We start from the raw sequence: 54,834 nt of genomic DNA, 5'->3' as shown, positions 1-54,834 counted from the left end.
CGAATTCGGCATCACGCCCAAGCAGCAGCTCGCCGGCCTGCTGATGTTCATTTCCGACGTGCATTCCCTGGGCCTGAAGAACGCGCAGAGCATGTACCTGACCACCGGTTTCTATTGGGATCTCAATGACGAGACCCGCGCCTGGTCCAAGCGCTTCTTCGACAAGCAGAAGCGCATGCCCACCATGGTGCAGGCCGGCCAGTATTCCTCGGTGCTGCACTACCTGAAGGCGGTGAAGGCGGCCGGCACGGATGAGGCGCAAAAGGTGATGGCGCAGATGAAGAAGACGCCGGTGAACGACTTCTTCGCCAAGAACGGCCAGATCCGCGACGACGGCCGCATGGTCCACGACATGTACCTGGTGCAGGTGAAGAAGCCGGAAGAGTCCAAGTACCCGTGGGATTACTACCACGTGCGCCAGACCATTCCGGCGGCGGAGGCTTTCCAGCCGCTGTCCGAATCGCGTTGCCCGCTGGTCAAGAAGTGAGCTGAACCCCCATCGCGCCGCGCGTCCGCCGCTGGTGGCGGCGCCGGTGCGGGAGCCATCCCATGGAAATATTCGGAGTGCCGAGCGCGCTGTTCGGTAGCCAGTTGCTGATCGGGCTGATCAACGGCTCCTTCTACGCCATCCTCAGCCTGGGGCTGGCGATCATCTTCGGCCTGCTCAACATCATCAATTTCGCCCACGGCGCGCAGTACATGATGGGCGCTTTCGTCGCCTGGATCGCGCTGACCAAGTTCGGCGTGAATTACTGGGTGGCACTGCTGCTGTCGCCGCTGCTGGTGGGCGCGCTGGGCGTGCTGCTGGAGCGCACCATGCTGCGCAAGCTGTACAAGCTGGACCACCTCTACGGCCTGCTGCTCACCTTCGGCCTGGCGCTGATCTTCGAAGGCATCTTCCGCGACCAGTACGGCATCTCCGGCCAGAGCTACGAGGTGCCGGAGCTGCTGCAGGGCGGGGTGAACCTCGGCTTCATGTTCATGCCCATCTACCGCGGCTGGGTGGTGGTGGCGGCGCTGGCGGTGTGCTTCGGCACCTGGTTCATGATCGAGAAGACCAAGCTGGGCGCCTACCTGCGCGCCGGCACCGAGAACCCGCAGATCGTGCAGGCGCTGGGCATCAACGTGCCTCTGCTGATCACCTTCACCTACGGCTACGGCGTGGCCCTGGCCGCCTTCGCCGGCGTGCTGGCGGCGCCGGTATACCAGGTGAATCCGCAGATGGGCTCCAACCTCATCATCGTCGTGTTCGCGGTGGTCGTCATCGGCGGCATGGGCTCCATCATGGGCTCCATCCTCACCGGCCTCGGCCTCGGCCTGATCGAGGGGCTGACGCGGGTGTTCTATCCACCCGCCTCGGCGGTGGTCGTCTTCTTCATCATGGTCATCGTGCTGCTGGTCCGGCCCGCCGGGCTGTTCGGCAAGGCGGCCTGACACGCACTCCCGGAACCCGCCCATGACCATCAACAACAACGGCATGTTCGCCCGCGCCACTCCGCTGCTGTTCGGCGCGCTCTTCATCATCGGCCTGGTGGCGCCCTTCGCGGTCTATCCCACCTTCCTGATGAAGATCCTGTGCTTCGGCCTGTTCGCCTGCGCCTTCAACCTGCTGCTGGGCTTCGCCGGCCTGCTCTCCTTCGGCCACGCCGCCTTCCTCGGCACCGCCGGCTACGCCTGCGGCATGCTGGTGCGCGACCTTGGCGTGACGCCTGAGGTGGGCATACTCGGCGGCACACTGGCGGCGGCCATCCTGGGCTGGGTGTTCGGCGTGCTCGCCATCCGCCGCAGCGGCATTTACTTCGCCATGATCACGCTGGCGCTGGCGCAGATGGTGTTCTTCTTCGCCCTGCAGTGGAAAGCCACCGGCGGCGAGGATGGCCTGCAAGGCGTGCCGCGCGGCCACCTGTTCGGCCTCATCGACCTCAGCAACAACATCGCCATGTACTACCTGGTGTTCGCGGTGTTCTGCGCCGGCTTCTTCATCATCCACCGCACCATTCATTCCCCCTTCGGCCAGATCCTGAAGGCCATCCGGGAGAACGAGCCGCGCGCCGTCTCGCTCGGCTACGACGTCGCCAAGTACAAGCTGCTGGCCTTCGTGCTGTCCGCCGCGCTCGCCGGGATGGCCGGCGCCACCAAGACGCTGGTGTTCCAGCTCGCCTCCCTCACCGACGTGCATTGGCACATGTCCGGCGAAGTGGTGCTGATGACCCTGCTCGGTGGCCTGGGCACCATCCTCGGCCCGCTGGTGGGCGCCGGCGTGATCGTGAGCCTGCAGAGCGAGCTGGCGGACAAGGTGGGCTCCTGGGTCACGGTGATCATGGGCGTGATCTTCGTGCTCTGCGTGCTGCTCTTCCGCCGCGGCATCGTCGGCGAGCTGCAGGCGCTGATCAAGCGGGCGGGGATCAACTGAGGGCGGTGGACCTCGCTGCCGTCCAGCGCAATAATGACCATATTGATCATTATGGTTGGGGCGACAGATGATTACCGAAGTCAGCGCAGTGAATTTCCGCCAGAACCTGGGTGAGATGCTGAACCAGGTGCAGTACCGCAATGACAGCATCGTCATCAGCAAGGACGGCAAGGCGGTGGCGGCGCTGGTCGATGCGGAACTCTTCGCCCGCATCCGCCGCATGCGTGAGCGCTTCGACGCCCTGAGCGAGCGGATTGCCGACGGTTATGCCGGTGTGCCGGCTGACGAAGGTTTGGCGGAAATAGACGCGCTGGTTGCCGACGTACGCCAGGGCCGCTGATGGCAGGCCTGCGCGTGGTGCTCGACACCAACGTGCTGGTGTCGGGCCTGGCTTATCCGGCCAGCGTGCCGGGCCGCATCCTCACGGCCTGGCGGCAGGGCGGGATCGATCTGGTGTTGTCGCGCTACATCCTCGATGAAATGGTGCGCGTCCTGCCCCGGCTTCCCAGGATCAGCTTGAGCGAGGCCGAGATCCGCGATCTGGCCGACAGCTTCGTGTTCCTTGCCGATATCGTCGAGCCGGCCGAGGTCCGTGACGAGGCGCTGCGCGACCCGGCCGACCAGCCTGTGCTGGCAACCCTGCTGGCGGCCCAGGCCCGTTACCTGATTACCGGGGACAAGGATTTGCTGGCCTTGGCCGAGCGTTACCCCATCGTCACGCCGTCGGAGTTCTGGGCGCGCCACGGCGCCTAACTGCGCTGCGTCCGGCGGGATGGCGCCAAGGTCTACTGGAACGCCACTTCCGCGAAACTCCGCAGCTTGCGGCTGTGCAGGCGGTCCACGCCCTGGTCGCGCAGCATCTCCATGGCGCGGATGCCGATGCGCAGGTGCTGGTCCACCCGCTCGCGGTAGAAGTGGTTGGCCATGCCGGGGAGCTTGATCTCGCCGTGCAACGGTTTGTCGCTGACGCACAGCAGCGTGCCGTAGGGTACGCGGAAGCGGAAACCGTTGGCGGCGATGGTGGCGGATTCCATGTCCAGCGCGATGGCGCGGCTCTGGCTGAAGCGGCGCTCCGGCGAAGTGGCCATGCCGTGGGAGGGCAGCAGCTCCCAGTTGCGGTTGTCGGTGGTGGCGACGGTGCCGGTGCGCATCAGCCGCTTCAGCTCGTAGCCTTCCATGCGGGTGACTTCGGCCACCGCGCCTTCCAGCGCCAGCTGCACTTCCGCCAGCGGCGGAATCGGCACCCACAGCGGCAGTTCCTCGTCGAGCACGTGGTCTTCGCGCACATAGCCGTGGGCGAGCACGTAGTCGCCCAGCTGCTGGGTATTACGCAGGCCGGCGCAGTGGCCGAGCATGATCCAGGCGTGTGGGCGCAGCACCGCGATGTGGTCGGTGATGGTCTTGGCGTTGGCCGGGCCGACGCCGATGTTCACCATGGTGATGCCGGCGCGGTCGCCGCGCATCAGGTGGTAGGCGGGCATCTGCGGCAGCCGCGGCGGGGCGGCGCCGAGTTCGTCGCCCGGCTGCGGCGGCAGGTCGCTGCGGCGGGTGACGACGTTGCCCGGCTCGACGAAGGCGGTGTAGTCGTGGCCGTTCGGATCGGCCATGTACTGGCGGCCGAGCTTGATGAATTCGTCGATGTAGAACTGGTAGTTGGTGAATAGCACGAAGTTCTGGAAGTGCTCCGGCACGGTGCCGGTGTAGTGGCGCAGGCGGTGCAGGGAGTAATCCACCCGCGGCGCGGTGAACAGCGCCAGCGGGTGGGCTTCGCCGGGGCGCGGGTCCAGCGTGCCGTTGGCGATGCCGTCGTCCATGGCGTTGAGGTCGGGGAGGTCGAAGCGGTCGCGCAGCAGCTGGCGGCGGACGAGGTCCAGGCTGCCCTCGATGTGGTCGTGCTCGGTGACGGAGAAGTGCACCGGGATGGGCTGGGTGCTGGTGCCGACTTCGAGATCCACCTGGTGGTTCTGCAGCAGCAGCTCGAACTGCTCGCGGTAGTAGTCCTGGTAGAGGTCGGGCCGGGTCAGCGTGGTTTCATATACGCCGGGGCCGGCGACGAAGCCGTAGGAGAGGCGGGAGTCGGCGCGGGCCACGGTGTTGGTGCGCACCCGCACGAAGGGGTAGCAGGCGCGCACGTGGCGGCCGACGTCTTCGCCGGCGACGAAGCGCTGCAGCGAGTCGCGCAGGTGATGCACGCTGGCGCCGTAGATTTCCTGCACGCGGGCGAGGGCGGCGGCGGGGTCGTTGAAGTGTTGCGGGGCGTAGAAGGGGCTGTCGGCGGGCATGGCGGCGTCCTGCATGGATTGCCGCCATTGTCGCCGAGGGCGGGGCTTTCGGCGATGGGCCGGTGCCTGCCGCTGCAGCCCCGGGGGCCGCAGCGGCAGGCCAGGTCAGAAGGAGGAGCCCGGCTGTTCCAGGAAGGCCAGCTCTTCCGCGGTGGAAGTGCGGCCGAGGATGGCGTTGCGGTGGGGGAAGCGGCCGAAGCGCTTGATGACCGCGTGGTGGCGGATGGCGTAGTCGAGGAAGCCGTCGAAGGCCGGGCGCAGTGGCACGTCCACGCTGTCGGCGAGGTCGCGGAACAGGCGCACCGCTTCCACCTGGTCGGCGAGCTCTTCGGAGTGTTCCAGCGGCAGGTAGAAGAAGACGCGCTCCACCGGCCGGCTGGAGAGATCGGCGCCGCGCTCTATGGCCTCGCGGCACCAGGCGCGGGCGAGGGGGTCGCAGTCGAAGGCGCGCGGGCTGCCGCGGTGGATGTTGCGCGGGAACTGGTCGGTGATCAGGGTGAGGGCGAGCAGGCCGCGCGGGGTGGCACGCCAGTGGTCCAGCTCGCCGGCGGCGGCGCGGTTCAGCAGCGGGCCGAAGCGTTCGCGGATGGTGTCATCGGCTTCCGCCCGCTTGCCAAACCAGAGTGAGGACTGACGGGCGATGGCGGTGGCTTCGTCCGGATCGGAACCGAACCAGAAGGTGTGCAGGGTGTCGGGAGTTTCCATGCGTGCTCCGGTGCTGGGTTGGAAAAGGAATACTGCAGCGGGTACAGGCTGGGGGGCGCGGCCGCGCCCGGTGTCGTGTTGGTAGCCGCAGCCTGTAGCTGAAGTTATAGCCGCTGGGGGCGACGCCGGTCGGACCGCGCTTGCGCGCCCGGGTTCGCCGGGCGGGCTTGCGAGGCCGCCAGCTGCCGCCTAACCTGCGGCCAGCCCTTCAGGAGATGGTATGCCGATGGACGAGATGCAGGCCGCTGCCCACGCCATGGTGGACCAGGTGTTCCGCGCCGAGGCCCGGCGGGTTAAGGCGACGCTGATCCGCCTGCTGGGCGACTTCGACCTGGCGGAGGAGGCGCTGCAGGATGCCTTCGTCGCCGCCCTGCACGACTGGCCGCGCCAGGGCGTGCCGGACCATCCCCGTCCCTGGCTGGTGTCCGCCGGCCGCTTCAAGGCCATCGACAAGCTGCGCCGGCGTGCCCGCTTCGACGCCTCGCTGGAGGAGCTCGCCTGGCGCATAGAACAGGATGTGGAGGCGCCGGAGGCGGCTGCGCCCGAACTGGAGGATGACCGCCTGCGCCTGGTCTTCACCTGCTGCCATCCGCTGCTGCCGGCGGACGCGCAGGTGGCGCTCACGCTGCGCGAGGTCTGCGGCCTCACTACCGAGGCCATCGCCAGCGCCTATCTCACCGCGGTGCCGACGCTGGCGCAGCGCATCGTGCGCGCCAAGAACCGTATCCGCGAAGCCCGCATCCCCTACGCGGTGCCGCAGCGCCATGAGTTGCCGGCGCGGCTGGAGAGCGTGCTGCGGGTGGTCTACCTGGTGTTCAACGAGGGCTATTTCGCCTCTTCGGGCGATAGCCTGTTGCGCGCCGACCTCTCCGCCGAGGCCATCCGCCTGGGGCGGCTGATTGCCGAACTGCTGCCGGAGGCGGAGGTACTCGGCCTGCTGGCGCTGATGCTGCTGGGGGAGTCGCGGCGGCCGGCGCGCACCGGCGCGGACGGCCAGCCCGTCCTGCTGGAGGAGCAGGACCGCCGCCTGTGGGATGCGGGCCTGATCGCCGAAGGCCTGCCGCTGGTCGAGGCCGCGTTGCGTGCCGGGCCGGCCGGCCCCTATGCGCTGCAGGCGGCCATCGCCGCGGTGCATGCGGAAGCGGCCGACGCGGCGGCGACCGACTGGGCGCAGATCGTCGGCCTCTACGATGTGCTGCTGCAGACGACGCCATCGCCGGTGGTGGCGCTCAACCGCGCGGTGGCGGTGGCCATGCGCGATGGCCCGGCCGCCGGCCTGGCACTGGTGGATCGCCTGCTGACGGCCGGCAAACTGGCGAACTACGGCCTTGCCCATTCCGCCCGTGCTGAGCTCTGCCGCCGCCTGGGCCGCGCCGACGAGGCGCGGGCCGCCTACGCTCGCGCGCTGGCGCTCAGCCGCCAGGCGCCGGAACGGCGCTTCCTCGCGGCGCGGCTGGCAGCGCTGGACGCGGGTTGAGGGCGCGGCCGCCAGGCCGGCGCCATCCGCCGGCTGCGATCCGGCCCAGCTCCCACCGCATGGCCGTGGCCTGAAGCCGGCGGCAAGCATCCCGCCCATCCCTTCCCGCCTCGGCGGCGCCAGCCGGCATGGGCTACACCGGGAAGGCGTCGCAGAAGAAACGCAGCGCCGACGAACGGTTGTCGAAATCCGCCTTGCCCGCACGACTAAGGTTATCCAGCGACCCCAAGGAGGAAAACCATGAAGTACCTCTGCCTCGTCTATAGCGACGAAAAACTGATCCACAGCCTGCCCGACAGCCCGGAAGACGTGGAATGCCAGGCCTATGCCGACAGCGTGGCCGAGAGCGGCCGCATGCTGGCCGCCGAGGCGCTGCAGCCGGTGGCCACCGCTGCCACGGTGCGCATGCGCGGCGGGCAGATGAGCGTGGTGGACGGTCCTTTCGCCGAGACCAAGGAGCAATTGGCCGGCTTTTACCTGATCGAGGCGCGCGACATGAACGAGGCGCTGCAGGTGGCAGGGAACATCCCCGCCGTCCGCGTCGGCTGCGTGGAAGTGCGGCCGGTTCGTACCCTGCAGGTGTGATGGGCATCCCTTGTCCCATCCCTGTTCCCCAGCGAGGAGACGCAACGTGAACGACAAGATCCATTCCGGAAATCCCGACCAAGCCGCGGTGCGCGAAGTGCTGGAGCGCTGGCTGGCCGCCGCGCGCCAGTCGGACCTCGACGGCATCTTCAGCTGCTACGCCGACGACATCGTCGCCTACGACGCCGTGCTGGCGCTGCGCTTCGTCGGCGCCGAGGCCTACCGCAAGCACTGGAAAGCCTGCATCGAGATGTGCCCCGGCCCGGTGCTGTTCCAGATGGGCGAACTGAAGGTGGAGGCCAGTGCGGATGTCGCCTTCGCCTTCTACCTGCTGCGCTGCGGCGCGGTGGATGACAAGGGCGTCGAACAGGCGTCGTGGATGCGCGTCACCGTCTGCCTGAAGAAGCGGGCGGCAGGCTGGCGGGTGGTGCATGAACACTTCTCCGCGCCCTTCGATCCACAGACCAACAAAGCCTTGTTCGACCTCGCGCCCTGAGCGGCGCGCCCCACCCGGCTACAGAAGACCGACCATGCACGTTCAGCCCTATCTCTTCTTCGACGGCCGCTGCGAAGAGGCCATGGCCTTCTACGCCAAAGCGCTGGACGCCGAGGTGGAAGCGATGATGCGCTTCAAGGACAGCCCCGACCCCGGCTCCATCCCGCCCGGCGGCGCGGACAAGGTCATGCACTGCAGCTTCCGCGTCGGCGACACCCAGCTCATGGCGTCCGACGGCATGTGCGGCAGCAGGCCGGCTTTCCAGGGCTTCTCGCTGTGCATCACCGCCGCCGACGATGCCGAAGCCGGCCGCCTGTTCCAGGCCCTGGCGGATGGTGGTCAGGTGCAGATGCCGCTGGGCAAGACCTTCTTCGCCTCCAGCTTCGGCATGGTGGCCGACCGCTATGGCGTGGGCTGGATGGTGATCTCCGGCAGCGAACCGGAATGAAGGCGGCGGCGATGGCGGCCGAACTGCAGGCGGACGATTGCAGCCTCTACACCGAACGCCTGCTGCCGGCCCCGCCGGCGGCGGTGTTCGAGGCTTTCCGCGATCCGGCCCGGCTGGCGCGCTGGTGGGGGCCGAACGGTTTCACCAACACCTTCGAGCGCTTCGAGCTGAAGCCCGGCGGCGAATGGCGCTTCACCATGCACGGCCCGGACGGCACCGATTACCCCAACCATTCGGTATTCATCGAAGTCGAGCCGGCGCGGCGGCTGGTGATGGAGCACCGCTGCCCGCCCTTCTTCCGCATGACCATGCTGTTCGAGGACAGGGCGCAGGGCACGCTGCTGCGCTGGCTGATGCGCTTCGACGACGCCAAGACCCGTGCCGACGTCCGCGGTGCCAACGAGCAGAACATGGACAGGCTGACGGCGGTGCTGCTGGAGGGCTGAATACAGGGGCTGGAAGCAGCGAGGCCGGCGCGCAGGAATCGCGGCCGGCTTTTCATCGGTTCTTGCGCTCGGGCGGTTGGGGCTGACGCCCCGTGTCCATCAAAGCCCGAAGAAGCGCGTGGCGTTGCCGGCGAGGATGGCCTCGCGCTCGGCGGTGTCGAGGAAGCCGGCTTCCTGCACCAGCGTGCCGATGCGGGTCTCGCCCAGCGGAAAGGGGTGGTCCGAGCCCAGCATGACATGCCCGGCGCCCATCACCTCCACCAGCAGGCGCAGTGCGCCGGGGTCGAACACCGCGCTGTCTACATGAAAGCGGTCCACGTATTCCGACGGCGGGCGCGGACAGTCCTGGCGCACGATGTCGCGGTTCCTCCAGGCGTTGTCCACCCGGCCGAGCAGGAAGGCGAAGGCGCCGCCGCCGTGGGCGAAGCACAGCTTGAGCGAGCGCGGAATGAGCTCGAAGGCGCCGGAGAGGATCAGTGACAGGATGCCGAGCTGGGTTTCCGCCGGCATCGCCACCAGCCAGGGCAGCATCCATTTCTTCATGCGCTCGCCGCCCATCATGTCCCAGGGATGGACCAGCACCGGGATGTCGTTGTCGGCGCAATGGACGAGGAAGCGCACCAGGCCGGCGTCGTCCAGGTCGCGGTCGCCCAGGTGGTTGCCGATCTGCACGCCGACGCAGCCGGCGGCGCGGGCGCGGCTGGCTTCGGCGCAGGCGAGGTCGATGTCCTGCAGCGGTACCTGGGCGAGGGGCTTCAGGCGCTCCGGGTGCTCGGCGCAGAAGGCGAGGGCGTAGTCGTTCATGCGTCGCGCCCAGGCGGCGGCCTTCACCGGCGGCGCGGCGTAGCTGAACATCACCGGGGTGGCGCAGACGAGCTGGATGTCCAGCCCCTGCTCGTCCAGTTCGGCCACGCGCGCATGGGCGCTCCACAGCGAGGGCACGACCGGGCGGAAGGCATGGTCGCCACGCATGATCATGCCGGCGCGGCCGTCGCCGTCCACCCTGAGCCAGGCGGTGTCGTCCGGGCTCAGGCTGGCGGCTTCTTCTCTGGTGATGGGCGGGAAGAAGTGGGCATGCATGTCCACCTTCCGCGGGATCTTCTGGGAGATCTCCGTCGTCATCGGCAGTTCTCTTCCATATCAGTTGGGGGTCTGGAGCTTCAGGCGTTCATGCCAGGTCTGGTAGGCGCGGCCCGGGTGCACCTGGCCGCATTCCCGGCAGGTGCGCTCGGCTTCGCTGGTGGCGTAGAAGCGCTCGTAGACCGGCGGCAGGTCGGCCACCAGGCTTTCCAGCTGCATCTCGTAGCGCTTGACCAGGGTGCCGCAGGCGGCGCAGCTCCACTGCAGTGCGTCATGCTCGCCCTGCGGGCGCTTGCGCTCGATGACCAGGCACAGGCTGCCGGCTTCCGGGCGCTGTGGGGAGTGGATGACATGGGGCGCCATCAGCCACATGTCGCCTTCCTTGAGTTCCACCCGCTCGTAACGGCCGCGGTCCCAGATCAGCAGGTAGGCGTTGCCCTTGAACTGGTAGAAGAACTCTTCCACCGGATCGTCGTGGAAATCGGTGCGCTGGTTGGGGCCGCCGACCACGGTGACCATGAAGTCGCCATCGGCCCAGATCTGCTGGTTGCCCACCGGCGGCTTCAGCAGATGCTGATTGTCGTTGAGCCAGCGCTGGAAATTGAGCGGATTGCCGTACTTGAACATCGCGGAACTCCTCGGGATCGACGAACGGGATGACGCCGGTTTAACGGAATCAGCGCGCAGCATCAACCCGCATCCGGGCCATCGCCTTGATTTTGGTCAGCAGCGGGCGGATGGGGAAGCGGTCGGATGGAGGAACGGCGGGCATTTCTGGGGTGAAACCGGGCGGTGTCATGCCCGCGATGGGGCGTTGTGGCGCTTAGGGCGCGACGATGGGCGGAGCCGGTACAGGGAGGCTCCATGTTCAGCTCCGCGCGCCGGCCAGGGCCTCGCCGCAGCGCAGGGCGGCCAGGCTGAGCAGATCGAGGTTGGCGGCGTAGGGCGGCATGCTGTCGCCCAGGCCTTCGATCTCCACTTCCAGGTCCACTTGCCGCGCCTGGAAGCGCGGAGCGCGGGCGAGGCGATAGCCGGGCAACTCGCGCTGCAGTCGGGAGACGACCGCCTTTACGGCGGTGAACAGCGCGGTTTCTTCCGCCAGATCTTCGGTGAGGCAGCGCAGGCTGGCGCGCAGCGGCTGCGGCTGGCCGGGGCTGAACAGCAGGATGGCCTTGCCCTGGCGGGCGCCGCCGACGCGCTCCATCGCCCGCGCGGTGTGGTGGGTCATCTCGTCCACATTGCCCAGACAGGCCGGGCCGCAGGTGGTGGCCGGGGCGGTGACGGCCACTTCGCCATAGGCCAGCGGCTGGATGTTGGTCATGGCGCGCACCAGCGGCACCACTGCCTGGGCGCCGCCGCCCACCAGGCAGATGCTGCGCGGCGCGGTGCGCAGCACCTGTTCCAGGTTGGCCGCCGGCATGCACAACGGGCCGTTGGCGGCGGGGGTGAGGTCGATGACGCGGATGCCCGCCTGCTCCAGCTGCTGGGCATGCTCCGGGTGGCGGGCGCCGCCGCTGGCGTCGAACACCAGTCGCACCCTGTCCTCGATTAGCTGCGGCAGGGCGTCGGCCAGGGTGCCGGCCACGGTGCGCAGGCCGAATTCCCGCGCCTGGGCCAGGCCGGCGGCGGTGGGGTGGATGTCTATCATCCAGCGCGCGTCGAGATGGACGGAGCGGTTCAGCTTGTACAGCAGGTCGGTGCCGGCCAGGCCGGCGCCCAATACCGCGCAGCGCAACCGGGAAATGATGGAGGACATGGGATGGAGTTTCCGCAGGGACGGCCGGCTCAGTGGCCGCCGCCAGCCACCTCGGCTTGGCTGCCGCAATTCCGGGGGTGGCCGCCCGGAAGGGGCAGGGGGCGACGGCTGGCGCGGACATATCCGGTGATCGCCCCCGGCTTGCCTTGGCACACGGGCGAGGCGCGGTCACCGCGCGGGACTGTGGCCACGGCGGGGGAAAGGCAGATCGACGCCGGCCGGGAAGGCTGGCGGTGGGGGATGGGCAAGGCTGTCTCCCGGCCGCGCGGGGGCGCGACACGTGTTCAGCCCGGACTATATGGAGCTCAATGCCTTTTGAATAATGAAAGAAGCGGGGCTATGTATAACCGAAGGGAATGGATTGATGTCTGCCGCCGCCTGGGGTTTCACCCCTCGCCGGCGGGGAAATCCTCGCTGACCTCGCGCAGCGCCATCAGCAGCCGCTCCACCGCCGGCGTGGGCGTGCGGCCCAGCGCCAGGGTGTAGCCGACGGCGCCGAAGCTGGTCTGTATGCGCAGCGGCAGTACGCTGAGGGTGCCCTGGTGGACGAATTGCTCGGCGGCGGTGAAGGGCATCAGTGCCACCATGTCGGACTCCAGCAGCAGGCCGATGTTGGTGGTGATGGATACCGACTCCACCACCCGCCGCGGCATGCCCATGCCCAGGCGCTCGAAGAACTGCTCGGCCGAGCGCATCGCCTGGGATTCCGGCGTCGGCAGTATCCAGTCCAGCTCCGCCAGCTGGCGTGGCTCCACCGTGGATTCGGTGGCCAGCGGATGGCGGCGGCCGACCACGGCGCACAACCGCTCCTGGTACAGCGGCACATGCTGGAAGGCCGGGTCGCTGCTGCTGGCGGGCAGCAGGCCGACCACCACGTCGAGCTGACCGCGCGCCAGCTCCGGGAACATCACGTCGTTGGAACCCACCCGCACGTCCACCACCACGTTGGGCGCCATCTCCCGCAGCCGCACCACCGCCTTGGGCAGCAGCCGCGCCGAGGCGGAGATCAGCGTGCCGACGATGACCTGCCCGGAAACGCCGCTGCTCCAGGCGTTGAGGTCGTCGGCCAGGTAGCGCAGATCGGTCATCAGCGCGATGCAATGGCGGCGCAGCAACTGGCCGAAGTCGGTCAGGCGCACGCCGCGCTTGCTGCGTACGAACAAGGGCTGACCGAAGTGGTTCTCCAGCTCGTGAATGGACTTGCTCACCGCCGGCTGCGTCATGAACAGCGCCTTCGACGCGGCGAGGATGGAGCCGCTTTCCACCACCTGGTCGAAGATGGCCAGTTGCTGCAGCTTCAGCCGGCGGGCGAGGGAAAGTTTGGAGTGCTCCATGGGCGGCCACGATAAACGATGCCCGGGTAAGCGCAAAGGCGGGCGGGCGGCGGCGAACTCATACCTTAGTTATAAAAATCGGGAATACATGGCCCGGCAGTCATCGGCACCTGCTTGCCGAAGGGGGGAAAAGTGCGGTTGTATGCGTACCGCAACGGAATATTCCGCTGTCCAGCGAGGCCGCTGCTTCGCATGCGGAACGGGGCCGGTGGCGGCACCCTTCCATCCCTGTCCTAAGCCCTGCCGGCCTGGCCGGCGAACGACGCGCGCGGCCTTTCGCGGGATGCGCGCCAACCACTGGGAGCTCGTCATGTTCACTCGAGGTAAGACCGTTCTCTGCGTCATCGGCGCGCTGTGCGCCATGTCGGCCGCGCAGGCCGCCGGCCCGATCAAGGTCGGCATCGCGCTCGACATCTCCGGCCCCTTCGCCGCGCTGGGCGCCGATGCCGCCAACGGCTTCGACCTCGCCATCGAGAAACTGGGCGGCAAGCTCGGCGGCCAGCCGGCCGAGTTCCTCAAGACCGATTTCGGCGGCAATCCGGAACAGGCCACCCAGTTGGTGACCCGCTACCTGCAGCGCGACAAGATCGACTTCTTCACCGGCCCTATCGCCTCCAATACCGCGCTGGCGGTGGGGCCGGCGCTGTTCGCCGCCAAGGTGCCCTTCATTTCCAGCAATCCCGGCCCCAGCCAGTTCGCCGGCAAGCAGTGCAGCCCCTACTTCTTCGGCCAGTACCAGAACGACAACCATGACGAAGCCGCCGGCGTGCTGGTGAACGAGAAGGGCTACAAGAACGTGGTGCTGATCGCGCCCAACTACCCTGCGGGCAAGGACCACCTCGGTGGTTTCAAGCGTACCTACAAGGGCGAGGTCGCCAGCGAGATCTACACCAAGGTCGGCCAGATCGACTACGCCGCCGAGATCGCCCAGATCCGCTCGACCAAGCCGGGCGCGGTGTATTTCTTCCTGCCGGGCGCGATGGGCATCAACTTCATCAAGCAATACGCCGCCGCCGGCTTGGATAGCGTGCCGCTGGTGTCCGGTGGCGCGGTGGACCAGGACATCGTGGACGCGGTGGGCGGCGTCATGGCCGGCATGAGCAGCACCACCCAGTGGGCCAACGACCTCACCGCGCCGGGCAATGTCGAGTTCGTGAAGGCTTATCGCAAGAAGTACGACGGCCGCTATCCCTCGCTCTACGCCGCCCAGGCCTACGACACCATCCTGGCGATGGACGCCGCGGTGCGCATCGCCGGTGGCGTGGCCGATCGCGACAAGCTGGTCGCCGCCCTGCGCCAGGCGGATTACGAGTCGGTGCGCGGCCGTTACAAGTTCGGGCCGAACAACTTCCCCATCCAGAACTATTACCAACGGGTGGTCTACAAGGATGCCGACGGCCGCTACACCAACAAGCTGATCGGCACCGTGCTGGAGAACCACCAGGACGCCTACGCGCCCGAGTGCAAGATGCCCTGATGCGCGGGGCTGCCGCGGCTGGAGCGCTGCCCTGGCGCGCCGGTCGCGGCTCCACCTCTGGATCGGGCGGCGCCAGTCCGCAAACGCCGCTGCCGCCCGGTCTTCCTCCCGCCTCGTCCTGAGGCCATGCTGCAAAGATAAGTTTATGTTTCAGCGTGACTATTCCGTGAAACAAATGCGTGACACGCTGGCCGGGCGCGGCGCAAGGGCGTAGAATCCCCGCCCTTCCCAACGTTTAGCAGCACGGAGCGCGTCATGCTCTATCCCACCCGTTTCGACGTCATCGTGGTCGGCGGCGGCCACGCCGGCACCGAGGCTGCCCTCGCCGCCGCGCGCATGGGCTGCCGCACCCTGCTGCTCAGCCACAACATCGAAACCCTGGGACAGATGAGCTGCAACCCCTCCATCGGCGGTATCGGCAAGGGCCACCTGGTCAAGGAAGTCGATGCGCTGGGCGGTGCGATGGCAGCGGCCACCGACGAGGGCGGCATCCAGTTCCGCATCCTCAACGCCTCCAAGGGCCCGGCGGTGCGCGCCACCCGCGCCCAGGCCGACCGCGTGCTGTACAAGGCGGCCATCCGCAAGCGCCTGGAGAACCAGGCCAACTTGTGGCTGTTCCAGCAGGCGGTGGACGACCTCATGGTGGTCGGCGACCGAGTTACCGGCGTGGTCACCCAGATCGGCCTGCGCTTCGAGGCGCCGGCGGTGGTGCTGACCGCCGGCACCTTCCTCAACGGCCTGATCCACGTCGGCCTGGAAAACTACTCCGCCGGCCGCGCCGGCGATCCGCCAGCCATCTCGCTGGGCCAGCGGCTGAAGGAACTCAAGCTGCCGCAGGGCCGGCTCAAGACCGGCACGCCGCCGCGGCTGGACGCGCGCACCATCGACTTCTCGGTGATGACGGTGCAGCCGGGCGACGACCCGGTGCCGGTGTTCAGTTTCCTCGGCCATGCCAGCCAGCACCCGGCGCAGCTGCCGTGCTGGATGACCGAAACCAATGCGCGCACCCATGACGTGATCCGCGCCAACCTCGACCGCTCGCCGATGTACTCCGGCGTGATCGAAGGCGTCGGCCCGCGCTACTGTCCGTCGATCGAGGACAAGATCCACCGCTTCGCCGACAAGGACAGTCACCACGTCTTCCTCGAGCCGGAAGGCCTGGCGACGCACGAGATCTACCCCAACGGTATCTCCACCTCGCTGCCCTTCGACGTGCAGCTGGAGATCGTGCGCTCCATCCGCGGCCTGGAGAACACCCACATCCTGCGCCCCGGCTATGCCATCGAGTACGACTTCTTCGATCCGCGCAACCTCAAGTCCTCGCTGGAAACCAAGTCCATCGCCGGGCTGTTCTTCGCCGGCCAGATCAACGGCACCACCGGCTACGAGGAAGCCGCCGCGCAGGGCCTGCTCGCCGGCGCCAACGCCGCGCTGCAGGTGCAGGGCCGCGAAGCCTGGTGTCCGCGCCGCGACGAGGCCTACCTCGGCGTGATGGTGGACGACCTCGTCACCCGCGGCGTGTCCGACCCCTACCGCATGTTCACCTCTCGCGCCGAGTACCGCCTGCAACTGCGCGAGGACAACGCCGACCTGCGTCTCACCGAGAAGGGCCGCGAGCTGGGCCTGGTGGACGATGTGCGCTGGGCCGCCTTCTGCGCCAAACGCGAAGCCATCGAGCGTGAAACTACCCGCCTGAAGGCGAGCTGGGCGCGGCCGGAGCACATTCCGGCGGAAGAGCAGGAGCGGGTGCTGGGCAAGACGCTGGAACGCGAATACCGCTACTTCGAACTGCTGCGCCGGCCGGAAACCAGCTATGCCGGCCTGATGAGCCTGCCCGGCGCGCCGGAAGGCCCGGAAACCGATCCGCAGGTGGTGGAGCAGCTGGAGATCGCCGCCAAGTACCAGGGCTACATCGACCGCCAGCAGGATGAAGTCGCCAAGCAGCTGCAGGCCGAATCCACCCGCCTGCCGGCCGATCTGGATTACGCCGAGGTGCGCGGCCTGTCCAAGGAAGTGCAGCAGAAGCTCAACCTCGCCAAGCCGGAGACCATAGGCCAGGCCGGCCGCGTGCAGGGCGTGACGCCGGCGGCCATCTCGCTGCTGCTGGTGTGGCTCAAGCGCCGCGATCTGGCGGGCGAAGCGCGGAGGTCGGCATGAGGCTGGCGCGCATTTCCGTAACACGCCGCGAGGCAGACTTCGGGAAGAAACCGGCTTGAGCGCGCTCGCCCCCTACGCCGGCCAGCTGGCCGAAGGCTTGGCCGCGCTCGGCCTGGACGTGGCCGACGCCACCCGTGCCCGCCTGCTCACCTACGGCGAACTGCTGCTGAAGTGGAACCGGGTGTACAACCTCACCGCCATCCGCAGCCCGCAGGAAGTGGTCACCCATCACCTGCTGGATTCGCTGGCGGTGGCGCCCTGGCTGGGCAAGGTGCAGCGCCTGGCCGACATCGGCTCCGGCGGCGGCCTGCCCGGCATTCCGCTCGCCATCCTGCGGCCGGAACTGGCGGTGAGCTCGGTGGAAACGGTCAACAAGAAGGCCAGCTTCCAGCAGCAGGCGAAGATTGAGCTCGGGCTGGGCAACTTCCAGCCGATCAACGTCCGGGTGGAGAACCTGCAGCCGGAGCAGCCCTTCGATGGCGTGATCTCCCGCGCCTTCTCCAGCCTGGGCGATTTCGTCCGGCTTGCCGGCCATCTGGTGGCCGACGGCGGCGCGTTGTACGCGATGAAGGGCCTGCGGCCGGACGAGGAACTGGGCGCGCTGCCCGCCGGCTGGGCGCTGCAGGCCATGCATGCGCTGGCGGTGCCCGGCCTGGATGCCGAGCGCCATCTGCTCGTCCTCGTGCGCACGTGATGCGCCGCCGATCGACTAAACTCCCGGAGTCGCGCCGCCGGCGCGATCTCCCGAAGCAAACTGCATAGCACCCGGACCATGGCCCGTATCTTCTGTGTCGCCAACCAGAAAGGCGGGGTGGGCAAGACCACCACCTGCGTCAATCTCGCCGCCGCCCTGCACCAGGCCGGCCAGCGCACCCTGCTGGTGGATCTGGACCCGCAGGGCAACGCCACCATGGGCAGCGGGGTGGACAAACGCGGCCTGCAGCAGTCGGTGTATCACCTGCTGGTCGGCCTCGCCGCGCTGGGCGAAGCCAAGGTGGTGTCGCCCACCGGCGGCTACGACGTGCTGCCCGCCAACCGCGACCTCGCCGGCGCCGAAGTGGAGCTGGTCGATCTCGACCAGCGCGAGAAGCGCCTGCGCAACGCCCTGAAGGAGCACGACGCCGATTACGACTTCGTGCTGATCGACTGCCCGCCCTCGCTCTCCATGCTGACGCTGAACGGCCTGTGCGCCGCCCACGGCGTCATCATCCCGATGCAGTGCGAGTACTTCGCGCTGGAAGGCTTGTCCGACTTGGTGAACACCATCAAGAAGGTGCACGCCAACCTCAACCGCGACCTCAAGATCATCGGCCTGCTGCGGGTGATGTTCGATCCGCGCGTCACCCTGCAGCAGCAGGTTTCCGCCCAGCTCGAGGATCATTTCGGCGACAAGGTGTTCAGCGCCATCGTGCCGCGCAACGTGCGCTTGGCCGAAGCGCCCAGCCACGGCATGCCCGGCGTGGTGTTCGACCGCGCGTCCAAGGGCGCGCAGTCCTACATGGCCTTCGCCGCCGAGATGATAGAGCGGGTCAAGACCCTCTGAGGACGCCGACCATGGGCCGCCTGCTCGACGAACTGATCGCCCGCCGCGAGGAAGTGCTCGCCTGCCTCGCCCGCCACCGCGCGGCCAATCCGCGGGTGTTCGGCTCGGTGGCGCGGGGGGAGGAGGCGGAGGGGAGCGATGTCGATCTGCTGGTGCAGATGCCGGGCGACGTGTCCTCTTTCGAAGTGGTGCGCTTGAACGAAGCGCTGGCCGACCTGCTGGCCCGGCGCATCGATCTGGTGCTCGAAGACGAGCTGCATCCGGCGCTGCGCAGCCGGGTGCTGGCGGAAGCGAGGACCTTGTGACCCAGCCGCGCGACCCGGAACCGCTGTTGATCGACATGCTGGGCGCGGTGGACGAGATCGAGCGTTTCGTCGCGGAGGGACGGGAGGTCTTTCTCGGCGATCTGCGGACCCGGCGCGCGGTGGAACGCAGTTTCGAGATCCTTGGCGAGGCCGCCGCCCAGATGCCTCAGGCGCTGCGCGACGCCAGCCCGGAAGTGCCGTGGCGCATCGTCATCGATCACCGCAACCGCCTGATCCACGGTTACGCCTCCATCCAGCCGGCGCGCCTGTGGCAAACCATCGTCAGCGACCTGCCCTCGCTCAAGGCGGGGCTGATGCGCGTCCTAACCCGTATCCGGGCCCTTCGGCCCGAAGAATGAAGCCATGACTCCACCCAAACTCAAAGGCCTGGGCCGCGGCCTGGATGCCCTGCTGGCCGCCAACCGCGACGACGAAGCCGAGAAGGGCGAGCTGCAGACGCTGCCTGCCGACGCCCTGCAGCCGGGCAAGTACCAGCCGCGTACCCGCATGGATCCCGGCTCGCTGGAAGAGCTGGCCGCCTCCATCAAGGCCCAGGGCGTGATGCAGCCCATCCTGGTGCGGCCGATCGAACCGCAGGACGGCCAGCCACGCTACGAGATCATCGCCGGCGAACGGCGCTGGCGCGCGTCGCAGATCGCCGGCCTGCTGGAAGTGCCCTGCCTGGTGCGGGAGATTCCGGACGAAGCCGCGCTGGCGATGTCGCTGATCGAGAACATCCAGCGCGAAGACCTCAATCCGCTGGAAGAGGCCGCCGGCATCCAGCGCCTGATCGACGAATTCCACATGACCCACCAGCAGGCCGCCGACGCCGTCGGCCGCTCCCGCCCGGCGGCGAGCAACCTGCTGCGCCTGCTCAACCTCGCCCAGCCGGTGCAGGAGCTGCTGATGGCAGGTGACATCGACATGGGCCACGCCCGCGCGATGCTGCCGCTGGATGGTGCCGGCCAGATCCAGCTCGCCAACCAGGTGGCGGCCAGGCAGCTGTCGGTGCGCGACACCGAGCGCCTGGTGCAGCAGACGTTGAATCCGCGCCTGAAAAAGGCCGCGGCTGCGCCGGATCGCGACCTGCTGCGCCTGCAGGAAGAACTCTCCGACACCCTGGGCGCTACCGTGCAGATCAAGGCCAACAAGAAGGGCGCCGGCGAAGTCAGCATCCGCTTCGGCAGCCTGGACCAGCTCGACGGCCTGCTCGGCCGCCTGCGCTGAGCCGCGCCGCAGCGCGCATCCACAGCTAGGCCGGCGGCGTACCGTCGGCCGCCTTGCCGCCGGCCTTCTCGCCCTCCCGCGGCGGCAGCGGCGAGAAGTAGCCCACCACCAGCAACACCACGCCGGCGCCGATGAAGGCGACGATGCGTTCCAGAGTGCCGCTGGCCGCCATGTCCACCAGGAAAAGCTTGGCCACCACCGCCGCCATCAAGCCGGCGCCGGCCAGCCAGGGCAGGCGGCTGCCGCGGCGGTTGGCCAGCAGCATCAGGCTCAGGCCGAGCAGCGCCCAGAACAGCGACAGTCCAGTCTGGCTGCGGCTGTCGGCGAGCAGCGCAAGCGGCTCCCAGGGCAGACCGCCCAGCTGATGCATGGCCCGCAGCAGTACCCCGTTGGCGACGACGAAGGCCAGCGCGGCGAGCAGCCAGCGCAGGCGATCCAGCACCGTGGCCGCCACCAAGTCCTGGCGCCGCAGCGCGCGCAGCCACAGGGAGATGGCGCCCAGTGCCGCCACCAGCACCAGCTCCAGCGGATTCAATAGCGGCAGATAGGACAGCGGTGCAGGATCGCCGGCGCTGAGCAACTGCAGCGTGAGACTCCACAGCGCCAGGCCGGTAGCCAGCGGCGCGCCGGCTGAGATCAGGTAGGCCAGCCGCCACTGCTGCATTGGCCAGCGCTGCCCGCGCGACAGGCGGACCAGCAGGCCCAGCAGCAAGGCCGCCGGCAGCGCCAGTGCGGCCAGTGCCCAGGCCTCGCCCAGCTCCGGCGTCTGCAGCCGCAGACCGATATCCCGCGCCAGCGCGACCGCGACCAGCACCACACCGGCGCCATGCAGATGGCCGAGCAGCGGCGTGGGGAGCGGGCCGCGCTCCAGGGCGCGCAAGGCGTGATAGTGGGCGGTGAGCGCCAGCGGCCAGGCCAGCCAGCCCAGGTGTTCCGAAGGCGGCACGCCGTAGCTCCAGGCCTGCAGCAGGTTCAGCACCATGCCGGCCAGCGGCAACAGGCCCGCCAGCCGCAATCCGCTCCAGTCCAGCCGGCCGGCGGCCCAGGTCGCGATGGCCGCGGTGGCGGCGAAGAACAGCAGCTGGGCGGCCGGGCGCAGGCCGGTGTAGAGATGGGCATCGATTTCCGCCCAGCCGCCCGCCAGCCACCACAGCAGCGCCCAGCCCAGCAAGCCCAGGCCAACAGCCGGCGGGCAGCGCCGGGCTTCGCGATGGGCGAACCAGGCGCTCAGCAGGCCGGCGGCGGCGATCAGGCTGCTGCCCAGCCAGGCGCTGTTGAGCAGCGGCAAAGCGCGCAGCGCGCCGTCTTGGCTCAGGGCTTCGGCGAACATCAGGCCGGCGCCCAGTTGCAGCAGCAGGCCAGCGGCGCTCGCCAGCCAGCGCCGCTGGCGCAGGCCGACCCACCACAGTGCCGCGCCTTCCAGCGCCCAGGCGGCGGCGCTCCAATGGCCGCTCACCGCCAGCGGAATGGCCAGGGTGGCGAAGGCGATGCCGAGGGCGAACAGGGCGTCCCGCAGCGGGCCGAGTTCGCTGCGGCCAAGGCGGTGCAGACTGGCGGCGAGCAGCAGGTAGAGCGCGCCGGCGGCGGCCGCGCTCCAGGCCAGGCCGTAGCGCAGGTCATGCACCAGCGCCGCCTGCAGGCCGAAGGCCACCGCCGGCACCGCGAACAGCAGCAGGGTGTCCACCCGCGGCGCATGCCGCCAGGAATAAGCCAGGGCGGCGGCGAGATACATCAGCCAGAACAGCAGCAGGAAGGGCTCGACCGAGCCGAAGTGGGCCGGCTGGTAGTAATGGAAGCCCCAGGCAAGGCCGATGCCGAAGGTGAACAGCGCACCGGTGAGGTTGAGGCCGCGCCAGGCCCGGCGCCAGGCGAGCAGCAGGATGCCGGCGTTGAGCAGGGCGTAGTAGCCGAACAGCTGCACATGGTTGCCGGCGCCGGTGGAGGTGAGGATGGGCGCGGCGAAGCCGCCGGCGCTGCCGATGATGGCGAGCACCGGCGCATCCTGCCGCAACGCCAGCCAGGCGCTGATGGCCACCAGCGCCACCATCAGCGCCAGCGCCTGCCCCGCCTCCAGCACGCCATACAGCCGCAGCGCGGCAAAGCTCACCAGGTAGAGCACGGCGATGCCGCCACCCTGCAGGCTGAGGGCGTAGCCGCGGCGGCGTTCGCGCAGGCGCCAGCCCACGGCCGCCAGCACCAGGCCGACTCCGGCGATGCCGCCCAGCCGCAGCGCCGGCGGCAGCTGAAAGTTCTCGGTGGCGTAGCGGGCGAGGAAGGCGAGGCCGAAAAACAGCACCAGCAAGCCGGCGCGCACCATCAGGTTGCCGCCGAACAGCCAGGCGCGGAAGCGCTCATGAAGGGCGTCGAGATCGAAGCTGTTGTCGGCGCCGGCTGGTGCCGGGCGAGTTGTGGCCGGCGAAACCGGTGCAGGTGCAGTGGCTTCGTTTGTGGCCGCAGGCAGATCGAGGTCGAAGTGCAGCGTTTCCTCTGCCGCTGTCGGTGCCGGTGCATTGCCCGGTTTGGATGGAAGCGGAGGCGGCACGAGGGCGGACTGCGGCTGCGCCATGTCCTGCCGCAGCTGCCGGCGCAGCGCAACGAGCTCCGTCTCCAGTGCCGACAGGCGTTTCTCCTGCTGGTCGAGGCGGTCCTGGCGCAGTTGCAGGCTGCCGACCAGTCCGCCCAGCAGCGCGCCGGCCAGCAGGCCAGGGACTTCGCCCAGCCAGCCGGCCGCGGCGCCGGCGAGTATCCACAGCAGCAGCTTCATCGCTGGCGTTCTCCCTCGATCAGGCCTGGGCGCCGCGCAGCTCGGCGACGCGCCGTTGCAGGGCATCCGGCGTGGCGTCGGCGGCGGCCAGCGCTTCGCCGCACACCAGTTCGATGCGGTTGAAGAGGCCGCGGCGCAGCGGCCGTGTCATCGCCTTGCCGCCCTTGCGCGAGAAGAAGCTGCCCCACAGCCCGCGCAGCGCCATCGGCACCACCGGCACCGGGTTGCGCTCCAGGATGCGGCGCACGCCGGGGCGGAAGGTATCGATCTCGCCGTCCTCGGTCAGGTGGCCTTCCGGGAAGATGGCGATCAGCTCGCCGGCATCCAGCGCGGCGGCGATATCGTCGAAAGCGCGGGCGGCCATCGCCGGATCGACCTTGGGCGAGGCGATGGGAATCGCCCGGCTCTCGCGGAACAGGAAGCGCAGCAGCGGCCAGCGGAAGATGTGGTGGTGCATGACGAAGCGGATGGGCCGCGGGCTGGCGGCGGTGATGACCAGCGCATCGACGAAGCTCACATGGTTGCACACCAGCACCGCCGGCCCTTTCGCCGGTACATGGTGCATGCCCTGCACTCGCAGCCGGTAGATGCTGTGCACCAGCAGCCAGACCAGGAAGCGCAGCAGGAACTCCGGCACCAGGGTGTAGATATAGACAGCCACCGCGACGTTGAGCAGGCCGGTGACGAGGAAGAGCTGCGGTACGTTCAGCCCGGCGGCGAGCAGGCCGGCGCCCATGCCGGCGGCCACCACCATGAACAGGGCGTTGAGGATGTTGTTGCCGGCGATGATGCGGGAGCGGTGCTCCGGCTCGCTGCGGCTCTGGATCAGCGCATACAGCGGCACGATGTAGAAGCCGCCGAAGATGCCGATGGCAAGCAGGTCGAACAACACCCGCCAGGTGCCGGCGCGGGCCAGCAGTTCGGCGATGGGCGCGGCGGCGGCCGTGGGGCTGATCCCTGCCGGGCTGGCCCATACCGGGCTGGCCCACCACAGGTCGAGGGCGAACAGCGACAGGCCGATGGAACCGAAAGGCACCAGGCCGATCTCCACATGGCCAGTGGACAGCCGCTCGCACAGCAGCGAGCCGATGCCGATGCCGATGGAGAACACCGCCAGCAGCGTCACCACCGCGTTCTCGTCGCCGCCCAGCACGTCCTTGGCATAGGCCGGGAACTGGGAGAGGAAGACCGCGCCGTAGAACCAGAACCAGGAGATGCCGAGGATGGCGAGGAAGACGCTGCGGTTGCCGCGGGTGAAGCGCAGGTTGCGCCAGGTTTCGGTCAGCGGGTTCCAGTTGATGCGCAGCGCCGGCGCGGCGGCGGGCGCCGCCGGGATGCCGCGGCAGGCGAGGTAGCCCAGCACCGCCAGGATCATGACGACCACCGACACCCACACCGTGCCGTGCTCCATCGCCACCAGCAGGCCGCCCGCCAGCGTGCCGATGAGGATGGCGATGAAGGTGCCGGACTCCACCAGCGCGTTGCCGCCCACCAACTCTTCCTCGTGCAGGTGCTGCGGCAGGATGGCGTATTTCACCGGCCCGAACAGCGAGGCCTGGGCGCCGGCGAGGAACAGGCAGGTGAGCATCAGCGCCAGCGATTCCACCGCGAAGGCGACGCAGGCCAGCGCCATGATGGCGATCTCCAGCAGCTTGGTGAAACGGATCAGCCGGCTCTTCTCGTACTTGTCGGCGATCTGGCCGGCGGTGGCGGAGAACAGGAAGAAGGGCAGGATGAAGAGCCCGGCGCACAGGTTCACCAGGATGCCCGGCGACAGCGTGGTGTAGCGCGCGGCCTGGAAGGTGAGCAGCACCACCAACGCATTCTTGTAGACGTTGTCGTTGAAGGCGCCGAGGAACTGGGTGAAGAAAAAGGGCAGGAAGCGGCGTTGGCGCATCAGCGCGAACTGGTGACTCATGCGGCACTCCGGTTGGAATCGGCCAGATGATCCATGAAATGGCGGCGCGTTTCGAATATCGCGGTGGCAAGGCTGCGGCCGCGCGAGCGTAACCGGCGCTTGAGGGCGAAGTCGAACAGGATGGGGTTGTGGTGGCGCAGGCGTTGCAATGCCGGTACCGCGGCGGCGTCCAGCAGCCGCTCGCTCACCAGCCGTTCCAGCGGGATCAGCGGCACGATGCCGGGCAGCGGGTAGTCGCTGCCGAACAGCAGGCGGTCGTGCCATTCCTGGCGTTCCACCAGGCTGCGGACGACTTCCGGTTCGCGGTTGGCCAGGGTGATGGCGGAGATATCGCCCAACAGCCGGCCGGCATGCTGAGGCTCGTCCATCATGCGGGCGAAGAGGTCGAAGGTGGGCAGGCGCGGGCCGGTGTCGCCGCCGTGGTCGGTATCGATGTCGCTGCCCAGGCTGCCGCAGTGGGCGACCACCACCCGCACGCCATGCTCCAGCGCGCGGCGCAGGCGCAGCGGGCTGGACCACTCCGGCCGGCCCGGGCCATGCACCGCGCGCTCCTCGCCGACGTGGGTGATCAGCGGCAGCCGCAGCCGCGCGAGTTCGGCATAGAAGGCATCGCAGCGCGGTGAGGCCGGGTCTATGCCCATCACCGGCGGCAGCCACTTCACCGCCCGGGCGCCCTGGGCCGCGGCGGTGCGCAGGGCGGCGACCGCGTCCTCGCGCCAGGGGTGGATGGAGCAGGCCCACTCGAAATGCTGCGGCAGCGCGGCGGCCACCTCGCGGGCATAGGCATCCGGCACATGCAGGCCGCTTTCCAGCGGCAGCGGCCGGCCGTCGGCATCGTGAGCGCGGTCGAAGGCGTACAGCAGCAGCTTGAAGCCCGCGGGCGCGGCCAGGCAGAGGTTGTGCAGGCGGGCGATGTAGCTGTCATCGACCCGGCCGGGCGCCTGATCCACGCAGCCGGCGTTGAGGTAGAACAGCTTCTGTGCGTACTGCTGGGGATGCAGCAGCGAATCCATCGCCGGGGAGACTTCGATGCCGCGGCCGGAATCGCCGGTGCCGGCGAGGTGCACATGCATGTCCCAGACGGCGCTGGCGTCCACGCCCTCCCAGGCGGCGGCGAGCAGCTCGTGGACTGCGGGATCGGCGGGCAGATCGGCCAGGCAACTGTTCAGCAGCCTGGTGCGGGAGGCCACGGCCGCGCCCAGGCCGGCGGTGAGGGCGAGGCCGGCGCCGGCGAGCAGCAGCCGGCGGCGCAGCGGCGAGCGGGGCGCGTCCATCAGGCCGCCTCCGCCCATTGCTTCAGGGTTACGTAATCGATCTTGCCGGTGCCCAGCAGCGGCAGCGCCGGCACGGTGACGATGCGCCGCGGCACGGCGAGCTCCGGCCAGCCGCCGGCGCGGGCGGCGCCTTGCAGTTGTTCCCGGTTCAGCGCGGCATCGGTGGAGAACAGGATGATGTTCTCGCCGCGCGCCGCATCAGCCAGCGCGGTGGCGGCGTGGCTGGCATGCGGCGCCGCCTGCACCGCCAGCTTCTCCACCACCTCCAGCGACACCATCTCGCCGGCCACCTTGGCGAAGCGCTTCACCCGGCCGACGATGCGCAGGAAGCCGTCGTCGTCGACATCCACCACGTCGCCGGTCTCGTACCAGCCGGCGCCCAGTTCCGACGTGGCCGGCTGCAGTTCGCCCGGCCGCTCGCAACGCAGGTAGCCGGACATCAGGTTGGGGCCGCGTACATGCAGCATGCCGCCGTGCTCAATGCCCGGCACCGGGATCAGCTGCGCCTCCACGCCCGGCAGCAACTGGCCGACGGTGCCGCTGCGATAGGCCATCGGCGTATTGACCGCCAGCACCGGCGCGGTCTCGGTGGCGCCGTAGCCTTCGAAAATGCGGATGCCGAACTTCTCGAACCAGGCCTCCCGCACCGACTCCGCCAGTTTTTCGGCGCCGGCGATGACATAGCGCAGGCGGTAGAAGTCGTAGGGATGGGCGAACTTCGCATAGTTGCCGAGGAAGGTGCCGGTGCCCAGCAGCACGGTGCAGCCGCGGTCATAGGCCAGTTCGGGAATCACCCGGTAGTGCAGCGGCGAGGGATAGAGGAAGACGTCCGCGCCCGACAGCACCGGCAGCAGGGCGCCGCCGGTGAGGCCGAAGGAGTGGAACAGCGGCAGTGCGTTGAGCATGCGGTCTTCCGGCGAGATGTCGATCACCGCCCGCACCTGGGCGATGTTGGCCAGCAGCGCGCGCTGGGCCAGCACCACGCCCTTGGGTTTGCCCTCGGAGCCGGAGGTGAACAGCACCACCGCCGGGTCTTCCGGGGACAGCCGGCTGGTGGCCAGGCGCGGGAAGCGCAGCGCCCACAGCACCAGCCACAGCTTGTCGCCCAGCGTCACCGTTTCCCGCAGGTCTTCCAGGTAGATCAGCGCCACGCCGGTGAGCGCCGTCAGCTTCTCCTCCAGCCGCGCCTGGGTGACGAAGGCGCGCGAGGTGATGACGGTGCGCAGGCAGGCGGCGGTGCATGCTGCCTGCAGGCCATCGGCGCCGGCGGTGTAGTTCAGCATCGCCGGCACGCGGCCGAAGGCATTGAGGCCGAAGATCAGGCCCAGCGTCGGTGCCAGGTTGGGCAGCAGCACGCCCACGCGTTCGCCGCGGGCGCTGTGGCGGGCGGCGAGGTGGCCGAGCATCAGCGTCATCTTCAGCAGATCGCCGTAGCTGTATTCGATCTGCTTCATGTCCTCGATCACCGGCCGGCTGCGTCCGTGGGTGGCCGCGGCGTCCAGCAGGGCTTCGAACAGCGTTTGCTCGGGGCGGGAGGCGAACAGCATCTCCTGCATCAGCCGCCGCATGGCCTCGCCGGCAAGTCGGCGACGCTGGCGCGCGGTGGGGGCTGGCGGCATGTCGATGCGGGTGGCCGGCTGCAGGTTCAGCGCGATGCGCGGCAGCAGCCGGCGCGGATGACGCCCGGCGACGCGAGAAAAGTGGCTGCGGCCAGCGCCCTCCACCCGCAGCGGCAACACGGTGGCGCCGGTGCGCGCGGCGACGAAGGCCGGGCCTTCGTAGACCTTCATCAGGCTACCGGTGGTGGTGATGCGGCCCTCGGGGAAGATCACCACCGGCCGGCCGGATTCGAGCAGGCGGATCACCCGCTTCATCGCCATCGGATTGGCCGGATCGACCGCCAGATGGTCCACCAGCGCGAGCATCGCGCGCAGCCAGAAGCGCCGGGTGACGCCGGTATGGACGACGAAGACCGGATCGAGCGGCAGGAAAAGCCCGATCAGCAGGCCGTCGAGGAAGGATTCATGGTTGGCGACGATCAGCAGGCGGGAGGCCGGCTGCAGATGCTGCAGACCTTTGATGCGGACGCGGAAAAGCAGGTGGAACACCAGGCGGAGAGCGGATTTCAGAGCGGCTTTCAGCATGACGGCAGAACCCACGGCGGGATGGAATGCCGCGCATCATGCCCTTGTCGTGACTACATGTCGAGACATTTCGACATGTAGTCACGAAGTCAGAGATGCTCTTCGAGATAGGCCCGCGTGTTGTCGAAGGTTTCCGCCAGGAAAGGCTTGTTTACCCAGAAGAAGACTTCCTTGCCGAGCTTCTCCGAGGCCAGCACGCCGGCTTCGCGCAGGATCTTCAGATGATGGGACACCGCCGGGCGCGACAGTGTGGATACGGCCACGATCTGGCTGACGTTGAGTCGCTCGCCGCGCTCGAAAGTCAGCAGGATGCGCTGGCGGTGCTCATCGCCCAGCGCGGTGAAGACGCGGGACATGTGCTGCCATGCTTCAGGAATGGCTCGGGAATAGTCCTTGTTCATGTCCAAATGTTCATGAAGGTAAGCATGCATTGTCAATCCAGACGACTTTGGTGCGGAGCCGCAAAATGCAAAGGCCCTCCCATATAAATGGCTATGCCGAACTGCCAAAAAGCCTGGGTTTCAGGTTTGACTTTGATGTGGTTAACCCCTAGTATGCGCGGGATTTTTCGGCGGCCACCCAGTGCCGGCTGATGCCGGTGAAATTGCGATGCTGAAAGCGGTACTCCTTCAGTTGGGTGCGACCCTCCTGGCAACGGCCATTGCGGCCTTTTTTTTCGGGCTGCGCGGGGCGATATCCGCCGCCGCCGGTGGCATGGCCTGTACTTTGCCGGGATGGATTTTCGCGCTTCGCCTGAAAGTGCTGGCAAAAAGATCCGGGGCTAGTGTGGCTGCTTTCGTCGTAGGCGAGCTCATCAAGGTTGCCTCGATAGTGGGATTGTTGGCGTTGATTCTGGTCCTGTATCCGGACGTCCATTGGGGCGCTCTGTTGATTGGACTGATTCTGGCGCTCAAAGCGAATTTATTTGCATTTTTGGTGAAAACCTGACCATGGCTACAGAAGGGCACGCTCCCACCGCATCCGAGTACGTCGTTCACCACCTGACGCACCTCAACAACACCGGCCACGCACAACAGAACATCGTCGACTGGTCCGTCATCAACCTCGATTCGATGTTCTATTCCATCGTAATCGGCCTCATCACCGTCTTCATGCTGTGGCTCGCTGCCCGCAAGGCCACCTCCGGCGTCCCGGGTCGCTTCCAGGGCTTCGTGGAGCTGCTGGTCGAAATGGTGGCCGATCAGGCCAAGGGCATCATCCACAGCGCCGAATCCCGCAAGTTCGTCGCGCCGCTGGCGCTCACCGTGTTCGTATGGATCTTCCTGATGAACGCGATGGACCTGCTGCCGGTGGATCTGCTGCCGCGCATCTGGGAAGGCATCTATGCGGCGGGTGGCGGTGATCCCCATCACGCCTACCAGCGCGTCGTCGCCACCGCCGACTTGTCGGCCACGCTGGGTATGTCCTGCGGCGTGCTGCTGCTGTGCCTCTACTACAACGTCAAGATCAAGGGTTTCGGTGGCTGGGTGCACGAACTCTTCACCGCTCCTTTCGGCAACCATCCTCTGCTCTATCCGATCAACTTCGCGATGCAGATCATCGAGTTCGTTGCCAAGACCGTGTCCCACGGCATGCGGCTGTTCGGCAACATGTACGCCGGCGAGCTGATCTTCATCCTGATCGCGCTGCTGGGCAGCACCGCCACCGTGTTCGGCTTCGTCGGCCACGTCGTTGCCGGTTCGATCTGGGCGATCTTCCACATCCTGATCATCACCCTGCAGGCCTTCATCTTCATGATGCTGACCCTGGTGTACATCGGTCAGGCCCACGAAGGTCACTGATCCCGCTTTCGCAGTACTGGTTTCAAAGCTTCAACCATCTTTACTTTAACTAAGGAGTCGTCATGGAAAACGTTCTGGGTTTTGTTGCGCTGGCTGCTGGTCTGATCATCGGTCTGGGCGCCATCGGTGCTTGCATCGGTATCGGCATCATGGGGTCCAAGTACCTCGAAGCCTCCGCTCGTCAGCCCGAGCTGATGAACGCGCTGCAAACCAAGATGTTCCTGCTGGCCGGCCTGATCGACGCAGCCTTCCTGATCGGCGTCGGTATCGCGATGATGTTCGCCTTCGCCAACCCGTTCCAGCTCTGATCGGTTCGAGTTCCTCTAACATCACTGAGGGCCTAGAACAGTGAATCTGAACGCAACCCTGATAGCCCAGCTCGTTGTGTTCTTCATTCTGGCGTGGTTCACGATGAAATTCGTGTGGCCGCCCATCGTGAAGGCACTCGACGAGCGCGCGAAGAAAATCGCGGACGGGCTGGCAGCTGCGGACAAGGCCAAGGCCGATCTGGCTCTCGCCGAGAAGAAGGTCGTCGAGGAACTGCGCAAGGCCCGCGAATCCGCGGGCGATGTGCGGGCCTCCGCTGAAAAGCAGGCGAGCCAGCTGATCGACGAGGCGCGTGCCGAAGCCTCCCGCATCGTGAGCCAAGCGCGTGAAGCCGCGGAGGCCGAAGCCGGCGCCGCCGCCCAGCGTGCCAAGGAAGCCCTGCGCGACCAAGTCGCCAACCTGGCGGTTGCCGGTGCGGAGAAGATCCTGCGCCGTGAAATCAACGCCCAGGTTCATGCCGAGCTGCTTGCCAACCTGAAACAGGAACTGCAATAAGTCATGGCCGAGAACGTCACCATCGCGCGTCCCTATGCCGATGCCGCCTTCGAGCTGGCTCGCGGGGCGGGTGCGCTGGGGCCTTGGTCGGAAGCACTGGATCGGCTTGCCTCTGTGGCGGCCGATTCTTCCATGCGGGCCTGCATTACCGATCCCAATCTGTCGACTGACCAGCTGACGAAGCTGGTCGAAGACGTGGCCGGTAACCTGTCCGCTGAACAGCAGAACTTCGTCCGCATCCTCGCGGAAAACGAACGCCTGCAGGTGCTTCCCGAGATCCGTGACCTGTTCGTTGCGCTTAAGAACGAACAAGAAGGTGTCCTGGAGGCGCAGATCGCCTCCGCCTTCCCCCTCGACGATGCCGCTCTGGCTGCGCTGAAGGCCGACCTGGAAGCCCGCTTCCACGCTCAGCTGGATGTGACTGTCAGCATCGACCCCCAGCTCATCGGTGGGGTCCGCATCGCCGTCGGCGACGAAGTGATCGACGCCTCGGTCCGCGGCAAGCTCGCGAACATGGCCGCTGCGCTCAAGAACTAGGAGTTATCGCAAAATGCAACTCAACCCCTCTGAAATCAGTGATCTGATTAAGAGCCGGATTCAGAACCTGCAGCTCGCCGCTACGTCGCGCAACGAGGGCACGGTGGTTTCCGTCACCGACGGCATCACCCGTATCCACGGCCTGACCGACGTCATGCAAGGCGAAATGCTGGAGTTCCCCGGCAATACCTTCGGTCTGGCGCTGAACCTCGAGCGCGACTCCGTTGGTGCGGTGGTGCTCGGCGAGTACGAGCACATCACCGAAGGCGACACCGTCAAGGCCACCGGCCGCATTCTCGAAGTGCCCGTCGGCCCCGAGCTGATCGGTCGCGTCGTGAATGCGCTGGGTCAGCCGATCGACGGCAAGGGCCCGATCAACGCTAAGCTCACCGACAAGATCGAGAAGGTCGCACCGGGCGTTATCGCCCGCCAGTCCGTCTCGCAGCCGGTGCAGACCGGTCTGAAGTCGGTTGACTCCATGGTGCCGATCGGCCGCGGTCAGCGCGAGCTGATCATCGGCGACCGCCAGACCGGCAAGACTGCCGTGGCCGTGGATGCCATCATCAACCAGAAAGGCCAGGACATGTTCTGCGTCTACGTGGCGATCGGTCAGAAGGCTTCGACCGTTGCCAACGTGGTGCGCAAGCTGGAAGAGCACGGTGCGATGGAATACACCATCGTCGTCGCCGCGACCGCTTCCGAGTCCGCCGCCATGCAGTACCTGTCGGCCTACGCCGGCTGCACCATGGGCGAGTACTTCCGCGACCGTGGTCAGGACGCGCTGATCGTCTATGACGATCTGACCAAGCAGGCCTGGGCGTATCGCCAGATCTCCCTGCTGCTGCGCCGTCCGCCGGGCCGCGAAGCCTACCCGGGTGACGTGTTCTACCTGCACTCCCGCCTGCTCGAGCGCGCTGCGCGAGTGAACGCTGACTACGTCGAGAAGTTCACCAACGGCGAAGTGAAGGGCAAGACCGGTTCCCTGACCGCGCTGCCGGTGATCGAAACCCAGGCCGGCGACGTGTCCGCCTTCGTTCCGACCAACGTCATCTCGATCACCGACGGCCAGATCTTCCTGGAAACCGACCTGTTCAACGCCGGTATCCGTCCCGCGATCAACGCCGGTATCTCGGTGTCCCGCGTCGGCGGTGCCGCCCAGACCAAGGTCGTGAAGAAGCTGTCCGGCGGTATCCGTACCGACTTGGCCCAGTACCGCGAACTCGCCGCGTTCGCCCAGTTCGCTTCCGACCTGGACGATGCGACCCGCAAGCAGTTGGAGCGCGGCCGCCGTGTTACCGAGCTGATGAAGCAGGCTCAGTACGCGCCGTTGTCCATTTCCGACATGGCTGTGACCCTCTACGCGGTCAACAACGGCTACTTCGACGACGTCGAAGTGTCCCGCGTGCTGGCGTTCGAATCCGGTCTGCAGCAGTTCGTGAAGTCCAAGAATCCTGACCTGGTGGCCAAGATCGCAGCGACGAAGGAACTCGATGGAGAAGGCGAGAAGGCTCTCGTCGCCGCCATCGCCGAGTTCAAGAAGAGCTGGGCCTGAGGCCGCTGACGGAGACGGAATATGGCTAGCGGTAAGGAAATCCGTACCAAGATCAAGAGCGTGCAAAACACGCGAAAGATCACCAAGGCCATGGAAATGGTGGCCGCATCCAAAATGCGCAAAGCGCAGGACCGGATGCGTGCCGCCCGTCCCTATGCCGAAAAAATCCGCCGACTCGCCGCGAACCTGTCCCAGGCCAATGTGACCGATTACAAGCACCCCTTCTTGGTCCAGAAGGACCAGGTCAAGCGGGTGGGGCTCATCCTGGTGACCACCGACAAGGGTCTTTGCGGTGGTCTCAACACCAACGTCCAGCGTATTGCGCTGAATGCCATGAAGGAATGGGACGCCGCTGGCGCCACCGAGATCCGTGCCTGCTGCATCGGCAACAAGGGTTTCGGCTTCATGCAGCGTATGGGCGCGAAGGTGGTGTCGCATGTCGTGCATCTGGGCGATACGCCGCATCTGGAAAAGCTGATCGGTCCGGTCAAGGTGATGCTCGACGCGTTCCAGAACGACGAGCTCGACGCGGTTTACGTGGCCTACACGCGCTTCATCAACACCATGAAGCAGGAGCCGGTGCTGGAGCAGTTGCTCCCGCTGTCGGGCGAAAAGCTCGGTACGCCGGATACCTCTTGGGATTACCTCTACGAGCCGGATCCCCAAGTGGTGATCGACGAAATGCTGGTGCGTTACGTCGAGGCACTGGTGTATCAGGCGGTCGCGGAGAACATGGCGTCCGAACAGAGCGCACGTATGGTGGCGATGAAGGCCGCATCCGACAATGCCAAGAACGTGATTGGCGAACTGCAGCTGGTCTACAACAAGACCCGCCAGGCCGCGATCACCAAGGAGCTGTCGGAAATCGTTGGTGGCGCCGCTGCGGTCTAACGGATTATTGATTAAGGAAAGACGATGAGTAACGGTACTATCGTTCAGTGCATCGGCGCGGTGGTGGACATCCAGTTCCCGCGCGACGCGATGCCCAAGGTGTATGACGCCCTGAAGCTTGACGACGCCACCGACTCCTTTGCCGAAGTTGGCTTGACCTTCGAGGTCCAGCAACAGCTCGGCGACGGCGTGGTGCGTACGATTGCCCTGGGTTCCTCCGACGGCCTGCGCCGCGGCATGAAGGTGTCCAACACCGGCAAGCCGATCTCGGTGCCGGTTGGCCACGGTACGCTGGGTCGCATCATGGACGTGCTCGGCCGCCCGATCGACGAGGCCGGCCCGGTCGAGACCGACGAGCTGCGCGCGATCCACCAGAAGGCCCCGAAGTTCGACGAACTGTCCCCGTCCGTGGAACTGCTCGAGACCGGCATCAAGGTTATCGATCTGATCTGCCCGTTCGCCAAGGGCGGCAAGGTCGGCCTGTTCGGCGGCGCCGGTGTGGGCAAGACCGTGAACATGATGGAGCTGATCAACAACATCGCCAAGCAGCACTCGGGCTTGTCGGTGTTTGCTGGCGTGGGCGAGCGTACCCGTGAGGGCAACGACTTCTACCACGAAATGAAGGACTCCAACGTTCTGGACAAGGTTGCGATGGTGTTCGGTCAGATGAACGAACCCCCGGGCAACCGTCTGCGCGTTGCGCTGACCGGCCTGACCATGGCCGAGCGTTTCCGCGACGAAGGCCGCGACATCCTGTTCTTCGTGGACAACATTTACCGCTACACCCTGGCCGGTACCGAAGTGTCTGCGCTGCTGGGCCGTATGCCTTCCGCTGTGGGCTACCAGCCGACGCTGGCGGAAGAAATGGGCCGTCTGCAGGAGCGCATCACCTCCACCAAGGTCGGTTCGATCACTTCCATTCAGGCCGTGTACGTGCCCGCGGATGACTTGACCGACCCCTCTCCGGCGACCACCTTCCTGCACTTGGACTCCACCGTCGTGCTGTCGCGCGACATCGCCGCTCTGGGTATCTACCCTGCGGTCGACCCGCTCGACTCCACCAGCCGTCAGCTGGACCCCCTGGTTGTTGGCGAAGAGCACTACAGCGTGGCTCGCCAGGTTCAGCAGACCCTGCAGAAGTACAAGGAACTGCGCGACATCATCGCGATTTTGGGGATGGACGAACTGTCTCCCGAAGACAAGCTGTCCGTGGCCCGCGCGCGTAAGATCCAGCGCTTCCTGTCGCAGCCCTTCCACGTTGCCGAAGTCTTTACCGGCTCCCCGGGCAAGTACGTGTCGCTGAAGGACACCATCGCTGGCTTCAAGGCGATCGTCAGCGGCGAATACGATCACCTTCCCGAGCAGGCCTTCTATATGGTCGGCGGCATCGAGGAAGCGATCGAGAAGGCGAAGAAGCTGCAGTAATGCGCCCTCCGCGCGGGCCTTGGGGCCCGCGCGGTTTTGAAGAGGACATACCATGGCAATGACGGTTCACGTCGACATCGTCAGCGCGGAAGAGCAGATTTTTTCCGGGCTAGCGGAGTTCGTCGCGCTGCCGGGTGAGGCGGGCGAGCTTGGCATTCTGCCTGGTCACATGCCGCTGATGACCCGGATCAAGCCGGGCGCAGTGCGGGTGAAGGTGCCGAATCAGGCGGAGGAAGAGCTGGTTTTTGTGGCGGGAGGCATGTTGGAGGTTCAGCCGGGTCTGGTGACCGTGCTGGCCGATACGGCAATCCGCGGCAAGGACCTGGATGAAGCCAAGGCGCTGGATGCCAAGAAGAAGGCAGAGGAAGCGCTGGTCAATCAAGGCTCCGAGATCGACTATGCCAAGGCTCAGGCTGAACTGGCCGAGGCGGTGGCTCAACTGGCGGCGATCCAACGTTTGCGCAAGCGCGGTCACTGATCCGCGCGAGGGCTTCAATAAGAAAGGCGGTCGAGAAATCGACCGCCTTCTTTTTTGGTTGTTTTTGCAGGCGAATCTTAGTTCTTCAGCCGGGCAACCCGCTTGTCCAGCCGGGCCACGGCATCCCGCAGGGCGACGATATCGCTGGAGAATTGTGAGAGCGTGCCTTTGGCGAGCAGCGTTGGCTTCTCTTCCGTTAGGTACTCGGCGAGATTGGCGCCGCCCCGCGCCAGTGCGTGGCGGGGAAGCTGGGCCAAGGCCTTGCCGCCTTCCACCAGTCGGTGTGCAGCAATGTCGCCAATGATATGGGACAGATCTTCTTCGACATCCCAGCGCAGGTGGCGGAACACGAAGCCCAGCGCATCCGCAAAGTCGGCGTTTCCCTCGACCCTGACGTGACGCATGATGCCCTCAAGGCCATTGGGGAGGGCTCCGGGAAGCTCGCTTAAAGGTACCGTCAGTTGCACGTCAGCGGCCTCTTCACCCGCCCATTCGGCGAAATGGCCATCGGCGGAAATGGAGAAGCTGACGTTGAACGATCCCGCAGACAGGCGCGCGGTACGGCCGGCGTGAGGCATCAGGCGGTCGCGTGCCCATTTTGCGCTGGTCAGCAGGTGGTTGCTGCCCGAGAGAAAGAGATTCGAAAGCATGAATGAAAAAGGGCGGACTTATTTGCCCGCCCCGCCTGTTTAGCTGATTTGCTGGATGCCGGCGATGCGCCAGCCTTCGTTGCCGGCTGCCGGCTTGGTCAGGTGCCAGATTTCATCGAAAGCCGTTGGTGCGGCTTCGGCCTCTTCGCGGAGCAGGCCATTGAAGCGCACGCTGACGATGTAGCGGGCGGATTCTTCGACCACATCCACGACTTCTGCATTCAACTCGACCACGTCGGTGCGCTGTTGCATCGGACCACGTTCGGTCAGCTGCATGCGGATCTCGGCGAACATTTCCGGCGTGGTGAACTCGCGGATGTCGTCCAGATTGCCGGCGTCGTTTGCCGCCTGCAGACGGATGAAGTTCACCTTGGCCTGACGGGCGAAGCCTTCTGCGTCGAAGTCGGCTACTGCTTGGGAAACTGGCGCCCGGGCGGGCCCTCCAGTTGCGCTGCCCGTGGGTTGTGCCGGCGGTGCGTAGGGCGGAACGCTGTTACTGCCAGCACCGGCTGCTGCGCCGGCGTACTGCATGCCGTTGCCGGGGCCATTGGCCGCCTTGCGACGGAACAGCAGGCGGAACAGGATGACCGCGCCGACCACGAGCAGCAGCATCATCATGAAGGAGGCCATTTCTTCACCCAAGCCGAGGTGGGAGAAGAGGGCTGCCAGGCCCAGACCGGCGGCGAGGCCGGCGATGGGGCCCATCCAGGAGCGCTTGGGTTGGGCGGCGGGCGGCGTGGCGGCCTGCTGGCGGTTGAGGTTCTGCTGCGGTGTCGCGGCCGGCTGGCGCGGAGCGCTCGGCGGCGTCATCTGCCGTTGCATGCCGGAACTGCCGCCGCCGCCAAGGCGCTTGGCTTCGGCCTCAGGCAGGCCGAAACCGAAACTGATGATGGCAACGAGCATGGAAAGGATCAACTGCTTCATGGGGGGGAGGTCTCCTGGTTTCAGATCTTGTAACCGCGGTGCAGGGCGACGACGCCCGCGCTGAGGTTGAAGTAGTCGACACGAGAGAGGCCGGCTTGTTCCATCATGCTCTTCAGTTCTTCCTGGCCCGGGTGCATGCGGATGGATTCGGCGAGGTAGCGGTAGCTGTCGGCGTCGTTGGCGACCTTGTCGCCCATCCACGGCAGTATCTTGAAGGAGTAGAGATCGTAGAGCGGCGCCAGCGGCTTCCACACACGGGAGAACTCAAGCACCAGCAGGCGGCCGCCGGGGCGCAGCACGCGGCGCATTTCCGCCAGTGCGGCGTCCTTGTGCGTCATGTTGCGCAGGCCGAAGGCGACGGTGACGCAGTCGAACCAGTCGTCCGGGAAGGGCAGTTTTTCTGCGTCGCATTGGGCCACCGGCAGCGGCTGGCCCTTGTCGTAGACGCGATCGCGCCCACGGGACAGCATGGCGTGGTTGATGTCGGTCAGCCAGACCTGGCCGCGGGGGCCGACCTTGCGCGAGAAGGCCAGCGACAGGTCGGCGGTACCGCCTGCCACATCCAGCACGCGGTCACCTTCGCGGACCCCCGAGATCTGGATGGTGAAGGCCTTCCAGAGGCGGTGCAGGCCGAAGGACATCAGGTCGTTCATGACGTCGTAGCGCTGGGCGACCGAGGAGAAGACCTCCTTGACCTTGTCCTTCTTCTGTTCTTCGGCGACGGTCTGGAAGCCGAAATGGGTAGTCTTATCGCTCATCGGAAACTCAGTGGTGGTGGCCGCAGCCGCCTTTGGGCGCTGGCGGGGGAACGTCCTTGGAGTCGCGGCTGCCGCCTTCCTGGGCGAGCCGGTCGAGGTAGGTTTGCCACAGCGTGGCCTGGTCGCGCCCCAGCATGTAGAGGTAGTCCCAGGAATAGAGGCCGCTGTCGTGGCCGTCGGAGAAGCTGGGCTTGAGGGCATAGTTGCCGACCGGTTCCAGCCCGAGCACTTCCACCTCGCGCTTGCCGAGTTGCAGCACTTCCTGGCCGGGGCCGTGGCCCCGGACTTCGGCGGAAGGGGAATACACGCGCAGGAATTCGAAGGGCAGCTCGAATCTACTGCCGTCGTCGAAGGCGATTTCCAGGATGCGTGACTTGCGATGCAGGGTGATCGCAGTAGGAAGCGGGGTGTCCTTGTCCAGTCCGGCCATGGCTGCAGCCTCAATTACGAGGCGCCCATGATACCCGAAGGCTTGGACCGCTTTGCCGCGAGCGGGCCGCCGCACTTGTATTGCACCGGCGTGACGTGTCATGAAAGCTTCAAATTGCTGAAATACACTGCCGCGGGTCAATCGGAGGGTGCTCATGCCTGCCAACATCTTGCTCGTGGAAGACGAACCGGCGATTCAGGAACTGATCGCCGCCAACCTCGCGCGTGCCGGCCATCATGTGCTGCGCGCCGCGGATGCCGAGGCGGCCCAGCGTATCGTGCGCGATGCACTGCCTGATCTCGTGTTGCTGGACTGGATGCTGCCCGGCATGTCGGGCATGGAGTTCGCCCGCCGGCTGCGCGCCGAGGAGCGCACCCGCAGCATTCCCATCATCATGCTTACCGCCCGCGGCGAAGAGCAGGACAAGGTGGCTGGGTTGGAGACCGGGGCGGACGACTACATCACCAAGCCTTTCAGCCCGCGTGAGCTGGTGGCGCGGATCAAGGCGGTGCTGCGCCGCCGTGCGCCGCAGGTGACCGAGGATGCGGTGGAGTTGGGCGGCCTGCGCCTGGACCCGGCCACGCATCGCATCAGTGCCGGCGAGATAGCGCTTGCCCTGGGGCCCACCGAGTTCCGCCTGTTGCATTTCCTGATGACGCACCCGGAGCGGGTCCATTCCCGGGCCCAACTGTTGGACCAGGTGTGGGGCGACCATGTGTTCGTCGAAGAACGCACGGTCGACGTCCATATCCGGCGGCTGCGCTGTGCGCTGGAACCCTCGGGCCACGATAGCCTGATCCAGACAGTGCGCGGCAGCGGTTACCGCTTTTCGTCCCAGGCCGACACCGCGCCCGCGGTGCGATAATCCGCGCTTCCATTCTCTGAACCGGCGCCGGGAGGCCATCATCCGTTCGCTGCGTTATATCTGGACAGGGGCGTTGTCCTCCCTCGCCCTGGTGCTGCTGCTGGCCCTGGTGGTGGCGGCTTTCGCCGGCATCAGCTGGGGGCTGTTCATCATGGTGCTGGGGTTGCTGCTGCTGGGCTGGCATCACCTCAGGAACCTGCAGCGGTTGGTGCATTGGGCGCGGGAGCCGGTCGGTTCGCCGCTGCCGCGTGCCTTCGGCACCTGGGACATGATCTTCGCCGATCTCGGCCGCCGCGCACGGTTGGCCTACGACATGCGCGACCGCCTTTCCACCGCGCTGGAGCGTTTCCATGATGCCAGCCAGGCGATGCCCGATGGCGTCATGTACCTGTCCGACACCGACACCATAGAGTGGATCAACCTCAAGGCCGAGCAGCACTTCGGCCTCAATCGCCAGCACGATATCGGCGCGCCGGTCACCAATCTGGTCAGACAGCCGGAGTTCGTCGCCTACCTCGCCTCCAACCACTTCAGCGAGCCATTGGTGCTGCAGGCGGGGCGCCGTGGTGGGCTGACGCTGCAGATCCAGGTGGTGCCCTTCGGCGACGATCAGAAGATGGTGCTGTCGCGGGACATCTCCCAGTTGGAGCGGCTGGAAACCATGCGGCGCGATTTCGTCGCCAACGTCTCCCACGAATTGCGCACGCCGCTGACAGTGGTGGGTGGTTTCCTCGAAACCCTGATCGACGGCCTGGATGACTACTCCCGGGAAGACGTGATCCACTTCCTCCGTCTCGCCGACGAGCAGTCGTCGCGCATGCGCCGCCTGATCGACGACTTGCTGACGCTGTCCGCGCTGGAGACGGGCGCGCCAGCGCCAGCGGAAGAGAAGATAGATGTGGTTGAACTGGTGCGGGAGGTCGCGCGTGAAGTGGAACTGCTCTCCGCCGGCCGGCACCAGGTGGAGCTGAGCATGGAAGGCGATGGCATGCTGCTCGGCAGCCAGAAGGAGCTGGACAGCGCCTTCTCCAACCTCGGTAGCAACGCGGTCCGCTACACGCCGGAGGGTGGCCGCATCTGCATCGCCTGGCGGCGGGACGAAAGCGGCGGCGGTGAATTCTCGGTAACGGACACCGGCATCGGCATTGCCCCGGAACATCTGCCGCGGCTGACCGAGCGCTTCTACCGGGTGGATCGCGGCCGCTCGCGGGAAACCGGCGGCACCGGCCTGGGGCTGGCCATCGTCAAGCACATCCTTACCCGCCACCAGGCGGAGTTGTCGATCAACAGCCGGCCGGGCGAAGGCAGCCGCTTCGCCGTGCGCTTCCCCAGTTCCCGTTTCAAGGCTTAAGCGCCGGGTTCGTGCGGTAGCTTCTCGAAGCTGGCCTGATCGAAGTTGGTGCCGCGCAGCAGCAATTTGCCCAGGCGGATCTGCTCGTTCTCGCCGGTTTCCGCATTGTGAACCTCCAGCACCCGGCTGGGCTGGAACCAGCCGGCCGACAACACGATGGAGGCGCCGGTGCGCAGTGCCGGCGTGGCCGGCAGCATGAAAGCCTGCAGATAGGGATCGCGCAGCCCGGCGTGCAGCGCCAGCGGGCGGGCGGCTACCACCCGCGGCACGCCGGTCAGTACATGCACGCCGGCCTCCAGGCAGCCGTCGGCGCGGAACATCAGCCAGCTGATGTGGCCGAGCAGGAAGCAGTCGCCATCCTGTGGCCGTAGCCCCACCAGTTGGTGGTGCTCCAGGCGCTCTGCCCGCGGCCGCTGCTGGATGCGGAAACCGCCGACGGACTGGTCCAGCACTTCCCAGCGTTCGCAGACGAAGCCCAGCTTCTCTGCCTCCCGTTGGCGCCGCGATTCGCTGAAGCCGGCATCGCTGGCTGCCGGTGCGCGTTCGCCGAAGGTCAGCAGTGAGATGTCCTTGCGAATGCCGGAGCCGACCGTGTACGTCGAAGCACGGGGCTGTTCGAACACGCCGCCATGCACATGGAAGCCGATGGCCAGCCAGTCGCTGCAGATGTCCAGGCCGCCCTGGCTGCCGCGGCGCGGGAAGCGCCTGCCGGCAGCGGCCAGGCCCCATGGCCGGTAGAGCGAGAGCAGCAGCCGCGAGCAGGCGTCCAGCGGACAGTCGTCGCCCAGGCCGAGGGAGGCTGGCTGTACTCCTTGCTTGAACTGGGTCAGTACCGCCTGGATCTGGCTGGCCAGCTTGCTGCCGTCGAAGCGGCGCAGGCTGGGGGATGGGCTCTGCAGGCCCAGCGGTCGCAGCCCGTGGTCGGCGTTTAGGTCCAGGCCATAGGCCGTGGGCTTGGGCGCATCGATGTCGGTGTCCAGCGTGCAATAGGGGGCGAAGCGCTGGGCCCAGCGGCAGGCCCAGGCCAGCTGGCGTTCGCCGCGACCGTAAGGGTTGGCGAGATCGGTGAGCAGGATGGCGACGTGTGCCTCCATCGGGCTCTGCGCCTTCCACACATCGTTGAGCGGATCGGCGACGCGAACGCGGGCAACGCCGGCGCGCTCTGCGTCGGCGAGGCATTCGTGCACTTCCGCCCAGTAACCGGTGGGTACCGCCCGGTGGGCGCGGAAGAACTCGAGCAGCGCCTGTCCGGCGTAGTAGGTACGGCGCTGGGCGAGCAGGGCGCGTTGGTCGTCCAGCGTGCCTTCCTGGGCATCGGCGCGGGCGATGCGGCCATAGGAGCGGGAGAGGTTGCGCCATAGGCTGGCAACCCGCTCCAGGATCTCGTTCTCCAGGCTGTCCGGCGGCAGCGGATGGGCGGTATAGCAGCGCGAGAGTTCGACTTGTACCGCCGCGGCCAGGCTGCGGGCGGCTTCCAGCACCTCCAGGTGCTGGTTGGGTGCGGGAAAGGAGGCGAGCAGGCCGGAGACGATGGCCGCCAGCGCCACCTGGGTTTCCTCCGGCTTTTCCGGGCGCAGGCTGTGCAGCAGGTTCAGGCACTCGGCTGGATTACGGTAATCCATGGCGGCTCCGGGCGGGGCGTTACCGGTGGGTGAGCGTTGACAGGGCGCGACCGATGGCGCCGGAAAGCACGGCTGCGTCGGGCGCGGGGTGGATCACGCCGTCGCGCTGTACCGGCCCCCAGACCGACTCCGGGAAGTGGCGGTCGTCGCTGTAGCGGGGGATCACATGCCAGTGCAGGTGGGGCACCATGTTGCCGAAGCTGGCGAGATTGATCTTGTCCGGGTGCATTTCGGCGCGCAGCGCCTGCTCGGTGGCCAGCACTACGTCCATCAGATGCTGGCGGTCGGCCGCCGGCAGATCGCTCATCTCCGCCACATGTTCATTCCAGATGACACGGCAGAAGCCGGGATGGGCTGCCTCCCTGGCCAGGATGACGCGGCAACGGTCGTCGTGCCACAGCACGGTTTCGTCGTCGGCGCGACACAAGGGGCAGGCCATTTGGGAGGTCTCCGGGGGCTGACTTGGCGGTTGCCTACTTTATCGCGCCCGCATGAATCCGGCTAAGGAACATTTACGCATTCGACTGCCCATTGCAGGCAGGGATGCAGGTGCCGGGCGACGCGAGGGTGCGGTTTTCGCCCAGCGATACCAGGGCGCCGTGGCAGAAGGTCAGCAGCGAGCCCGGTTCCATCGTGTGCCAGGTCTCGTTGTCGGTCAGCGGTGTGGTGGCGATGACGGCGACGCGGTCCATCGGGGTGGCAACGAGGTTGAAGTCCACCGTCAGATCCTGGTCGGACAGGTGCGCGACCGGAAAGGGCGCCTGCCGGATCACGTAGCTCAGGCGCGAGGCGCAGTGGGCGTACAGGCGGTCACCGTCGGACAGCAGGAAGTTGAATTCGCCGTGGCTGCCGATTTCCACCGCCAGCTCGCGCAGTATCGCGTGCAGCTCGGCTGGTGCCGGTTGGGCGTCGGGAAAGCGCTGGGCGAAGCGGTCCAGGATGTGACAGAAGGCGCGCTCCGAGTCGGTGGTGCCGACCGGGCTGAAGCGGCCGGACAGCGCCGGCAGGTAATCCACCAGGTTGCCGTTGTGGGCGAAGATCCAGTAGCGGCCCCACAGCTCGCGCTGGAAGGGGTGGGTGTTCTCCAGCCGGATTTCGCCCTGGGTGGCCTTGCGGATGTGGGCGATGACGTTGAGCGAACGTATCGGATAGTGGCGCACCAGCTCCGCCACCGGCGAATCCGCGCTGGCCCGGGGCTCCAGGAAGACACGGGCGCCGCGGCCCTCGAAGAAGGCGATGCCCCAGCCGTCACGGTGATGGTCCGTCAGCCCGCCCCGGGCGCGGAAGCCGGTGAAGGAAAAGCAGATGTCGGTCGGCACATTGCAGTTCATGCCGAGCAGCTGGCACATCGGAGGACTCCGCGACGGTGGATATAACGTTAGACGATTATAGCCATGCCGGGCGGCGGCTCCCCCGGACGGGCGAGGGCGCCACGGGAGGGCGCGCCGCCGGCGCCTTGCTTCAGCGCGGCAGCTTCTTCAGCAGTTCGTCCACGTTGATGCCGTGTATGCCCTGGCGTACCACTTCCCCCGGCTTCTGGCCGGCGGCGCAGGGGCCGAGGCGGCGAGCTTCCTGCTGCATGGTGGTGCTGGCGAGGCCGTGCATAGGGGGCGAATAGGTGCTGCGCACGTCGCCGGTGAAGCGGCTGTTGAAGTCGCCGGAGAAGGTGGCGTGCACCGTGGCGGTGCTGCCTTCCACCGGGCACACGGCATCGAGCACGATCTGGCTGCCATTGCGGGAAACGTCGCGGCGGCTGCATTCGCCGCTGGCCTTGGAGGCTTGGGCGGCGAGGTCGCCGCCGTCTTCGCCGATGCAGATCTGCAGGCTCTGGCCGAGACCGCCCATCTCGGCGATGGTGCTCTTCATTTCCCACAGCCCGGGGGCAAGCTTGGGCAGGTTGTGCAGCGAATCAGCGGCGCCGGCGGCGGCCGGCAGCAGAGCGGCGGTGGCGAGCAGGGTGGCAAGGGCGGTGGCGGGCTTGAGGTGTTTCATCGACGATCTCCGGATACTCAGGCTTGGAGCTTGCGCCGCAGCAGTTCGTTCACCTGGCCGGGGTTGGCCTTACCTTTGCTGGCTTTCATGACCTGGCCGACCAGGGCGTTGAAGGCCTTCTCCTTGCCGGCGCGGAATTCTTCCACCGACTTCGGATTGGCCGCCAGCACTTCGTCGATCAGGCCTTCGATGGCGCCGCTGTCGGTCACCTGCTTGAGGCCTTGGCAGTCGATGACCTGGTCGGCGGCATCGGCGCCGTCGCCACCTTCGCCGTTCCACAGCGCTTCGAACACCTTCTTGGCGATGGCGTTGGAGATGGTGTTGTCGGCGATACGGGCGACCATGCCGGCGAGCTGGGCCGGCGCCACAGGCGAGGCGGCGATGTCCAGCTCGGCCTTGTTCAACCGCGCCGCGAGTTCGCCCATGACCCAGTTGGCGCAGAGCTTGGCATTGGCCTTGCCAGCGGCGTCCACCGTGGCCTGGAAGTAAGCCGCCACCTCCTTGGACGCGGTCAGCGTGGTGGCGTCGTAGGCGGAGAGGCCGAAGTCGGCGACGAAGCGCGCCTTCATCGCTTCCGGCAGTTCCGGCATTCCGCCGCGCACGCGGGCGATCCACTCCTCGGAGATCACCAGCGGCAGCAGGTCTGGGTCGGGGAAGTAGCGGTAGTCGTGGGCGTCTTCCTTGGAGCGCATCATCCGCGTCTCACCGCTGTCCGGGTCGAACAGCACGGTGGCTTGCTGGATGGTGCCGCCGTCTTCCAGGCGCTCGATCTGCCACTGCACTTCGTAGTCGATGGCCTGTTGCAGGAAGCGGAAGGAGTTGAGGTTCTTGATCTCGCGGCGGGTGCCGAACTTTTCCTGACCGCGCGGGCGCACCGAGACGTTGGCGTCGCAGCGGAAGGAGCCTTCCTGCATGTTGCCGTCGCAGATGTCGATCCAGCGCACCAGCGCATGCAGCGCGCGGGCATAGGCCACCGCTTCGGCGGAAGAGCGCATGTCCGGCTCGGAGACGATTTCCAGCAGCGGGGTGCCGGCGCGATTGAGGTCGATGCCGCTCATGCCGTGGAAGTCTTCGTGCAGGCTCTTGCCGGCGTCCTCTTCCAGGTGGGCGCGGGTGAGCTGCACCGTCTTCTCGTAGGCCTTGTCGCCTTCACCGACGCGGATGGTGATGGCGCCGCCCTGTACCACCGGCAGCTCGAACTGGCTGATCTGGTAGCCCTTGGGCAGGTCGGGGTAGAAGTAATTCTTGCGCGCGAACACGCTCTTCGGCGCCACCGTTGCGCCGATGGCGAGGCCGAAGCGGATGGCGCGCTCGACCGCGCCGCGGTTGAGCACCGGCAGCACGCCCGGCAGCGCGATATCCACCGCGCTGGCCTGCACATTGGGTTCGGCGCCGAAGGCGGTGGAGGCGCCGGAGAAGATCTTGGAGGCGGTGTTGAGCTGGCTATGCACTTCCAGCCCGATGACGACTTCCCAATCGGTTCTGCTCATGGTCGTTTCCGTTGTTTCAGGCGGTCAGTGGCACTGGCCGCTGGACCGGTCCAGCAGGATCGGCCATACGTATTCGAAGGTGCCGTGGCTGCAGCGGCTGGCACACTGGGTGAAGGCCACGGTGACCTGGTCGCCCTGTTCCCACATGCTGACGGTGCAGCCGTCCCTGGCGCGCAGCTCCACGTGCGGTTCGCGTTTGACCTGGTGGAAATCGCCCAGGTCGAAGTGGCAGTTGCCGCGGCGCGGTACATCCACCCGGGCGGAGAAGGCGCGCACCTCGGCGTAGCTGACGTCCAGCCTGGTGCGGGCCGAGTAGCCGGCTTCGTCGGTGAAGGCGCAGTCCGCCTTCACGTTCAGCGGTTCTATCGGCATCGGCTTAAGCTGACTCTTGGCTTCGGACGGGCGCTCCAGCACCTCTTCCGGCACCGGCGCGCTGTCGCCGCCCGGCTTGGGGCCGGGCGTGCCGCAGGCCGCCAGCAGCAGGGCGGCCGCGAGGCCGGCTGCCTGCCGCGGCGAAAGGCGGAGCCGCAGGGCTACGGCCATCTCAGGCGGTGCCTTCCGGCCGGCGCAGGTGCCAGTCGGTGGCCTGCTGGTAGCGGTGCGCGGCGTTGAGCAGGCCGGCCTCGCTGAAGTAGTCGCCGATCAGTTGCAGGCCCACCGGCAGTCCGTCCGCGCCGAAGCCGCAGGGCTGCGACAGGCCGGGCAGGCCGGCGAGGTTCACCGCGATGGTGTAGATGTCAGACAGGTACATCTGCACCGGGTCGTCGGTTTTCTCGCCGATTCCCCAGGCCGTGGTCGGGCTGGTGGGGCCGGCGATGACGTCGCACTGGGTGAAGGCGGCGCGGAAGTCCTCGGCGATCAGCCGGCGCAGCTTCTGCGCCTGCAGGTAGTAGGCGTCGTAGTAGCCGTGGGACAGCACGTAGGTGCCGACCAGGATGCGGCGTTTGACCTCGTCGCCGAAGCCTTCGGCGCGGCTCCTGCAGTACATGTCGTTGAGATCGCCATACTCGGCGGCGCGGTGGCCGTAGCGCACGCCGTCGAAGCGAGACAGGTTGCTGGAGGCTTCGGCCGGGGCGATCACGTAATAGGCGGGAATGGCCAGCCTGGCGTTGGGCAGATCCACATCCACGGTGATGGCGCCCAGCGCACGGTACTGCGCCAGCGCGGCCTCCACCGTGGCGCGCACATCGTCCGCCATGCCGGGGCCGAAGAACTCTCGCGGCAGGCCGATGCGCAGGCCTTGGAGCGGCTTGTTGCCGGCGGGCGCGGCGAGCAGGCGGCCATAGTCCTCGGTCGGACGCTCCAGGCTGGTGGAGTCGCGCGGATCGAAGCCGGCCATGGCGCTGAGCAGCGGCGCGCAGTCTTCGGCCGAGGCGGCGAAGGCGCCGGCCTGATCCAGCGAGGAGGCGTAGGCGATCATGCCGTAGCGGCTGACCACGCCGTAGGTGGGCTTGATGCCGGTGATGCCGGTGAGTGCGGCCGGCTGGCGCACCGAGCCGCCGGTGTCGGTGCCGGTGGCGACGGGTGCCAGGCGCGCGGCCACCGCCGCCGCCGAACCACCGGAGGAGCCGCCGGGCACCTTGGCGGTGTTCCAGGGATTGCGCGCGGGGCCGAACCAGGAGTTCTCGTTGGACGAGCCCATGGCGAACTCATCCATATTGGTCTTGCCCAGGGTGACCGCGCCGGCGGCCTTCAGCTGGGTGACCACGTGGGCGTCGTAGGGGCTGACGAAGTTGGCCAGCATTCGCGAGCCGCAGGTGGTCAGCACGCCTTCGGTGCAGAACACATCCTTGTGAGCCAGCGGAATGCCGGTAAGCGGGCCGGCCTGGCCGGCGGCGATGCGTTCATCCGCAGCCCGGGCGGCGGCAAGGGCGCCGTCGCCGTCCACCGTGATGAAGGCGTTCAGCGCCGGATTGGCGGCCTGGATGCGGTCGAGGAACAAAGTGGCGAGTTCCACGCTCGATATCTGCCGCGCGTCGAGTGCTGCGCGCAAGGTCTTGAGACTGGCGTTGATCATGGTCGCTGGGAAACGGAGAGGGCTGGCGGCGGCGACGCTGAGTCTGCCGCGGCCGGCCAGGTCATTCGATGACTTTGGGGACCAGGTAAAGTCCGGCCTCGGTCTGCGGGGCGGCGGCCTGGAAGGCGGCGCGTCTATCGGTTTCGATGACGGCGTCCTCGCGCAGGCGGGTGGCGAGTTCCTGCGGATGGCTCATGGGCTCGACGCCGGTGGTATCCACCGCCTGCATCTGCTCGATGAGGCCGAAAATGCCGTCGAGCTTGCGCCGGGTCGCCTCGGTTTCTGCCTCGGTCAGGGCGATGCGGGCGAGGCGCGCGACGTGCCCGACTTGTTCGTTGGAGAGCGACATGAGTTAACAAAAACCTGCTTAGTCGACAAAGGTTTGTAGGTTATCATAATCGTTTCCCCCGTTCGGGGGCAGTCCCGTTGCCGCTCGCGCCCGGGCGATGCACCCTCTCCACCGGTTTCGGAATTTTCCATGTTCGGCTTTCTGCGCTCCTATTTCTCCAACGACTTGGCGATCGACCTCGGCACGGCCAACACCCTGATCTACGTCCGCGGCAAAGGCATCGTGCTGGACGAGCCTTCGGTGGTGGCGATCCGCACCGAAGGCGGGCCGAACGCCAAGCGCACCATCCAGGCGGTGGGCCATGCCGCCAAGCAGATGCTGGGCAAGACGCCCGGCAACATCACCGCGATCCGGCCGATGAAAGATGGCGTCATCGCCGACTTCGTCGTCACCGAGCAGATGATCAAGCAGTTCATCAAGCGGGTGCATGACTCCCGTCTGCTGTCGCCCAGCCCGCGCATCATCATCTGCGTGCCCTGCGGCTCCACCCAGGTCGAACGCCGCGCGATCCGCGACGCAGCCCTGGCGGCGGGCGCCTCTCAGGTCTACCTGATCGAGGAGCCGATGGCGGCGGCGATCGGCGCCGGCCTGCCGGTGTCGGACGCGACCGGCTCCATGGTGGTGGATATCGGCGGCGGCACTACCGAGGTGGGCGTGATCTCGCTGGGCGGCATGGTGTACGCCGGCAGCGTGCGCGTCGGCGGCGACAAGTTCGACGACGCCATCGTCAATTACATCCGCCGCAACTACGGCATGCTGATCGGCGACACCACCGCCGAGAACATCAAGAAGGAAATCGGCTCCGCCTTCCCCGGTTCGGAAGTGCGCGAGATGGAAGTGAAGGGGCGCAACCTCGCCGAGGGCATTCCGCGCAGCTTCACCATTTCCTCGAACGAAATCCTGGAGGCGCTGACCGAGCCGCTGAACCAGATCGTGTCCGCGGTGAAGATCGCGCTGGAGCAGACGCCGCCGGAACTGGGCGCCGACATCGCCGACCGCGGCATGGTGCTGACCGGCGGCGGCGCGCTGCTGCGTGACCTGGACCGGCTGCTGATGGAAGAGACCGGCCTGCCGGTGATCGTCGCCGACGAGCCGCTCACCTGCGTGGCCCGTGGCTGCGGCATGGCGCTGGAAAAGATGGACAAGCTGGGTTCCATCTTCACTTCCGACTGAGCTCTGCACAGCCGTGCCCGGCGAGGCCGGGCGCGGGCCCCGGCCTTAAGCCACCGCAGTTTCCTTTCTTTCACGCCGACCCCCGAATCCCGCGATGTCCTTAGTCGGCCATCAACCGCCTCCGATCTTCAAGCGCGGCCCTGCGCCTTTGGCGCGGCTGATGCTGCTCGTGTGCATCTGCCTGACGCTGCTGGTGGCGGACCTGAAGTTCCGCTACCTGGAAGTGCTGCGGCAAGGCCTGTCGGTCGCCACTTACCCGCTGCAGATGGCGGCGGCCAAACCGGCCGACTTCGTGCGCAACGCGTCCCACTACTTCGCTACCCTGATCCAGGTGCAGCTGGACAATGCCGACCTGCGCCGCCAGCAGTTGGGCAGTGGGGAGCGCCTGCTGCGCTTCGAGCAGCTGGAGCAGGAAAACCAGCAGTTGCGCGGCCTGCTCGAGATGTCGCAGCGGGTGGGCGTGCGCAGCGTGGCGGCAGAAATCCTCTACAACGCGCCGGACCCGTTCTCGCGCAAGGTCATCCTCGACCGCGGCGCCCAGGAAGGGGTGGAGCCGGGGCTGGCGGTGGTGGACGCCAAGGGCGTGATCGGCCAGGTGACGCGGGTCTATCCCATCCAGTCCGAAGTCACGCTGCTGACCGACCGCAACCAGGCGATCCCGGTGCAGGTGCTGCGCAATGGCCTGCGCGGCGTGCTGTTCGGCTCCGGCCAGGGGCGGCTGGAGCTGCGTTTCGTGATCGCCAGCGCGGACATCCAGCCGGGCGACCGCTTGGTCACCTCCGGGCTGGACGGTGTCTTCCTGCCCGGCCTGCCGGTGGCCGAGGTGGCGGCGGTGGACCGGGAGGCGGAGGCCTTCGCCCGCATCGTCTGCGAGCCGCTGGCCGGCATCGAACGCAGTGTGCAGGTGTTGGTGCTGGGCCGTGCGGAATTGCCGCCGCCGTTGCCCCAGGCGGCCCCGGCAGAGAAGGCCGAGGCGCCCTGAGATGAAGCGTTCGTCGCATCGCACGCCCTGCCTGCTCCGCGGCGGCGTGGCCGTGAACGGTCCGGAGGACTGACATGCAACCGACCAACCGTTCCAGCCGCATCCTGCTGCCGGTCAAGCTGTGGTTCATTTATTTCAGCCTCATCCTGACGCTGGGTTTCGCCTACGTGCCCACCGGCACCTTTCCCGGCGTGCCCGACTGGGTGGCGCTGGTGCTGGCCTTCTGGTGCATCCGCGAGCCGCTGCGCATCGGCATGGGGGCCGGCTTCGTTTTCGGTCTGCTGGTGGACATCGGCCAGGGCGCGGCCATGGGGCAGCATGCGCTGGCCTATGTGGTGGTGGCCTACCTGGCCGGGCGTTTCGCCCGCCGGCTGATGTGGTTCCCGCTGCTGCAGCAGGCGCTGCACGTGCTGCCCATGCTGCTGGCTGCCCAGTTGCTGATGGTGACCGTGCGCCTGCTGGCCGGCGCCGAGTTTCCCGGCTGGCTGTACTTCCTCTCCAGCTTCACCAGCGTGCTGTTGTGGGCGCCGATGAGCTTCCTGCTGCTGCTGCCGCAGTACCAGCCGGTGGAGCGGGACGACAACCGTCCCATCTGAGCCGGCGCGCGCAATGACGGAGTTCCGCACCCCCGACCAGGAGAGTTGGCGCTTTCGCCGCCGGGTGGTGGTGGCCGGGCTGTTCGTCCTCGTCTGCTTCGGCCTGCTCGCCGCCCGCTTCTACTACCTCCAAGTGGTGCGGCACGACTACTTCCATACCCGGGCGGAGGACAACCGCATCGCCCTGCTGCCGGTGGTTCCCAACCGCGGCAGCATCGTGGACCGCAACGGCGTGGTGCTGGCGCGCAACTATGCCGCCTACACGCTGGAGATCACGCCTTCGCGCGCCGGCAACCTGGACGAAACCATAGATCGTCTCTCGGAAGTGCTGACCATAGAGCAGCGCGATCGCAGGCGTTTCCGCAAAATCCTCGAAGAAAGCCGCAACTTCGAGAGCGTTCCCATACGTACCCGCCTGAGCGACGACGAAGTGGCGCGCTTCATTTCGCAGCGCTACCGCTTCCCGGGCGTGGAGGTGCAGGCGCGGCTGTTCCGGGATTATCCGCAAGGCGCCACCGCCTCCCATGTGGTCGGTTACATCGGCCGCATCAATGACCGTGACGTGGAGCGCATCGAGGAGCGCGGCGAAACTGCCAACTATCGCGGCTCGGAGTACATCGGCAAGAGTGGCCTGGAGCAGTCCTACGAGGCCGAGCTGCATGGCACCACTGGCGTCGAGCAGGTGGAGGTCAATGCCGGCGGCCGCGCGGTGCGGCGGCTGTCGCGCACCTCGGCCATGGCTGGTAACGACCTGGAGCTGACACTGGACATCGAGCTGCAGAAGGTGGCCGAGGCCGCCTTCGGCAACCGCCGCGGCGCCATGGTGGCGATAGAGCCCGCTACCGGCGGCGTGCTGGCGCTGGTGTCCACCCCTACCTTCGATCCCAACCTGTTCGTGGACGGCATCTCCACCCAGGACTGGAAGGCACTGAACGATTCGCCCGATCACCCGCTGCTCAACCGCGCCATCTTCAGCGCCTATCCGCCCGGTTCCACCTTCAAGCCCTTCATGGCGCTGGCGGGGCTGACCACCGGCAAGCGCACCGCCGGCCAGGCCATCGCCGACCCCGGCTTCTTCGCCTTCGGCGGTCACCGCTTCATGGACGACAAAGTGGGTGGCCACGGCATGGTGGATCTGCACAAGTCCATCGTCGTGTCCTGCAATACCTATTACTACCAGCTCGCCAACGATCTCGGCATCGAGGGCATCGCCCGCTTCATGTCGCCGTTGGGCTTCGGCTCGCGTACCGGCATCGACATCCCCGGCGAAGCGGAAGGCGTGCTGCCGTCGCCAGACTGGAAGAAGCGCCGCTTCCGCCGGCCGGAGCAGCAGCGCTGGTTCGGTGGCGAGACGATCTCGGTAGGCATCGGCCAGGGCTACAACGCCTATACCCCGCTGCAGATGGCCAACGCCTTGGCAGCGGTGGTGAATGGCGGCAATGTGTACCGGCCGCACCTGGTGCGTCATGTGGTGGATAACCGCAGTAGCGCCAAGCGGGTGGTGGAGCCGGAGCCGATACGCCAGCTCGGGCTCAAGCCGGAGCATGTGGCCACGGTGCGCTCCGCCATGGTGGACGTGACCAAGGCCGGCACCGGCGCCCGCGCCTTCGGCAACGCGCCGTATTCGGTCGGCGGCAAGACCGGCACCGCCCAGGTGTTCTCGCTCAAGGGCGCGAAGTACGTCGAGGGCCGGGTCAGCGAGCGCTTGCGAGACCACTCCTGGTTCATCGCCTACGCGCCGGCGGAAGAGCCCAAGATCGCGCTGGCGGTGCTGGTGGAGAACGGCGGTTTCGGTGCCCAGTCGGCCGCGCCCATCGCCCGCCTGGTGATGGATTACTACCTGCTCGGCAAGCGCCCCAACCAGCCCGCAGCCGAAGACGTGGACGCCGCGGAGAGCGACGAATGACCGAGAGCCGCTTCCACCCGCTGGGCCTGCTGCGCGCTTTCCTGCGCCCCATCGATCCGCAGCTGATGCTGATCCTGGGCGCGCTGCTGGGCTACGCCTACTTCCTGATGATCAGCGCCTCGCCCGACCGGCTGGAGGCGCAGGCCATCAACACCGTGGTGGCGCTGGCGGCGATGTGGGTGGCGGCGACCATCTCCAGCCAGCGCATGCTGTCGCTGGCGCTGCCGCTGTATATCGTCGGCGTGGTGCTGCTGGTGGCGGTGGAGCTGTTCGGCGAGGTGTCCAAAGGCGCGCAGCGCTGGCTGCACGTCGGCGTCACCCGCATCCAGCCTTCCGAGCTGATGAAAATCGCCATGCCGCTGATGCTGGCCTGGTACTTCCAGCAGCGCGAGGGCCAGATCGCCTTCCGCGACTTCATCGTCGCCGGCCTGCTGCTGGTGGTGCCGGTGGGGCTGATCCTGATCCAGCCCGACCTGGGCACCAGCCTGCTGGTGACCGCCGCCGGCTTCTATGTGATCTTCTTCGCCGGCCTGTCGTGGAAGCTGATCGTGCCGGTGGCGCTGGTCGGCATCATCGGCATCGGCAGCATCGTCGCCTTCGGCGACACCCTGTGCCAGCCGGGCGTGGACTGGTACGGCATGCGCGAGTACCAGAAGCACCGGGTGTGCACCCTGCTGGATCCGACCCAGGATCCGCTGGGCAAGGGCTTCCACATCATCCAGTCCACCATCGCCATCGGCTCCGGCGGCGTGCTCGGCAAGGGCTGGATGGCCGGAACCCAGACCCACCTCGCCTTCCTGCCCGAACGCCACACCGACTTCATCTTCGCCGTGCTGGCGGAAGAGCTGGGGCTGGTCGGCACCATCGTGCTGCTCATCATCTACGTGCTGCTGCTGGCGCGCGGCTTCCAGATCTCGATCAATGCCCCCACACTGGCGAGCAAACTGCTCGGCGGGGCGATCACCATGATCTTCTTCACCTATGCTTTCGTGAACATGGGCATGGTGAGCGGCATCCTGCCGGTGGTGGGCGTGCCGCTGCCTTTCGTGAGCTACGGGGGAACCGCCCTCGTCACCCTGTGTCTCGGGGTGGGTATCCTGATGAGCATACAGCGCAGCCGCCTCTCGTCTCCCAAGTAGGCTGCGGCGAACGAGATGACGACACTACGACCCTCCGCAGCCCTGGTGGCCGGGGCGCGCCGCAACGCCGCCTTTCGCCCCGCCTCTCCCCTCAGCCTGCTGTGCGCGGCCACCGCCTGCGCCCTGCTGAGCGCTTGCAGCAGCACGCCCACCCGTGCGCCGGACAGCACTGCCAGCGGCAGCAGCGGCCCGCGCAGCGAAGCGCCGGCCGTGCCGCCCAAGGCCAGCACCCGCCGCAGCGGCGGCTACTACAAGGACGACGGCCCGGACGACATACCGCCGGATAACCTGGAACTGATACCGGATGCCCAGCCGAAGCTGGAGCCGCTGCACCGTTTCGCCAACCGCCCGTACAACGTCTTCGGCCAGAACTACGTGCCGGCAACCGTGCTCGCGCCCTATCGCGAGCGCGGCGTCGCCAGCTGGTACGGCCGCCGCTTCCACGGCCAGGCCACTTCCAGCGGCGAGCCCTACGACATGTACGCGATGACCGCTGCGCATCCGACGCTGCCGATTCCCAGTTACGCCCGCGTCACCAGCGTCGCCACCGGCCGCTCGGTGGTGGTGCGCATCAACGACCGCGGCCCTTTCCACAAGGGCCGGGTGATGGACCTCTCCTACACCGCCGCCTACAAGCTTGGCTATGTGAACAGCGGCAGCACCGAGGTGGAGGTGGAGCAGATCCTGCCGGGCGAACTGCCGATGTATGCCGACACCGACCCGGTGCCGCCGCTGCCCGGCCGCAGCGGGCCGAGCGCCGCCCAGCTCGCGCCGCTGGCCGGCGCGCCGGGCGAATCCGGCGAACCGGCGCTGAAGCCGCCCAGCTCGGCGACCGGCACCGGCATCTTCCTGCAGCTTGGCGCCTTTTCCTCGCGCGACAACGCCGAGGGCTTCCGCGACACCGTGGCCAAGGAACTGGCCGCCTTCGCCCAGAGCCTGGAGCTGTACGCCGACGGCGGCCGCTTCCGCCTGCACGCCGGGCCCTACGCCAGCGTGGACGAAGCCCGCAGCGCGGCGGACCGCATCGCCGCGGTGCTCAAGCTCAAGCCCTTCGTCGTCCAGCGCTGAGCGCATGCGGCGGCCCTGGCCACCGCTGCCGCCCATCGCCCTTGCGTCCCTCGCCGGTACCGGGGCGGGAAGAAAAAACGCCAGCGGTTGAAACAAAGGCTGTCCGCCGTGGTCCGGGTACGGGGTGCGTCCTATAATTGCCCGCCCCGGTACCGGCGAGGGACGCAAGGGCGATGGGCGGCAG

The 54,834-nt window shown here is 67.2% G+C and carries 57 protein-coding genes (1 of these 57 only partly in view); 34 read left to right on the top strand and 23 right to left on the bottom strand.

What is annotated here, in order from left to right; all coding sequences use genetic code 11:
* From GRF61_RS07200 to GRF61_RS07180, 5 genes are all read left to right on the top strand, one after another.
* A protein-coding gene (locus GRF61_RS07200; protein ID WP_169149988.1) for an ABC transporter substrate-binding protein crosses the window boundary here: on the top strand, positions 1-487 show its 3' end. 725 nt of this gene lie to the left of the window's left edge; 487 of the gene's 1,212 nt are visible here — the last part of the coding sequence; the start codon falls outside the window, past its left edge; it ends in the stop codon at positions 485-487.
* A 62-nt stretch (positions 488-549) separates the two neighbouring features.
* On the top strand, positions 550-1,434 hold the full coding sequence (locus GRF61_RS07195; RefSeq protein ID WP_169149987.1) for a branched-chain amino acid ABC transporter permease: 885 nt from the start codon (positions 550-552) through the stop codon (positions 1,432-1,434).
* A gap of 22 nt (positions 1,435-1,456) precedes the next feature.
* Positions 1,457-2,413, top strand: a complete 957-nt coding sequence (locus GRF61_RS07190) for a branched-chain amino acid ABC transporter permease (protein ID WP_211165793.1) — start codon at positions 1,457-1,459, stop codon at positions 2,411-2,413.
* A 67-nt stretch (positions 2,414-2,480) separates the two neighbouring features.
* Entirely contained in the window at positions 2,481-2,753 is a 273-nt protein-coding gene (locus GRF61_RS07185; RefSeq protein ID WP_133594563.1) for a type II toxin-antitoxin system prevent-host-death family antitoxin, read from the top strand.
* The gene (locus tag GRF61_RS07180; RefSeq protein ID WP_169149986.1) at positions 2,753-3,166 is read left to right on the top strand and encodes a putative toxin-antitoxin system toxin component, PIN family; all 414 of its coding nucleotides are present in this window, start codon (positions 2,753-2,755) and stop codon (positions 3,164-3,166) included. The genes GRF61_RS07185 and GRF61_RS07180 overlap by 1 nt, the downstream gene beginning before the upstream one ends.
* A gap of 32 nt (positions 3,167-3,198) precedes the next feature.
* Here the strand turns inward: GRF61_RS07180 and GRF61_RS07175 are convergent, their stop codons facing one another.
* Together GRF61_RS07175 and GRF61_RS07170 are read right to left on the bottom strand one after the other, a co-directional pair.
* A complete protein-coding gene (locus GRF61_RS07175; protein ID WP_169149985.1) occupies positions 3,199-4,695 on the bottom strand; it encodes an AMP nucleosidase in 1,497 nt (498 codons plus the stop codon).
* A gap of 105 nt (positions 4,696-4,800) precedes the next feature.
* Positions 4,801-5,400 (bottom strand): DUF924 family protein, encoded by a 600-nt coding sequence (locus GRF61_RS07170; RefSeq protein WP_169149984.1) that lies wholly within the window; start codon positions 5,398-5,400, stop codon positions 4,801-4,803.
* Between the two features lie 226 nt (positions 5,401-5,626).
* Between GRF61_RS07170 and GRF61_RS07165 the strand changes: the two genes are divergently transcribed.
* From GRF61_RS07165 to GRF61_RS07145, 5 genes are all read left to right on the top strand, one after another.
* The gene (locus GRF61_RS07165) at positions 5,627-6,877 is read left to right on the top strand and encodes a DUF6596 domain-containing protein (RefSeq protein WP_211165792.1); all 1,251 of its coding nucleotides are present in this window, start codon (positions 5,627-5,629) and stop codon (positions 6,875-6,877) included.
* A gap of 240 nt (positions 6,878-7,117) precedes the next feature.
* Complete coding sequence (locus GRF61_RS07160) at positions 7,118-7,462, top strand: YciI family protein (protein WP_169149983.1); 345 nt, start codon at positions 7,118-7,120, stop codon at positions 7,460-7,462.
* Positions 7,463-7,508: 46 nt separating this feature from the next.
* Positions 7,509-7,958 carry a nuclear transport factor 2 family protein gene (locus GRF61_RS07155; protein ID WP_348982357.1) on the top strand — a complete coding sequence of 150 codons (450 nt, stop codon included), beginning with the start codon at positions 7,509-7,511 and terminating at the stop codon, positions 7,956-7,958.
* A 34-nt stretch (positions 7,959-7,992) separates the two neighbouring features.
* The gene (locus GRF61_RS07150) at positions 7,993-8,406 is read left to right on the top strand and encodes a VOC family protein (RefSeq protein WP_169149982.1); all 414 of its coding nucleotides are present in this window, start codon (positions 7,993-7,995) and stop codon (positions 8,404-8,406) included.
* An 11-nt stretch (positions 8,407-8,417) separates the two neighbouring features.
* The gene (locus GRF61_RS07145) at positions 8,418-8,852 is read left to right on the top strand and encodes an SRPBCC family protein (RefSeq protein WP_169149981.1); all 435 of its coding nucleotides are present in this window, start codon (positions 8,418-8,420) and stop codon (positions 8,850-8,852) included.
* Positions 8,853-8,951: 99 nt separating this feature from the next.
* On the opposite strand, the gene GRF61_RS07140 is transcribed toward GRF61_RS07145, so the two are convergent.
* The 4 genes from GRF61_RS07140 to GRF61_RS07125 form a co-directional block, all read right to left on the bottom strand.
* Positions 8,952-9,974, bottom strand: a complete 1,023-nt coding sequence (locus GRF61_RS07140; protein WP_211165790.1) for an amidohydrolase family protein — start codon at positions 9,972-9,974, stop codon at positions 8,952-8,954.
* A gap of 18 nt (positions 9,975-9,992) precedes the next feature.
* Positions 9,993-10,559, bottom strand: a complete 567-nt coding sequence (locus tag GRF61_RS07135; protein WP_169149980.1) for a 3-hydroxyanthranilate 3,4-dioxygenase — start codon at positions 10,557-10,559, stop codon at positions 9,993-9,995.
* A gap of 241 nt (positions 10,560-10,800) precedes the next feature.
* The gene (locus tag GRF61_RS07130) at positions 10,801-11,688 is read right to left on the bottom strand and encodes an acetaldehyde dehydrogenase (acetylating) (RefSeq protein WP_169149979.1); all 888 of its coding nucleotides are present in this window, start codon (positions 11,686-11,688) and stop codon (positions 10,801-10,803) included.
* A 386-nt stretch (positions 11,689-12,074) separates the two neighbouring features.
* On the bottom strand, positions 12,075-13,022 hold the full coding sequence (locus GRF61_RS07125) for a LysR substrate-binding domain-containing protein (protein WP_169149978.1): 948 nt from the start codon (positions 13,020-13,022) through the stop codon (positions 12,075-12,077).
* Between the two features lie 310 nt (positions 13,023-13,332).
* Here GRF61_RS07125 and GRF61_RS07120 point away from each other — a divergent pair, with 310 nt between their 5' ends.
* The 7 genes from GRF61_RS07120 to GRF61_RS07090 all read left to right on the top strand — a co-directional run bounded on the left by GRF61_RS07120 (position 13,333) and on the right by GRF61_RS07090 (position 19,731).
* Complete coding sequence (locus GRF61_RS07120; protein ID WP_211165789.1) at positions 13,333-14,499, top strand: ABC transporter substrate-binding protein; 1,167 nt, start codon at positions 13,333-13,335, stop codon at positions 14,497-14,499.
* A 255-nt stretch (positions 14,500-14,754) separates the two neighbouring features.
* A complete protein-coding gene (gene mnmG / locus GRF61_RS07115; protein ID WP_169149977.1) occupies positions 14,755-16,656 on the top strand; it encodes a tRNA uridine-5-carboxymethylaminomethyl(34) synthesis enzyme MnmG in 1,902 nt (633 codons plus the stop codon).
* Positions 16,657-16,711: 55 nt separating this feature from the next.
* Positions 16,712-17,350 carry a 16S rRNA (guanine(527)-N(7))-methyltransferase RsmG gene (gene rsmG, locus GRF61_RS07110; protein ID WP_169149976.1) on the top strand — a complete coding sequence of 213 codons (639 nt, stop codon included), beginning with the start codon at positions 16,712-16,714 and terminating at the stop codon, positions 17,348-17,350.
* Positions 17,351-17,428: 78 nt separating this feature from the next.
* Entirely contained in the window at positions 17,429-18,199 is a 771-nt protein-coding gene (locus GRF61_RS07105) for a ParA family protein (protein ID WP_133594579.1), read from the top strand.
* A gap of 11 nt (positions 18,200-18,210) precedes the next feature.
* Positions 18,211-18,504: a nucleotidyltransferase domain-containing protein gene (locus GRF61_RS07100; protein WP_169149975.1), complete on the top strand. Its 294-nt coding sequence runs from the start codon at positions 18,211-18,213 to the stop codon at positions 18,502-18,504.
* A gap of 35 nt (positions 18,505-18,539) precedes the next feature.
* On the top strand, positions 18,540-18,863 hold the full coding sequence (locus GRF61_RS07095; protein WP_248281150.1) for a HepT-like ribonuclease domain-containing protein: 324 nt from the start codon (positions 18,540-18,542) through the stop codon (positions 18,861-18,863).
* A 4-nt stretch (positions 18,864-18,867) separates the two neighbouring features.
* The gene (locus tag GRF61_RS07090; RefSeq protein ID WP_169149973.1) at positions 18,868-19,731 is read left to right on the top strand and encodes a ParB/RepB/Spo0J family partition protein; all 864 of its coding nucleotides are present in this window, start codon (positions 18,868-18,870) and stop codon (positions 19,729-19,731) included.
* A gap of 25 nt (positions 19,732-19,756) precedes the next feature.
* Here the strand turns inward: GRF61_RS07090 and GRF61_RS07085 are convergent, their stop codons facing one another.
* The 5 genes from GRF61_RS07085 to GRF61_RS07065 form a co-directional block, all read right to left on the bottom strand.
* Positions 19,757-22,495, bottom strand: a complete 2,739-nt coding sequence (locus GRF61_RS07085; protein ID WP_169149972.1) for a DUF2339 domain-containing protein — start codon at positions 22,493-22,495, stop codon at positions 19,757-19,759.
* Positions 22,496-22,514: 19 nt separating this feature from the next.
* The gene (locus GRF61_RS07080) at positions 22,515-24,413 is read right to left on the bottom strand and encodes an MFS transporter (RefSeq protein WP_169149971.1); all 1,899 of its coding nucleotides are present in this window, start codon (positions 24,411-24,413) and stop codon (positions 22,515-22,517) included.
* Positions 24,410-25,687 (bottom strand): amidohydrolase family protein, encoded by a 1,278-nt coding sequence (locus tag GRF61_RS07075; RefSeq protein ID WP_169149970.1) that lies wholly within the window; start codon positions 25,685-25,687, stop codon positions 24,410-24,412. Before GRF61_RS07075 ends, GRF61_RS07080 begins: the two co-directional genes overlap by 4 nt.
* Complete coding sequence (gene aas / locus GRF61_RS07070; RefSeq protein WP_169149969.1) at positions 25,687-27,831, bottom strand: bifunctional acyl-ACP--phospholipid O-acyltransferase/long-chain-fatty-acid--ACP ligase; 2,145 nt, start codon at positions 27,829-27,831, stop codon at positions 25,687-25,689. Before aas ends, GRF61_RS07075 begins: the two co-directional genes overlap by 1 nt.
* 89 nt (positions 27,832-27,920) lie before the next feature.
* Positions 27,921-28,187 (bottom strand): metalloregulator ArsR/SmtB family transcription factor, encoded by a 267-nt coding sequence (locus GRF61_RS07065; protein WP_248281148.1) that lies wholly within the window; start codon positions 28,185-28,187, stop codon positions 27,921-27,923.
* A gap of 253 nt (positions 28,188-28,440) precedes the next feature.
* Between GRF61_RS07065 and GRF61_RS07060 the strand changes: the two genes are divergently transcribed.
* The 9 genes from GRF61_RS07060 to GRF61_RS07020 all read left to right on the top strand — a co-directional run bounded on the left by GRF61_RS07060 (position 28,441) and on the right by GRF61_RS07020 (position 35,338).
* Entirely contained in the window at positions 28,441-28,779 is a 339-nt protein-coding gene (locus tag GRF61_RS07060) for an ATP synthase subunit I (protein WP_169149967.1), read from the top strand.
* A gap of 2 nt (positions 28,780-28,781) precedes the next feature.
* Entirely contained in the window at positions 28,782-29,633 is an 852-nt protein-coding gene (gene atpB, locus GRF61_RS07055) for a F0F1 ATP synthase subunit A (protein WP_169149966.1), read from the top strand.
* 62 nt (positions 29,634-29,695) lie between these two features.
* A complete protein-coding gene (gene atpE, locus GRF61_RS07050; RefSeq protein ID WP_002925444.1) occupies positions 29,696-29,941 on the top strand; it encodes a F0F1 ATP synthase subunit C in 246 nt (81 codons plus the stop codon).
* A 40-nt stretch (positions 29,942-29,981) separates the two neighbouring features.
* Entirely contained in the window at positions 29,982-30,455 is a 474-nt protein-coding gene (locus GRF61_RS07045) for a F0F1 ATP synthase subunit B (protein ID WP_133594589.1), read from the top strand.
* 3 nt (positions 30,456-30,458) lie between these two features.
* Positions 30,459-30,992 carry a F0F1 ATP synthase subunit delta gene (locus GRF61_RS07040; RefSeq protein ID WP_169149965.1) on the top strand — a complete coding sequence of 178 codons (534 nt, stop codon included), beginning with the start codon at positions 30,459-30,461 and terminating at the stop codon, positions 30,990-30,992.
* A 13-nt stretch (positions 30,993-31,005) separates the two neighbouring features.
* Positions 31,006-32,544: a F0F1 ATP synthase subunit alpha gene (gene atpA / locus GRF61_RS07035; protein ID WP_169149964.1), complete on the top strand. Its 1,539-nt coding sequence runs from the start codon at positions 31,006-31,008 to the stop codon at positions 32,542-32,544.
* A gap of 21 nt (positions 32,545-32,565) precedes the next feature.
* On the top strand, positions 32,566-33,435 hold the full coding sequence (gene atpG / locus GRF61_RS07030; protein ID WP_169149963.1) for a F0F1 ATP synthase subunit gamma: 870 nt from the start codon (positions 32,566-32,568) through the stop codon (positions 33,433-33,435).
* 24 nt (positions 33,436-33,459) lie between these two features.
* Complete coding sequence (atpD, locus tag GRF61_RS07025; protein WP_169149962.1) at positions 33,460-34,860, top strand: F0F1 ATP synthase subunit beta; 1,401 nt, start codon at positions 33,460-33,462, stop codon at positions 34,858-34,860.
* Between the two features lie 52 nt (positions 34,861-34,912).
* Positions 34,913-35,338 carry a F0F1 ATP synthase subunit epsilon gene (locus tag GRF61_RS07020; protein ID WP_169149961.1) on the top strand — a complete coding sequence of 142 codons (426 nt, stop codon included), beginning with the start codon at positions 34,913-34,915 and terminating at the stop codon, positions 35,336-35,338.
* Between the two features lie 77 nt (positions 35,339-35,415).
* On the opposite strand, the gene GRF61_RS07015 is transcribed toward GRF61_RS07020, so the two are convergent.
* The 4 genes from GRF61_RS07015 to GRF61_RS07000 are packed head-to-tail and all read right to left on the bottom strand — an operon-like array spanning position 35,416 to position 38,100.
* Complete coding sequence (locus tag GRF61_RS07015; RefSeq protein WP_169149960.1) at positions 35,416-35,988, bottom strand: SCP2 sterol-binding domain-containing protein; 573 nt, start codon at positions 35,986-35,988, stop codon at positions 35,416-35,418.
* Between the two features lie 39 nt (positions 35,989-36,027).
* The gene (locus GRF61_RS07010) at positions 36,028-36,912 is read right to left on the bottom strand and encodes a TIM44-like domain-containing protein (protein ID WP_169149959.1); all 885 of its coding nucleotides are present in this window, start codon (positions 36,910-36,912) and stop codon (positions 36,028-36,030) included.
* A 20-nt stretch (positions 36,913-36,932) separates the two neighbouring features.
* On the bottom strand, positions 36,933-37,670 hold the full coding sequence (ubiE, locus tag GRF61_RS07005; protein ID WP_169149958.1) for a bifunctional demethylmenaquinone methyltransferase/2-methoxy-6-polyprenyl-1,4-benzoquinol methylase UbiE: 738 nt from the start codon (positions 37,668-37,670) through the stop codon (positions 36,933-36,935).
* A 7-nt stretch (positions 37,671-37,677) separates the two neighbouring features.
* A complete protein-coding gene (locus tag GRF61_RS07000; protein WP_169149957.1) occupies positions 37,678-38,100 on the bottom strand; it encodes a DUF971 domain-containing protein in 423 nt (140 codons plus the stop codon).
* Positions 38,101-38,254: 154 nt separating this feature from the next.
* Here GRF61_RS07000 and phoB point away from each other — a divergent pair, with 154 nt between their 5' ends.
* On the top strand, positions 38,255-38,965 hold the full coding sequence (gene phoB, locus GRF61_RS06995; protein ID WP_169149956.1) for a phosphate regulon transcriptional regulator PhoB: 711 nt from the start codon (positions 38,255-38,257) through the stop codon (positions 38,963-38,965).
* Between the two features lie 73 nt (positions 38,966-39,038).
* Positions 39,039-40,316: a phosphate regulon sensor histidine kinase PhoR gene (phoR, locus tag GRF61_RS06990; RefSeq protein ID WP_248281147.1), complete on the top strand. Its 1,278-nt coding sequence runs from the start codon at positions 39,039-39,041 to the stop codon at positions 40,314-40,316.
* On the opposite strand, the gene GRF61_RS06985 is transcribed toward phoR, so the two are convergent.
* From GRF61_RS06985 to gatC, 8 genes are all read right to left on the bottom strand, one after another.
* The gene (locus tag GRF61_RS06985; protein ID WP_169149955.1) at positions 40,313-41,938 is read right to left on the bottom strand and encodes a hypothetical protein; all 1,626 of its coding nucleotides are present in this window, start codon (positions 41,936-41,938) and stop codon (positions 40,313-40,315) included. The genes phoR and GRF61_RS06985 overlap by 4 nt on opposite strands.
* Positions 41,939-41,957: 19 nt before the next feature.
* Positions 41,958-42,377, bottom strand: coding sequence for an HIT family protein (locus GRF61_RS06980; protein ID WP_169149954.1), 420 nt, complete (start codon positions 42,375-42,377; stop codon positions 41,958-41,960).
* 73 nt (positions 42,378-42,450) lie between these two features.
* On the bottom strand, positions 42,451-43,287 hold the full coding sequence (locus GRF61_RS06975) for a class II glutamine amidotransferase (protein WP_169149953.1): 837 nt from the start codon (positions 43,285-43,287) through the stop codon (positions 42,451-42,453).
* A gap of 112 nt (positions 43,288-43,399) precedes the next feature.
* Entirely contained in the window at positions 43,400-43,930 is a 531-nt protein-coding gene (locus GRF61_RS06970) for a DUF3617 family protein (protein ID WP_169149952.1), read from the bottom strand.
* Positions 43,931-43,947: 17 nt separating this feature from the next.
* On the bottom strand, positions 43,948-45,420 hold the full coding sequence (gene gatB / locus GRF61_RS06965) for an Asp-tRNA(Asn)/Glu-tRNA(Gln) amidotransferase subunit GatB (protein ID WP_169149951.1): 1,473 nt from the start codon (positions 45,418-45,420) through the stop codon (positions 43,948-43,950).
* Positions 45,421-45,444: 24 nt separating this feature from the next.
* Positions 45,445-45,963 carry a hypothetical protein gene (locus GRF61_RS06960; protein ID WP_169149950.1) on the bottom strand — a complete coding sequence of 173 codons (519 nt, stop codon included), beginning with the start codon at positions 45,961-45,963 and terminating at the stop codon, positions 45,445-45,447.
* A 1-nt stretch (position 45,964) separates the two neighbouring features.
* Positions 45,965-47,437, bottom strand: a complete 1,473-nt coding sequence (gene gatA, locus GRF61_RS06955) for an Asp-tRNA(Asn)/Glu-tRNA(Gln) amidotransferase subunit GatA (RefSeq protein ID WP_169149949.1) — start codon at positions 47,435-47,437, stop codon at positions 45,965-45,967.
* A gap of 61 nt (positions 47,438-47,498) precedes the next feature.
* Positions 47,499-47,786: an Asp-tRNA(Asn)/Glu-tRNA(Gln) amidotransferase subunit GatC gene (gene gatC / locus GRF61_RS06950; protein WP_169149948.1), complete on the bottom strand. Its 288-nt coding sequence runs from the start codon at positions 47,784-47,786 to the stop codon at positions 47,499-47,501.
* 129 nt (positions 47,787-47,915) lie between these two features.
* Here gatC and GRF61_RS06945 point away from each other — a divergent pair, with 129 nt between their 5' ends.
* From GRF61_RS06945 to GRF61_RS06920, 6 genes are all read left to right on the top strand, one after another.
* Positions 47,916-48,959, top strand: coding sequence for a rod shape-determining protein (locus GRF61_RS06945; protein ID WP_169149947.1), 1,044 nt, complete (start codon positions 47,916-47,918; stop codon positions 48,957-48,959).
* Between the two features lie 94 nt (positions 48,960-49,053).
* Positions 49,054-49,941, top strand: coding sequence for a rod shape-determining protein MreC (gene mreC / locus GRF61_RS06940; protein WP_169149946.1), 888 nt, complete (start codon positions 49,054-49,056; stop codon positions 49,939-49,941).
* A 74-nt stretch (positions 49,942-50,015) separates the two neighbouring features.
* On the top strand, positions 50,016-50,537 hold the full coding sequence (gene mreD / locus GRF61_RS06935; RefSeq protein WP_169149945.1) for a rod shape-determining protein MreD: 522 nt from the start codon (positions 50,016-50,018) through the stop codon (positions 50,535-50,537).
* Positions 50,538-50,550: 13 nt separating this feature from the next.
* The gene (mrdA, locus tag GRF61_RS06930) at positions 50,551-52,443 is read left to right on the top strand and encodes a penicillin-binding protein 2 (RefSeq protein WP_169149944.1); all 1,893 of its coding nucleotides are present in this window, start codon (positions 50,551-50,553) and stop codon (positions 52,441-52,443) included.
* Positions 52,440-53,582, top strand: a complete 1,143-nt coding sequence (gene rodA, locus GRF61_RS06925) for a rod shape-determining protein RodA (RefSeq protein ID WP_169149943.1) — start codon at positions 52,440-52,442, stop codon at positions 53,580-53,582. Before mrdA ends, rodA begins: the two co-directional genes overlap by 4 nt.
* A gap of 15 nt (positions 53,583-53,597) precedes the next feature.
* On the top strand, positions 53,598-54,650 hold the full coding sequence (locus GRF61_RS06920) for a septal ring lytic transglycosylase RlpA family protein (RefSeq protein ID WP_169149942.1): 1,053 nt from the start codon (positions 53,598-53,600) through the stop codon (positions 54,648-54,650).
* Positions 54,651-54,834 lie beyond the last annotated feature (184 nt).

This window comes from Azoarcus sp. TTM-91 (assembly GCF_012911025.1).
Taxonomy (GTDB): domain Bacteria; phylum Pseudomonadota; class Gammaproteobacteria; order Burkholderiales; family Rhodocyclaceae; genus Azoarcus.
Note: the sequence above shows the minus strand (reverse complement) of the source record. Positions and strands in the feature narration are given on the sequence as shown.

Bases quoted from the DNA above. Each gene is read 5' to 3' on its own strand.
- GRF61_RS07195 (WP_169149987.1), top strand. From the start codon at position 550: ATGGAAATATTCGGAGTGCCGAGCGCGCTGTTCGGTAGCCAGTTGCTG.
- GRF61_RS07190 (WP_211165793.1), top strand. From the start codon at position 1,457: ATGACCATCAACAACAACGGCATGTTCGCCCGCGCCACTCCGCTGCTG.
- GRF61_RS07185 (WP_133594563.1), top strand. From the start codon at position 2,481: ATGATTACCGAAGTCAGCGCAGTGAATTTCCGCCAGAACCTGGGTGAG.
- GRF61_RS07180 (WP_169149986.1), top strand. From the start codon at position 2,753: ATGGCAGGCCTGCGCGTGGTGCTCGACACCAACGTGCTGGTGTCGGGC.
- GRF61_RS07175 (WP_169149985.1), bottom strand. From the start codon at position 4,695: ATGCCCGCCGACAGCCCCTTCTACGCCCCGCAACACTTCAACGACCCC.
- GRF61_RS07170 (WP_169149984.1), bottom strand. From the start codon at position 5,400: ATGGAAACTCCCGACACCCTGCACACCTTCTGGTTCGGTTCCGATCCG.
- GRF61_RS07165 (WP_211165792.1), top strand. From the start codon at position 5,627: ATGGACGAGATGCAGGCCGCTGCCCACGCCATGGTGGACCAGGTGTTC.
- GRF61_RS07160 (WP_169149983.1), top strand. From the start codon at position 7,118: ATGAAGTACCTCTGCCTCGTCTATAGCGACGAAAAACTGATCCACAGC.
- GRF61_RS07150 (WP_169149982.1), top strand. From the start codon at position 7,993: ATGCACGTTCAGCCCTATCTCTTCTTCGACGGCCGCTGCGAAGAGGCC.
- GRF61_RS07145 (WP_169149981.1), top strand. From the start codon at position 8,418: ATGGCGGCCGAACTGCAGGCGGACGATTGCAGCCTCTACACCGAACGC.
- GRF61_RS07140 (WP_211165790.1), bottom strand. From the start codon at position 9,974: ATGACGACGGAGATCTCCCAGAAGATCCCGCGGAAGGTGGACATGCAT.
- GRF61_RS07135 (WP_169149980.1), bottom strand. From the start codon at position 10,559: ATGTTCAAGTACGGCAATCCGCTCAATTTCCAGCGCTGGCTCAACGAC.
- GRF61_RS07130 (WP_169149979.1), bottom strand. From the start codon at position 11,688: ATGTCCTCCATCATTTCCCGGTTGCGCTGCGCGGTATTGGGCGCCGGC.
- GRF61_RS07125 (WP_169149978.1), bottom strand. From the start codon at position 13,022: ATGGAGCACTCCAAACTTTCCCTCGCCCGCCGGCTGAAGCTGCAGCAA.
- GRF61_RS07120 (WP_211165789.1), top strand. From the start codon at position 13,333: ATGTTCACTCGAGGTAAGACCGTTCTCTGCGTCATCGGCGCGCTGTGC.
- mnmG (WP_169149977.1), top strand. From the start codon at position 14,755: ATGCTCTATCCCACCCGTTTCGACGTCATCGTGGTCGGCGGCGGCCAC.
- GRF61_RS07105 (WP_133594579.1), top strand. From the start codon at position 17,429: ATGGCCCGTATCTTCTGTGTCGCCAACCAGAAAGGCGGGGTGGGCAAG.
- GRF61_RS07100 (WP_169149975.1), top strand. From the start codon at position 18,211: ATGGGCCGCCTGCTCGACGAACTGATCGCCCGCCGCGAGGAAGTGCTC.
- GRF61_RS07095 (WP_248281150.1), top strand. From the start codon at position 18,540: ATGCTGGGCGCGGTGGACGAGATCGAGCGTTTCGTCGCGGAGGGACGG.
- GRF61_RS07090 (WP_169149973.1), top strand. From the start codon at position 18,868: ATGACTCCACCCAAACTCAAAGGCCTGGGCCGCGGCCTGGATGCCCTG.
- GRF61_RS07085 (WP_169149972.1), bottom strand. From the start codon at position 22,495: ATGAAGCTGCTGCTGTGGATACTCGCCGGCGCCGCGGCCGGCTGGCTG.
- GRF61_RS07080 (WP_169149971.1), bottom strand. From the start codon at position 24,413: ATGAGTCACCAGTTCGCGCTGATGCGCCAACGCCGCTTCCTGCCCTTT.
- GRF61_RS07075 (WP_169149970.1), bottom strand. From the start codon at position 25,687: ATGGACGCGCCCCGCTCGCCGCTGCGCCGCCGGCTGCTGCTCGCCGGC.
- aas (WP_169149969.1), bottom strand. From the start codon at position 27,831: ATGCTGAAAGCCGCTCTGAAATCCGCTCTCCGCCTGGTGTTCCACCTG.
- GRF61_RS07065 (WP_248281148.1), bottom strand. From the start codon at position 28,187: ATGTCCCGCGTCTTCACCGCGCTGGGCGATGAGCACCGCCAGCGCATC.
- GRF61_RS07060 (WP_169149967.1), top strand. From the start codon at position 28,441: ATGCTGAAAGCGGTACTCCTTCAGTTGGGTGCGACCCTCCTGGCAACG.
- atpB (WP_169149966.1), top strand. From the start codon at position 28,782: ATGGCTACAGAAGGGCACGCTCCCACCGCATCCGAGTACGTCGTTCAC.
- atpE (WP_002925444.1), top strand. From the start codon at position 29,696: ATGGAAAACGTTCTGGGTTTTGTTGCGCTGGCTGCTGGTCTGATCATC.
- GRF61_RS07040 (WP_169149965.1), top strand. From the start codon at position 30,459: ATGGCCGAGAACGTCACCATCGCGCGTCCCTATGCCGATGCCGCCTTC.
- atpA (WP_169149964.1), top strand. From the start codon at position 31,006: ATGCAACTCAACCCCTCTGAAATCAGTGATCTGATTAAGAGCCGGATT.
- atpG (WP_169149963.1), top strand. From the start codon at position 32,566: ATGGCTAGCGGTAAGGAAATCCGTACCAAGATCAAGAGCGTGCAAAAC.
- atpD (WP_169149962.1), top strand. From the start codon at position 33,460: ATGAGTAACGGTACTATCGTTCAGTGCATCGGCGCGGTGGTGGACATC.
- GRF61_RS07020 (WP_169149961.1), top strand. From the start codon at position 34,913: ATGGCAATGACGGTTCACGTCGACATCGTCAGCGCGGAAGAGCAGATT.
- GRF61_RS07015 (WP_169149960.1), bottom strand. From the start codon at position 35,988: ATGCTTTCGAATCTCTTTCTCTCGGGCAGCAACCACCTGCTGACCAGC.
- GRF61_RS07010 (WP_169149959.1), bottom strand. From the start codon at position 36,912: ATGAAGCAGTTGATCCTTTCCATGCTCGTTGCCATCATCAGTTTCGGT.
- ubiE (WP_169149958.1), bottom strand. From the start codon at position 37,670: ATGAGCGATAAGACTACCCATTTCGGCTTCCAGACCGTCGCCGAAGAA.
- GRF61_RS07000 (WP_169149957.1), bottom strand. From the start codon at position 38,100: ATGGCCGGACTGGACAAGGACACCCCGCTTCCTACTGCGATCACCCTG.
- phoB (WP_169149956.1), top strand. From the start codon at position 38,255: ATGCCTGCCAACATCTTGCTCGTGGAAGACGAACCGGCGATTCAGGAA.
- GRF61_RS06985 (WP_169149955.1), bottom strand. From the start codon at position 41,938: ATGGATTACCGTAATCCAGCCGAGTGCCTGAACCTGCTGCACAGCCTG.
- GRF61_RS06980 (WP_169149954.1), bottom strand. From the start codon at position 42,377: ATGGCCTGCCCCTTGTGTCGCGCCGACGACGAAACCGTGCTGTGGCAC.
- GRF61_RS06975 (WP_169149953.1), bottom strand. From the start codon at position 43,287: ATGTGCCAGCTGCTCGGCATGAACTGCAATGTGCCGACCGACATCTGC.
- GRF61_RS06970 (WP_169149952.1), bottom strand. From the start codon at position 43,930: ATGAAACACCTCAAGCCCGCCACCGCCCTTGCCACCCTGCTCGCCACC.
- gatB (WP_169149951.1), bottom strand. From the start codon at position 45,420: ATGAGCAGAACCGATTGGGAAGTCGTCATCGGGCTGGAAGTGCATAGC.
- GRF61_RS06960 (WP_169149950.1), bottom strand. From the start codon at position 45,963: ATGGCCGTAGCCCTGCGGCTCCGCCTTTCGCCGCGGCAGGCAGCCGGC.
- gatA (WP_169149949.1), bottom strand. From the start codon at position 47,437: ATGATCAACGCCAGTCTCAAGACCTTGCGCGCAGCACTCGACGCGCGG.
- gatC (WP_169149948.1), bottom strand. From the start codon at position 47,786: ATGTCGCTCTCCAACGAACAAGTCGGGCACGTCGCGCGCCTCGCCCGC.
- GRF61_RS06945 (WP_169149947.1), top strand. From the start codon at position 47,916: ATGTTCGGCTTTCTGCGCTCCTATTTCTCCAACGACTTGGCGATCGAC.
- mreC (WP_169149946.1), top strand. From the start codon at position 49,054: ATGTCCTTAGTCGGCCATCAACCGCCTCCGATCTTCAAGCGCGGCCCT.
- mreD (WP_169149945.1), top strand. From the start codon at position 50,016: ATGCAACCGACCAACCGTTCCAGCCGCATCCTGCTGCCGGTCAAGCTG.
- mrdA (WP_169149944.1), top strand. From the start codon at position 50,551: ATGACGGAGTTCCGCACCCCCGACCAGGAGAGTTGGCGCTTTCGCCGC.
- rodA (WP_169149943.1), top strand. From the start codon at position 52,440: ATGACCGAGAGCCGCTTCCACCCGCTGGGCCTGCTGCGCGCTTTCCTG.
- GRF61_RS06920 (WP_169149942.1), top strand. From the start codon at position 53,598: ATGACGACACTACGACCCTCCGCAGCCCTGGTGGCCGGGGCGCGCCGC.